We start from the raw sequence: 57671 nt of genomic DNA, 5'->3' as shown, positions 1-57671 counted from the left end.
ATGATTAAATTATAAGTAGAATTAAACCATGGCTGAATTTCAGTAATATGATTAATATTCGCAATAAAGCTACGGTGTACGCGCATGAAGCTTGCTTGTGGTAACTTCTTCTCTAAAATTACAAGTGTATCATGTGTTACATACGTTTCCCTCGTTGTTTTTACTGTTACTTTCCCATCTACAAGCCCTACATATATAATATCTTCAATATTCACAAGTACGATTGATTCTTCAATTGGTAATGCTAATTTATGCATCTCTGCTGTTACATCTGTCCCCTTTATTTCGTGCTTCGTTTCTATTTGCGCTTGTTTTTGTTTTTTATACTTCTTTAATGTCTGCACAATACGCTCTTCATCAAATGGTTTTAAAATGTAGTCTAACGCATCTACTTCAAATGCTTGCAGCGCATATTGATCATAGGCAGTAGCAAATACAATTGCAGGTGGATTTTTCATCTTCTTTAATATATTCGCGATTTCAAATCCGTTATCATCGGATAATTGAATATCTAAAAACACAATATCTGGTCTACTTTGCATTAGTTCTTCTAATGCGTCTTCCACACAATCAGCCTCACCAATTATCTCAACTTCTTTCGTTCTCTCTAATAAATACTTTAGTTCATCACGTGCTAACATTTCATCGTCAACTACTAGTACTTTTAACAATCTGCTCTTCCTCCCCTACTTTTTTTGGAATAACAAAAGTAATCTCTGTCCCCTCATTTAATTCACTTTCGATATGAAGCATCGTTTCTTTTCCAAATAATCCAATAAGACGTTCATTAATATTATATAAAGCTGTTCCAGTCCCTTTCTTTGACGAAACTACCATCTTTCCTAATTGTTCTAAACGTTCTTCCTCAATTCCCTGTCCATTATCTTTTACTTCAAAATGAACCATACCCTCTTTTTCAAAAACATGCACTTCTACTTCGCATACTGGTTGCTTCTTCGGAAAAGCATGTCGCAATGCATTTTCAACCAATAGTTGAAGAACAAATGGTGGTACTAAAGTTGTCTTTAACTCATCCTCAATATACATCTTTACCTCATACTTATTTGGGAACCTTGCTTGTTCTAGTGATAAGTATGCCTGTACATGGTTTAATTCTTGTTCTAGTGGAATCAATAACTGACGTGCCCCTTGCAAATTACAACGGAAATATACGCTAAGCTGTAATAATAACTTCCTTGCTTTTTCTACATCTGTTCGGCATAAAGCTGATACTGTATTAATCGCATTAAATAAAAAGTGTGGGTTAATTTGCGCTTGTAATGCTTTTATCTCCGCATCTTGAAGTAATTTACTTTGCAACTCAGCTTCTCCTAACTCTAACTGCGTGGAGAATATTTTTGCTAACCCTTCTGCTAATTCCTCTTCCACACGACTTAACTGGTTAGGATTTTTGAAATAGAGTTTTAATGTCCCTATCGTATTTCCATGCGAAGTTAGTGGAATTACAATCGCCGCTTGCAAAGGGCAGCCTTCATGTTGACAATTAATAACCTCACGTGATTTTGCTTTCATTATTTTCCCTGTGTTTAACACTTCTTTCGACAAACCGGTTATTAAACTATGTGAAGGAATATGGTGATCTGATGCTAATCCAACATGAGCTAATATTTTCTCTGTATCTGTTAAGGATACCGCATCTGTTCCTGTAAAACGGTGAATAATTTGTGCCACATGCTTACATGATTCTTCTGTTAAGCCTTGGCGGAAATACGGTAACGTTTTATCTGCAATACGTAATACTTTATGAGTCTGAAGTGCCTTTGCATTCTCCTCCTGACGCAAAATAGCTTGTATCATAGAAAGTAAAATAAAACTTCCAAAACTATTTACAAGAATCATTGGTATCGCTATTGTTTTCACAACGCTAATTCCATCCTCTATAATTAATAAAATCATAAGCATTTCTAAAGATACGATAAAAACACTTAAAACTGCTGAAAATTTAGGAGTAATTGTACGATTATATTTTTTGAAAATATATCCTATATAACCAGTTATAATCCCAGCTAAAATAGAAGAGATTGCGCAGCTTAGCGCTGTCGTACCACCAAGCATATAACGATGAATACCAGCAATAAATCCGACTCCAACCCCTACAATAGGGCCACCAAGTAAGCCGCTAATACCAACACCCATAATACGCGTATTCGCAATTGTACTTGAAGAAGAAACACCTTGTAACCAGTTTTCATTCATAATCGTATTTCCTGCTATTTCAATCCCAGTGTAATTGCTTACAATTGTAAATACCGAAAAAATACAAATAAGCTTAAGCTTATCTACATAGCCATCCTGTTTATGAAGGAGGCGTCTGAAAGTTTTAATATGAGAGAGTAAAAATCCTAAAATAACTATAAGTCCGACTCGTTCGATCATCATGAGTACTAAATTTAGCATCTTTGATTCATTCCTTTTTATTTAGTTAGTTTTATTATGGGAAAATAATGAAGTCGGCGTCAAGAAGAACGAAATGTTTTTTGAAATATTTTACACATAATAACTTCCTCTTTATTTGACAATACAATAGAAGAGTGCTAAAAATAAAGTAATATAATACAGTCCTTTAACCCAACCCCGTGAGGTTGAGAAGGAAGTCGGAATACAATATACGTATGTTCTTTTTTGGGGATACGTATGCTTTTTTGGCCTTCTCATCATATCAGGTGAGAAGGCCTTTTGTTATTCTTCCATAGCGACTGTAGAAAATAAGGAGGAGTAATAATGAACGTCACTACTGATGTACAACAAGCAACAGAGGAGACGAAAGCGAAAAGATATAAAACATTATTTGGTTCTGCGCTAGGATATGCAGCAGAAGGTTTAGATATGTTGCTATTATCTTTCGTACTTGTCTATATTTTAAAAGAGTTTCACTTAAGTCCTGTTGAAGGTGGAAACTTAACATTAGCTACCACAATAGGGATGTTAATTGGTTCTTATTTATTTGGATTTATTGCTGATTTATTTGGCCGTATTCGTACAATGGCCTTCACAATCTTACTGTTTTCACTAGCAACCGCACTCATTTATTTCGCAACAGACTACTGGCAATTATTAATTCTGCGCTTTTTAGTTGGAATGGGGGTTGGTGGTGAATTCGGAATCGGAATGGCCATTGTAACAGAAACATGGTCTAAAGAAATGCGCGCTAAAGCGACATCTGTTGTTGCACTTGGATGGCAATTTGGTGTACTGGTTGCTTCACTCCTTCCAGCATTTATTGTCCCGCACTTTGGATGGAGAGCCGTTTTCTTATTTGGATTAATTCCAGCTTTACTAGCTGTCTATGTCCGTAAAAGTTTAAGTGAACCGAAAATATGGGAGCAAAAACAACGCTACAAAAAGGAACTATTGCAAAAAGAAGCTGCAGGTAAATTAACAACTACTGAAGCAGAACAACTAAAACATATAAAAAAATTCCCACTTCGAAAGTTATTTGCCAATAAAAAAGTAACAATTACAACAATCGGTCTTATTATTATGTCGTTTATCCAAAACTTCGGATATTACGGAATCTTCACATGGATGCCCACTATTTTAGCAAATAAATATAACTATACATTAGCAAAAGCAAGTGGCTGGATGTTCATTTCTACCATCGGTATGCTAATTGGAATTGCAATCTTTGGTATTCTGGCTGATAAAATTGGTCGCCGTAAAACTTTTGCAATCTATTATATTGGCGGTACAGTATACTGTCTCATTTACTTCTTCTTATTCACAGATTCAACATTATTATTATGGGGAAGTGCATTGCTTGGATTCTTTGCAAATGGAATGATGGGAGGGTTTGGAGCAATTTTAGCTGAAAACTATCCTGCTGAAGCTCGCTCTACCGCTGAAAACTTTATTTTCGGTACAGGACGTGGGTTAGCTGGATTTGGGCCTGTTATTATTGGCTTACTCGCTACAGGTGGCAACCTACTTGGAGCATTGTCCTTAATTTTTATCATCTACCCAATCGGGTTAATTACAATGCTACTATGTGTACCAGAAACAAAGGGAAAAGTATTAGATTAAACGTAAAAGAGGAAGCATCTCATTTAAGATGCTTCCTCTTTTACGTTTTTATTTATTTTGATTTACTAGCCTTCTGAAATAAGAATGCAGTTTTATCTTCTTCTTTTACAATACCTTGTTTTAATGCTAATTCTCCCGCAACTTTAGGCGCTAACCATAGCATCGGGAATAACAAAATTGATACCGGAACTGCCGTCACCACGATAAACGATTGTAGCGCATTAATACTTCCTTCACCCATATATAAAAGAATTGCTGCAACTGCGCCCATAATAAGCGACCAAAAAATTCGCAAACTAATTCTAGGATCTCCGTCTCCAGTCACTGCCATTGAAATGGAATACGCCATTGAATCTCCTGTTGTCACTACAAATAAAATTGTTAATAAAAGAAATGCTGGTCCAATAATATTAGAAAGTGGCAATTGCCCTGTAATTGCAATCATAGCTGCCGGCATACCAGATTCACTTAATGCGTCCGAGATAGACCCAGGATTCATCAACTCATAAAACACGCCTGATCCACCTAATATAGTAAACCAAAACGTTGTAATAATAGGTGCGATAATTCCAATTGCAACGATGATTTCTCGAATCGTTCTCCCTCTTGAAATTCGACTCACTAAAATTGCCATCATTGGTCCGTATCCAATAAACCATCCCCAGAAAAAGATTGTCCAAGATCCTAACCAACTTGTATCACCACGGTATGTGCTCATCGGTATAAACTCATTTACATAAAATCCAAACGAAGAAACAAACGAATCAATAATAAATCCACCTGGCCCAAATAGTAATATGAATGCCATTAATACAATTGCTAATCTAACATTTAAATTACTTATAATTTGAATCCCTTTATCAATACCTGTTACTGCCGATATGGTAGACACGGCCACCACACAAACAATAATTGCTAATTGAGTAGTAAACACATCAGAAATTCCAAATAATTCTTGTAATCCATAACTTGCTTGTAAGCCTAAAAATCCAATTGGGCCAATTGTACCTGCAGCTACTGCAATAATTGCAGCTGCATCAATTATCGTTCCAAGCAGGCTCTTTCTTAATTTTTCCCCAAAAATAGGATATAAAAGCGTTCGAGGTTTTAGCGGCATATCTTTATGATAATGTCCATACATCATAACTACCGCACTAATTGTACCTAAAATCGTCCATGCTAAAAATCCCCAATGCATATAACTTTGTGCTAAAGCAGGCATGACTGCTTCTTTCGTTCCAGCAGATATACCATCATGTATTGGTGGCACCGTCATCAAATGATACATTGGCTCTGCTGCTGCCCAAAAAACGCCACCTCCGGCAAGTAATGTAGACATAATAATAGCAAGCCATTTTGCCGTACTAATCTCAGGTTTTTCTAATCCTCCAAGCTTAACTCTCCCATATTTAGAGAACGCCATACACATCGCAACAATAAATGTACCTAATAATAAAACTTGCCAGAAGGCACCGAAATATTTAATTGAAAAAGCGAAACTTTTATTAATCGCACTCTCTACATAATCCTTGTTCAAAAAAACTGCAATTACAAATAATAAAAGTGAACCACCACTAATAATAAATACAGGCCAATCAGTTTTTCGACTCTTCATCCTCATTTACACTTCCTCCTTCCTCAGCAATCTAAAAAAACAACTTTATTATGTTTTATTGTTTAAAACCAAAACACAATAATTATATATGCATAACATTTTATCGACTTCCCACATACTTATGTTGTCCCTAAAAATATGCCAAATCCCTTATTAAAAAGAAAGAATCTCTTCCTCTTACATAAAAAAGCAAAACAAAAGACCTTATATTTCTATAAGGTCTTCGAAACAGAAATTTGATTATAACATAAGGAACTCCTTGGTTCAAAAAGCCTCTTCCAAAAATAACCGAGAGTAAAGGCTTCCATTTGCTACATAACAGTAATTTAAAAAAATTATATTTCACAGAAAAAACCTACACTAAATATCATTTATGAAAGAAATTTGGCTTCAAAATTTCATTCGGATACGGTTTATGATAAATGTGGGTGGTAGCTGGAGATAATGGTGGAATAAGCCATACCCAATTACCTGTTACAACACGACCACAAGCAGCTTCTTGCTTCTCAAATTGCTGAAATTGTTGTGCAGCAGTATGGTGATCAACAATACTAACTCCTTGTTTTTTAAAGGAGTGTAGTACGGCAATATTCAACTCAATTAGCGCCTTATCTTTCCATAAGGTACCGTTTCTCGATGTATCTAAATCCATCATCTCCGCAACAGCCGGAAGTAAATTATAACGATCATGATCTGCTAAGTTGCGCGCCCCAATTTCTGTTCCCATATACCATCCATTGAACGGAGCGGCTGTATAAGAAATACCGCCAATTTCTAAACGCATATCTGAAATCATTGGAACACCATACCATTTTACTCCAAGTGATGAAATAGGGTATTCTGGGTGTTCAATTGGCACTTCTTTTACTTCTTCTCTCGGAATTTCTTTATATATAGGCGCTTTTCCATCTATAGAAAACACAAGTGGCAATACATCGTAATTCGTACCTTCTCCTTGCCAACCAAGCTCCTGACAAAAGTCCGTAAATGTAGCGGAATGAGAATCACCAATCACTCCCGTTTCTGTTTTATATCCTGCATATCGAATCAATTGGTGATTATAAATTCTTATATTATTTTCTTCACCTTGATATTGCTTAAAAATCGTAATGGTTGGTTTAACTTTTCCGTCGTTCGTTGCATATTTAATATGATGAATTAATGCATTATATACACCCTCTTCATCATTTACTTCACGCGCATCTAATATGTGCATCTTACTCCAAAATAGTCTTCCAATACATCTATTACTGTTACGCCATGCCATTCGTGAACCATGAACAAGTTCTTCAAATGTATGCTCATATGTCCCTGTCTTCTCTATCTCAATTTGAATTTCTTTTATACGTTCTTCTATCAATTGTTCTTTATGAAGCTCCTTATAACAAATCGTAATAAAATTACTTGCTTCCTCTATTAATTGTTTCGTTTTACTCATAAACAATCTCCTTCTATTTCAACAAAACCCTGCTACTTTACAGTATAAGCAAAAAGGATAGGAGTCACAAATGAAAGTGAGAGTGTTACTTTTATTGTAATATTTTTCAGAAAATTAATGGACTTACTATTGACTTATATGGAAAATGGGTGTATTTTTGACTCAGGTAAAGTATTTTTACCTAGACCAACTTTTTAAATGGAAAGGAGGTAATGTTATGTCTTCATTTCAATTGCCAAAGCTTTCATATGACTATGATGAACTAGAGCCACATATTGATAGCAATACACTTTCCATTCATCATGGAAAGCACCATGCGACATACGTAAACAATTTAAATGCTACTTTAGAAAATTATACTGAATTACATAATAAATCTTTAGAAGAATTGCTATGTAATTTAGATGCTTTACCGAAGGAAATTGTTACAGCTGTACGAAATAACGGTGGTGGTCACTATTGTCATAGTCTTTTTTGGGAAGTGATGAGCCCACGAGGTGGCGGTGAGCCTAATGGAGACGTTGCAAAAGTAATTGATTATTATTTCAATACCTTTGACAACTTAAAAGATCAACTTTCCAAAGCAGCTATTAGTCGTTTTGGAAGTGGCTATGGATGGCTTGTTCTTGACGGTGAGGAACTCTCTGTTATGAGTACACCAAATCAAGATACGCCTTTGCAAGAAGGGAAAATTCCCTTACTCGTAATTGATGTATGGGAACATGCTTATTATTTAAAGTATCAAAATAGGCGCCCAGAGTTTGTTACCAACTGGTGGCATACAGTAAACTGGGACCAAGTAAACGAGAAGTATTTACAAGCAATTCAATCACAAAAACATTAGTCGTACGTATAAGGTAAATTTGGTAATGTAAAATCAGTATTGTCGAAATCCTCCAGAATCCCCCGGATTGCCACCGGGGGATTTATGATTACTTCATTGTATTTATATAATGTTTTAAAATATTTTTTATTTCTAGTTTCAGCTCTCGGAACAAAAATCCGAATTCACGAGCCTTTCCATTATGTAACGTACAGTTAGTTACCTCATTATAAGGAGCTATATTTCCCCCAGCTTTCTGAATGAGTGCTTTTATTCCCGTCTTCTCTTCTATGAAATGAATAATTTCTTCCATAGAAACTACTCCGTTACTACAGGCGTTAATTGGTCCTCTCACATTTGCCATTCCGCACCAAGCTAGAAACTCTCCTGCCTCTTTTTCATGTATAAATGACAAAGTTCCATCTACATGATCCACAACGATAGGTTTTTGGTTCACAATACATTCAACGTAAAATTGTAACCTTTTCGTATAATCATTTTCTCCAATAACAACTGGAAAACGCACTGCAACGACTGGGAATGTTGCATGTTGAAATACAACGGCTTCAGCTAATCTCTTTCCTTCACCATAATTGAAGTCATTCCTATCTCCATACGCTATTGCATACTCGTACGGATTAAAGTCTTCTTCTGATAAGCTTAGGGCAGGTTCATAGACGGCCATTGAAGATGTCATAACATATTTCTTCGTTTTCCCTCGTAACACTTCACATATTCCCTTCGCTGCATTCGAGCTATAGCATAAATTATCGTATACAATATCATAACTTTTATCTTCTAGACGCTCTGCTAGTTGTTTTTCATCTTCCCTATCTACAATAAGTCTTTTTACTCTACTGCCAAAAGAATCTTCCGTAATTCCTCTCGTCGCAATCGTTACATCGTGCCCCTCTTGCAAAAGTGCTTCTACTAAATGTTTACCAAAAAATCTTGTTCCCCCTAGCACCAATACTTTTTTCAACTTCATCATCCCCACTTTAGCAAATTGTAAAATACTACCTCTCTATTATAAGTGCTAACATATAAAAAGCATGGAATTCGTTTAACGATTCCATGCCTTTATACAGATAATATATTAACGGACTCGATATTTATAAATACAATAACAGAAGTACAAAATAGAAATTACTGATACATAAACCCATAGTTCATATACAAATCCCTCTCCCCACACTCCCATAAAATAAAAGAGTGAAGGTAAAGTCAATGTTACCCATGATTGTACGAAGGCAATCCTTCCAAGATATTGATTAATGTTCTTCTTTTGTGTATTTAATACAAAGAATAAATACCAAAGTAATGCCCACATAAACCACGTTAACGCATTAACAACATCATGGAATTGAACAAATGAAACAACCATATAGAATAAGGCTATAATTGCTACCCAAATACAAAACCATCCTAGACCACTACTATCCATTCCTTTTATAAAAGTAACACCTACATATAAATAAGTTAATCCAAATAAGAAAGTAGCCGCATATGAATACACTGTCCAATTGCTTTGGTCAGAAATCATAATCAAATAAAACGGAATAATAATTTGTAGTGCACCCACAAATAAATTAAAAACACCCGCACTTTTCATCTCTGCTTTCCCTAATATAACAAGACTATTTAAAAATAAAGCTGCCCCTGAAAGTAATAATCCTACATAACCCATATATATTCGTGTGAAAATCTTTACCTTTCACACTTTTAACCTCCCCACACTATAAAATGATACTTATATTATTTTTCTCCCCATTTAAAACTACATACATAATTTTTCATCTAAATAAGTCAGACCTCCTACCTCAAAAAAAGGAGTGAACTTAAAACGCTTTCAATAATAAATAATCCTATCAAAACATGAACTAGGATTCCTTGATTATAAACGTACTCTAGCAATGATACAAGTGTTGGAATACATTTCAATAATACGCTTTCAATTCCCATAAAAAATCAATAAAATAATACATTACTCTATCTCATTCTACTACCTTGTAGCATAAGATATTGTAAAATCATATCATTTAAAACAGCGAACGTTCTTTTCTAGGTTCGCTAATAAACTTAGTAGAAAATGAATATAAAAAATGACCTCTTGCTTTTATGCAAAGGTCATTTTTGTATATTCACCATTAAACTTCTAGATAGCCATTTTTATTATTTGATTGCCATTTCCAAGAGTCAGCACACATTTCTTCTAATCCGCGTGTTGCCTCCCAGCCTAATTCACGCTTTGCTTTCGATGCATCAGCAAAACATACTGCCACATCACCTGGGCGACGCTCTGTAATTTTATAAGGAACTTTCTTGCCTGAAACTTTTTCAAATGCTTCAACCATCTCTAGTACACTATAGCCCATGCCTGTGCCCAGGTTATAAGCATCTACTCCTGTTGTACTCAGTACTTTCTCAAGCGCCTTTACGTGACCATTTGCTAAGTCCACAACATGGATGTAATCACGGACTCCTGTTCCATCTTTCGTTGGATAGTCATTTCCGAATACGCTTAATTCTTTTAACTTACCTACCGCTACTTGCGTTACATATGGCATTAAGTTATTTGGGATTCCATTTGGATCTTCTCCGATACGCCCACTTTCGTGTGCACCAAATGGATTGAAATAGCGAAGTAATGCGATACTCCATTCTGGATCTGCAAATGCTACATCACGCATAATTTGCTCAATCATTAATTTCGTTTGACCATATGGATTTGTTGCACTTAATGGAAACTCCTCCGTAATCGGTGACGTTTCCGGGATACCATATACAGTTGCAGATGAACTAAAGATTATCTTCTTTACATTATGTTTCTGCATTACTTCACATAGCACTAACGTGCTTGTAATGTTGTTATGATAATATGTTAATGGAATCGCTACTGACTCCCCTACAGCTTTAAATCCTGCAAAGTGAATAACTGCTTCAATTGAATTTTCTTCAAAAATTGCGTCAAGCGCTTCGCGATTTAAAACATCTTCTTTATAAAACTTAAATTGTTTTCCTGTTATTTCTTTCACTCGATTTATAGATTCTACCGAGCTATTCGAAAGATTATCCACTACTATAACTTCGTAACCGCTATTTAGTAATTCTACACATGTATGACTACCAATATATCCTGCTCCACCTGTTACAAGTATTGCCATAATTATAGTCCTCCATATTTCATTCATTATAAACTTCTCAAAGTATATCACATATTTCTTATCCTATGTTTAACATGCGAACACAGAAACTTACATTTTATCCCATAATAATTTTATAACATATACGATTCTAATCAGGTAATAAAAAAACGCCACATAATAAAAATTATGTGACGTTTTTTTATTAAATTACGTAACAATATACACTTAGAAAATGCGCAAGACTACCTAATAATACAAAAACATGAAAAATTTCATGATGCCCCATATATTTAAACTCTAACCATTTTGGCTTTGTTCCATAAATAAATCCACCAATTGTATAAAAAATGCCCCCAAGTACTAAGAAAATAATGCCTCCTGTACTTAAATTCTCAGCTAACGGTGCAAAGAATAAAACAATTAACCAACCCATCGTAATATAAATTGCTGTCGATAACCACCTTGGACAATTAAACCAAAACATTTTAAATACAATGCCACAAATCGCAGTTGCATAGACTAAACAAAATAATAGCAAACCACTTGCTGAATTTAATGTAATTAAGCAAAAGGGTGCATATGTACCTGCAATTAATATAAAAATCATGGAATGATCTAGCTTCCTAAAGAAGTATATAACACGTTCATTGGCCACAACACTATGATATACAGCTGACGCCGTATAAAGGACCATCATTCCAATACCAAACAAAATAACAGCTGTAATTGCAGCAAATGATGGCATCTTGATAGAAACTTTCACAAGCATAGCTAATAACGCAATAAATGATAATATCGCTCCACCTAAGTGAGTAAATGCATTAACTGGTTCCCTTACATAAGTATTCATAATAACACCCCTCATATAATTACATGTAGTTTTGATAACTACCTGTAATTATATATACATTTCTTTTTAAGGTCAACATTTACAATTCATTTGTTTCGTAATACCATATTTAAAGATATATTAAACATTAAGTTCCACTAAGTTATAAAAGTGAGGGATTCTACGTGGAAAATATAAATGAATTACTTAAGACATTACATTTAGAAAAAAACATTAAACTTGAGGATATTCCAAATGTTGACTTATATGTAGACCAAGTTGTCCAACTATTTGAGAATACTTATGCAGATACAACGAGAACTGATGATGAAAAAGTATTAACAAAAACGATGATTAATAATTACGCAAAAGGGAAACTATTCATCCCTATCAAAAATAAAAAGTATTCAAAAGAGCATATGATTTTAATTAGCCTAATTTATCAATTAAAGGGAGCTCTCTCCATTAACGACATAAAAAGTTCATTAGAAACTATAAATGACTCCTTATTAAATGTTGATTCATTCGAATTAAATACGTTATACAAAAATTATCTTGCTCTTACTGAAAGCAATGTCGAAAGCTTTAAACAAGACGTAAATAACCGTGTTACAGAAGTAAATGAGATTTCTTCCTTAGAAGATACAAAGCTAGAAAAATTTCTACTACTAACATCCTTCGTCACTATGAGTAATATGTATAGACGTTTAGCGGAGCAACTAGTGGATGATTTAAAAGAATCATAAATAAAAAACTATCCACCTATTAAAGTGGATAGTTTTTTATTTACTTAATTGCTTCATGAACTTTTAGTTGTTTCCCTTTAATCGTTGTAGTCTTCATGACTTTCAAGACAAGTGGTCCTTTTCCATTTAATATTTCAACGTAAGAAACATTATCTTGTATCGTAATAATACCTATATCTTCTGCTGTAACACCTTTAATTTTAGCAATTGTACCGACGAAATCTACCGCCCTAATTTTCTTTTTCTTCCCGCCATTAAAGTACAGCTTCATAATGCCTTTGTTGATATCTGCATTTTTATCTTTCTTTATAATTGGTTTAGCATGTATCTTTTCTTCAAATGCAGCTTTCTCTTTCATAACTTCTTCTTTTGAAGGTCCAATTGCCTTTGGAATTTCAAATCCAATATACTCCTCAATCTCTTCTAAAAATCTATTTTCATATGGTGTTATAAATGTAATAGCTTTTCCACTATTTCCAGCTCGTCCCGTTCTTCCAGTACGATGTACATAGCTTTCTTTTTCAAGTGGAATATCATAATTAATAACATGTGTAATATTATCAATATCAATTCCTCTCGCAGCTACATCTGTGGCTACTAAATAACGGAATTTTCCTTTTCTAAAATCATCCATGACTTCAAAACGATCTTCTTGTACCATACCACCATGTATTTTGTCACAAGGATAGTTAGCTCGTTTTAATTGTCTATATACATGATCTACATTTTCTTGTGTACGACAGAAAATAATACAGCTATCAGGATTCTCAATCGTTGTTACATCTTTAAGTAGTGAAAGCTTCTCGTCTTCTATCACCTCAAAAAGAGTATGTTCAATTTTATCCGTCGTAATCCCAGCTGCTTTAATTTCAATATGAATTGGTGAATTCATATATGTACGAGACAATTTCTCAACATCTTCTGGAAGTGTTGCTGAAAATAACATCGTCATCCTTTTTGTAGGTAATTCATCAATAATTGCCTCTACTTGATCGATAAAGCCCATATTTAGCATCTCATCTGCTTCATCAATAACTAAATACTTCAAACACTCTAAAGAAAGGGTACCCTTCTCAATATGATCCAACACACGACCAGGAGTACCAACTACAATATGTGTCTTTTGCTTTAATTCTAATTTTTGACGTGCAAATGGAGATTTCCCATAAACTGCCGCAGCCTTAATCCTTTTGAATCGACCTATATTTGTAATATCTTCTTTTACCTGTACCGCAAGCTCTCTCGTTGGTGTTAAAACTAATGCTTGTGGTTTATTCTCTTCCCACTCCACCATTTCACAAAGTGGAATACCAAATGAAGCTGTTTTTCCACTTCCAGTCTGGGACTTCACAACAAGATCCTTCTTTTCTAATGCAACTGGAATAACCTCACCTTGTACTTCTGTTGGATGATTATATCCTAACCCAGTAAGTGCCCTTACGATTTCCGTACTTAGTTTATAATCAGAAAAACTTTTTTTATTCATATATTAACCTCATTTTATTTTGTATTATTTTCTTTTTTATCTTTTGTATACATTACTATCACCCTACTTATTATACTTGAAACCTCACATAAAAAGGTGGATCATGCCAGATTCATCTTTTTATATAGAAATAAACCTTATCATTTCATATAATGTTCAACTACTTGATAACATCTTTTGCTCGTATTGTTAGCATTAACCTTTTCATAGTATCCTACATCCACTCCAAAAAAATAAAAAGAATACATACAACCTTGTATAATTATCTTAATTTTTCAACCTTTTTCATAAACGAACAATAAAAATAAAAAAACGTTTTAAATTCGTTTTTAACGTTGTTTTTCAGATATAAAATCTGCTTTTTCAAAAAATGTTAAGAAATCCTTTGACTTCTTAATAAAAATAATGTAAATTATCCTATGGACGAACATTTTTGATTAATAAAAATAAAATATTCGTATTTTAGGGGTGTAAATGATGGAAAACGTATTCGACTATGAAGATATTCAATTAATTCCCGCGAAATGCATTGTAAATAGCCGCTCTGAATGTGATACAACTGTCACTTTAGGAAAACATAAATTTAAATTACCTGTCGTACCTGCAAATATGCAAACGATTATTGATGAAAGAATTGCAACTTATTTAGCTGAGAACAACTACTTTTATATCATGCATCGTTTCCAACCAGAGAAACGAATCTCATTCATTAGAGATATGCAATCACGTGGATTAATCGCTTCTATCAGCGTTGGTGTAAAAGAGGACGAATATGAATTCGTACAACAATTAGCTGCTGAGCAACTGACACCTGAATATATCACGATTGATATCGCACACGGTCATTCTAATGCTGTGATCAACATGATTCAACATATTAAAAAACATTTACCAGAGAGCTTCGTTATCGCTGGAAACGTTGGAACTCCAGAAGCGGTAAGAGAATTAGAAAATGCTGGTGCCGATGCAACAAAAGTTGGTATTGGACCTGGTAAAGTTTGTATTACTAAAATTAAAACAGGCTTCGGAACTGGTGGTTGGCAGCTAGCTGCACTTCGCTGGTGTGCAAAAGCTGCAAGTAAGCCAATTATCGCTGATGGTGGTATTCGTACACACGGCGACGTAGCTAAATCTATACGATTTGGGGCAACTATGGTCATGATCGGTTCTCTATTCGCTGGTCACGAAGAGTCTCCAGGGGAAACAATTGAAAGAGATGGCAAACTTTATAAAGAATACTTCGGTTCTGCTTCTGAATTCCAAAAGGGTGAGAAGAAAAACGTTGAAGGTAAGAAAATGTTCGTTGAGCATAAAGGTTCTTTAGAAGATACGTTAATCGAAATGGAACAAGATCTTCAATCTTCTATCTCTTACGCTGGTGGAACAAAATTAGATGCTATTCGTACTGTAGATTATGTTGTCGTGAAAAACTCGATTTTCAATGGTGACAAAGTATATTAATTCTTAAATTAACTTGAAGGACAAGCATTTTCATGCTTGTCCTTCTTTTTTGTATATAAAAATGTAAAATACTTTGATTTAACTGAATTTTCTATTGTTATATTTTTAGATAGTCTTAATAAGGAGGATATACGACTTGAAAAATGTAATGGAAAATCGCCTTAATCGCGTAGAGGTACCTGCTGAACTAACATGGGATTTATCCGATTTGTATAATTCTGATGCCGAATAGCATACTGCATTAAACGCATTGGAAAATGATATACAGAAACTTGATTCATTTAAAGGACATTTACATACTAGCTCCCACACTTTATTAAATTGCCTACTTTTAGAAGAAGAACTTTTAATGACGTTAACAAAACTGTACTCATATGCAAATTTAAAAGAATCTACTGATCGTACAAATCCAAGTATTCAAGCGAACTCTTCCAAAATTTCTGCTTTATGGACGAAAGTACATACTGCACTATCCTTTATTCATAATGAAATTCTCATATTCGGCGAAGGAACAATTGAAAAATATTTAACTGAAGAAACAAAACTTGAACCTTTCCGTAAATCGTTACTAGAAATACTACAAAAAAGGCAGCACACACTGCATCCACTGCAGTAGCTCAAATGATTAAAGAGGAAGGACAACCTGCTATTGATCGCTGGTGGTAAAATGAAACATGCCGGAGTAGATATGTCAAAACCAGATGCAATCCGTAAAGCTGTTTCTTACGTTGTGGTTCATTAATTGATAATTTAGAGCATTCTTATCAAGTATAAAAAATAAGCCCTCGCTTTATGAGGGCTTATTTCATATTTACTTCCCAAACCGTTTGCGATATCCACATTTCCTGCAAAGTTCTTCAACCGCAACTCTTTTCGAAAATCCATCGACAATGTTTGTTGCTCTTTCACCTTCGATAATGTTAGAAAATGAATCATTATTAATATTCCCAAGGTTAATAATCCCTTCACCATCTAAACAACAAGGAATAACTGTTCCATTCGCTAAAATACCCGCTTGATTACGAAGTCCATGACAGAATCCTTTCCCATCATCCTCTTCTTCATGTAATGCTGGCCACTGGAATTCATAGTCTTGATTAATAAAGACACGTTCTGCAATTTTTATACCTTTTCCTGGTGTAAGCTTCTCTTCAATTTGATAAGATAGATCAAATTCATTTTCAATTATAGATAATAACTCTCTATTTTTCTGGATTTCAGCATTCGTTTTATTATCCTGAGTTAAATTCCATAACCTTAACGATACAATTAAATCTGATTGACTTGTCGCTTCCCTAATGAAGGAAAGTATACTCCTTACATAGCCCTCTTTATCTTGCGAACCTGGATGTCCATCAAAACTATGCAGTGAAAAATTCATTTGTCTTAACGCAGGCTTATTTAACAGCCTATGTCTTCTCTTATTAATTAACGTTCCGTTCGTTGTAATATTAACTTTAAACCCTTTTTCATGACTTAAGTCTAATAGTTGATCTATTTTCGGGTGGAGCAACGGCTCACCCTTCACGTGCAAATAAATGTAGTCTGTGTGAGGTTTAATTTGGTCTAATCTTTTAGCAAAATCCTCTACAGAAATGAATTGCTTCTGCCTTTCCGTCGGCGGACAAAAGCTACACGCAAGATTACATACACTCGTAATCTCCAAGTAAAACTTCTTAAACTTCTTCACCTTTAATTCCTCACTTCTCTAACTACTTATACTTTTTCCTCTTCATATTACAGCATATTTTTATGGAAATAGAAACATACTTATTTTAGGAAATCTACATACCATCTAATAATATTTAAAAGACCATCGGTAATTTTTGTCCAATGGTCTTTTTATCCTTTTATATGCAAAGAATAAATTTATTTATGATACGGTTCATCGTAACTATTCTAAATAAGGTTATTTTTTATTATTTTCATAATTAAATTTAACAAAAAAGGTAGTGCCTTCCGATTCTGTTTGAATTTCTATTTTTGCATTATGGCGGGCAGCAATGGCATAACATACACCTAACCCCAATCCAGTTCCATTATCTTTGGTCGTGTAAAACGGCGTACCCAGTTTCTCTAATACTTCAGGCCTGATACCTTTTCCTTGATCCCGCACTGCAAGCACCACACAATTTTGACCTTCCTTGTAAGTGCTAATGGTTAGAACTTTCCCTGTATTCATCGCTTCTAAGCCATTACGATATAGATTCATTAATAATTGCCGTATTTCATTACGATTTAAAAGTAATTCTGGAATGTCATTTGTATCGACTTGAATATATTTATTTTGATTGTACGTATCAATCTTTATTAAAGGAATAATATCGCGGATAATTGAATTTAAATCTAACATCTGCAAATCCGATTTCCTTGTATTACCCATTGAGAGAAATTCAGTAATAATAGAATTGGCACGGTTAAGTTCTTCAATCATTAAATGAAAGTATTTATTATGTTTCTCATAGGTATTCTCTTCTTTTAATAACTGTAAAAATCCTAGTACTGTTGTCATTGGATTTCTAATTTCATGGCTGATACCTGCTGCCATTTGCCCTATTAAATCTATGTTGGATAATCTTTTCAATTCCTGTTCATATTTCTTTTTTTCCGTTATGTTTTTAAAAATACAACAAATACCATCATCATACGGGTATGCAATAACTTCGTGCCAATATTCATCTGCAGTAGAAAGAAATTCGAAATGAACTGTAGTTCGCTCTGACATCGCACGATGAAATTCCTTATACATAACTGTGTCGATTTCACTCGGGAAAACATCCCATATATTCTTTCCTAATACATCTTTTGCTGTTTTTCTTTGCGGAAAATATTGGTGCTTATTTACGTACGTAAATTCCCATTTATTATTTAAAATAAAAAATCCATCCGTAATACATTCAATCACACTTGTAACTTTTTCATTAGCAGCAGCTAGCTCTCTCGTTCGCTCTTCCACTATGCTTTCTAGTTGATCCATATATGACAAATTCGAAAACGTAGGGGCTGTGGCATCAACGATAGATTTTGCTAGTTGAAGTTGAGAATGATCATAATTGTGAGCTTTTCCTTCTTTGCCAACGACGATTACCCCTAATACTTCTCCAATTGAAACCAATGGAATCATCAATAGACCCTTACTATCTATATTTTTTGTTTGAATAACTTCTTGAATCTTGGCTTCATAGCTTTTCTCTGTCCAATCCGCTTCTGTCCAATGACAGCCCTTACTTAATTTCGTTGTTTTAATTGTTGTTTTATCTAGCGGATCTAGAAGATGGGCAGTCATATTTTTACTCTCTAAAATCTGTTCTAGGTAAAAAAAGCATTTATCAAAACTCTCCTGTATCGAGGAACACATTGATAAATCACGTGTAACATTTAGTAACAGCTGCTTCTCAGCAATAAGGTTTTCCTTTTGTTTTAAATTATTTGTGTTTTGAATTGCAACCGCAGCCATATTTACATAAGCTTCAACACTTTGAATTTCTGAATCTGTTAAGTTCATCGGAATTCCATAATCAAATAAAAAAACTAGACCAAATAACTCTTGCCCAAATGAGATAGGCAGAGCTAATAAGGACTTAATTTTGAATGCATTAACCGGTCTCGGATCTGGTCGATGATCCTTTGAGGTATCAGGAATATAGATGGTTTTTTTCGTTTCAATAACCTCTTTTGCCAGTAAGTCTATTTCAGGATCAATTACTTGAGTATCGAGTGTTACGCCATTTATAGTCTCTGGTTTTCCTGCAAACCCTCTAAATGTTCCATCTTCCTGGGGTAAATAAATTCCAACAGCATCGCACCTAACAATTTCCTCTGATATCGCCATTGTCACACGCTGCAATACGTCACGTAGTTCTAATTTCGTATTTATTATTTTTGTTATATTTGCGAGTCTAGAATATCTCGTCTGATCACTTACCATTCACATAGCCTCCAATTATAGGCATAATAAAATAAATATGATAATATCAGTGTTTTACATAGAATACATTACTTATGATACGGTTCTCCACGATTAATCCGAAACGCTCTATACACTTGCTCAAGCAACACTAATCGCATTAATTGGTGTGGCAATGTCATCTTTGAAAAAGAAAGTGATTCATTTGAACGCTTCATCACTTCTGAGCTTAGTCCAAGTGATCCACCAATTACAAATGCGACTTTACTCTTTCCGTATGTAGCAAGGCGATCTAGACTTACCGCAAATTCTTCTGATGACTTTTGCTTTCCTTCTATAGCTAATGCAATCACATGCGTGTCATCAGAAATTTTATCGAGTATACGTATACCTTCTTTTTCCTTTACAATTAACATTTCTGCTTCACTTAAATTTTCTGGCGCCTTTTCATCAGGTAATTCAATTACTTCTACTTTTGCGTATGCAGATAATCGTTTTAAGTATTCTGCTATACCTTGTTTCAAATATTTTTCTTTTAATTTCCCAATTGAAATAATCGAGATATTCACACGTATCCTCCACCTTACAAACATGTTATCCACAAAACTTATCCACATATCCACAAATACTACCCACATATTGTGTGAGAATCTGTGTTCGATACAACATATGTCGCCTCATTTTGACAAAATTCACATGTTTTTTTCTCTTTTCCCGAGTTATCCACATTGTTGATAACTGGTGCAACTTCACACTCATCCACAATAATATCTAACGCTAATTCAACATGTTCTAAACAACAAGGTAAATTCATTTTCTACACCTCACTTTTCTACAATAGAAAACAGGAGGTAGGCCCTCCTGTTTTTAATACTTTTGAATGCCTAATTTCACTGTTGTTGTTACTCTTTTTGTACCACGATAAAACGTAAGAGTCATTTTATCATTAATTTCCTTATCATATAAGGCCGTACGGAATCCAATAATATCGCGAATCGGTTTTCCATCTACTGCCACAATAACATCATGTTCTCTTAAACCAGCATCCGCACCTGGCGAAGGACTTTTCACATCCAAAATACAAACGCCCTCTGTTACAGTACCTGGTAAATGTAATGTTTTTGACCAATAATAGTTTGGGATTTCATTTAATGACCTAAGTTCAATCCCAACATACGGTCTTCTTACTTTTCCATACTTCTCAAGTTCATTCATAATCGGAACAGCTCTAGTCACCGGAATAGCAAGGCCGATTCCTTCTACTTCTTTTGCAGCAATTTTCATTGAATTAATACCAATTAATTGTCCTGCTGCATTTACAAGCGCACCACCACTATTCCCCGGATTAATCGCTGCATCTGTTTGTAACACTTCTACTTGCCAATCATAATGTCCATCTTGATCTAAATCTACAGGGACAATACGTTCATTAGCTGAAATAATACCTTGTGTAACTGTTCCAGAAAATTGCAATCCAAGTGGGTTTCCAATCGCAATAACTGGTTCTCCTCTGCGAACAGTATTAGAATCGCCAATTTCAATTATTTTTTTCACATGCTTTGCATCTATTTCTAATACAGCTAAATCTGTGACTACATCGGTTCCTAATACTTTTCCAGGAACCTTCTTACCATCACTTAGACTTACTTCAATACGATTCGCTCCAGCTACAACATGATTATTCGTTACAATATAAGCTTGACCATCTGTCTTTTTATAAATTACTCCTGATCCTGTACCGGCCTCTGAATCTGCCTCTGAAAAATTATCTCGTTGAATGTTAATAACACCCACAACAGCTTCAGATGCACGATCAACAGCATCTACAAAGCTAATCTGTTTAATCCCTTGAGCTTCAGCCATATTACTTCCGCTTGCTTCAGCTTGCGGAAGCGTATCAGCAGAATTCGAAAATAAAGGCGCTCCAAACGCAAATAAAGAAGCTCCTACAATTGTTCCCGCTATACTCGAAAGAACTATACCTTTGTGCTTCTTTTTTCCTGCACGTTTCATACGATAACTTTCTTCATCAATAAAGGACATATTTGTTCACCTATCTTCCTGAAAACAACTATATTCACCTTTATTGTTTACTAAAATGAAGAATTATACGTATTGAATTTTTGTAGGCATTTTTGGATCTGTATCGTGAATTTCAAAGGATTCACCCACTCCAAATCCTTTTTCCTCTAGTACTTGTGATACTGACATACGCGCTAGTTCTTTCATGTTATTATCTAAGCTTAAATGGGCTAAATAAATATGCTTTGTCTCATCTGTAATTACATCTGCCATCGCTAATGCAGCATCCTCATTACAAACATGCCCAACGTCACTTAAAATACGTCGTTTAATGCTCCATGGATAACGTCCCATACGAAGCATTTCTACATCATGATTACTTTCAAATACAAAAGCATTAGCTCCCTTAATAACGCCCTTCATACGGTCACTTACGTATCCCGTATCTGTAATAAGCGCTAATTTCCTATTATTGTTATGGAAAGCATAAAACATCGGTTCTGCCGCATCATGAGAAACTCCAAATGACTCGACTTCAATATCACCAAATGTTTTCACATCACCAACTGAGAAAATAAACTTTTGTTCAGTTGGGATATTTCCTATTAAATGTTCCATTGCATTCCATGTTTTCTCATTCGCATAAACAGGTAAATCATATTTACGTGCCAATACACCTAATCCTTTAATATGATCACTATGCTCATGCGTTACAAGAATACCTGATACATCATTTATATTTAGTTCTGCTTGTTTAAATAAAGCCTCTGTTGCTTTACCACTTAAACCTGCGTCGACTAGTAATTTTTTTTCATCGGTTCCTACGTATAGCATATTTCCTGTACTTCCACTTGCAAGTACGCTAAAATGCAACCCCATTCTTTCTCACTCCAGTATGTTCATCAACCACTTGATTTTCCTTTTCTCCTAATTCCATAACTTGTCCTTCAATTGCATTCACAAAGAAGTCCTGCTTCTGCTCCGTTTTTAAATTCCACGTTGGAGCAAGTACTTGGTTATTAGAAGTAGATGCGGTAAGAGTGGCATAACCAATTTGCGCTTCTTTAACATGCGTATTTCCATGAATTTTATTTTTTAAATACAAATTTTCTAAAGCTGTTTGAGCCGTAATAATTTCTTGCTCTTTCGTTTTTTCACCTTCGCCCATTTCTTTTAAATCAGTTAGCATTGTCTGCGTATATGAAACAAGTTCATTTTTTTCATTTAATTCCACAACAATCATCGCCTGATTATTATAGAAAATAGGCTTATCTTTATATTTTTGGAAGAAATAAATTTTAGAGTCTTTCACCGCTCCAAATTCATACTTTTGTCCATCCAATACATAGTTCTTCAAAAATTCATTATACTTATCTTTTGATAATGATTTCGTATTTAAAAAAGGCTCTTTTAGCTTACTTTCTATCTTGTACATATTTTGTATATGCACCGTTTGATTTTTCAAAGACTGTATATCTTCTTCTTTAAAGGCTTTATTTTCCGCTCTAATAAATGACTCTTTTTTCGGTTCTTTAGGGATATTTCCCATCGTAATTTTATTTGCTTTTAATTCTTGATCTATCTTTGTTTCTGCAATAAGCTCCAATTGATTACTATCTTGCTTTTGAATGAATTGGAAAATGAGAAAGAGGTCCAAAACAAAAAAGGTCACAATAAATATGGTTTTAATCCGATCCCAATCCATTTAGTCCTCCCTCACTCCACTCATAGATTTTCTGTTTACCTGTTTCATCTTCAACAAGCTTTACATACCAAATTGGTTGTAGTCGAACCACTTGCCCATCTAGTGATAACTTGTATCCAATGCCAATATCCTTAATTACTTGTTTCTTTATCTCTGGATTATTTTCTAGGGATGCTATTACAACATGCCCTGACGGAAGAGTAACCTTCTGTTCTATACCTTTAGTATTTAAAGACAGCAACGGTCTTTCATATTCCATTACTTCTTCTGATCCCCATACTTGTCTTAATTCCGCTAATCCATTTGCATTGAATACTGGATATCCATCTTCATTTAAGCGAAATACTGTCTCTCCTTTATTCATATAGTCCAAACGATATGAATCCAAACTCCCACTGTGACCACTTACAAATTCAAAGCTTTTTTGTAAAAGCATTAAATTATCTATCGTTTTCTCAGTTAAGACAGAAGAGTTTTTATACTTTAGCATGTGACGATCGTTTTCAATTTCCATGGATCTAATACCATCTGTAAATGTTTCTTTCGACATCTCGGTAATCGGACTTAAATAACGAGGATCACTAAACAGAGCATTCTTAAACGTATCAACTGCTAAATTAGATGAAATATATGTTATATTGCTTAACTCTGTCGTTCCATCTGGTAAAAATAATTTTTTCATATCATTGAGTTGATAATCAAAATAAGGTTTTGCTGATACTATAAATTGATTTTGGGCATTTACAATATCTTTTAAATACAAGCCACTTAATTTTGCCTCGTATATTTTAAAGTTATCACCATCAGAAACAAAGTTAATTTTAATTTCTTGATCCTTACTTCTAGAAGGATCAAGGAGAATACGATTAAAATGTTTAGGCTTATCTGTACTTTTCTCTTTCATGTTAAACATGGATTTAACTGCATCAAATGGGATATCGGTAGGGAAAACAAGTTCAACTTTCCCTTCACCATGCACATATGAAAGGAAATCACCCTTAGTGATTGATATCTCTCTAAAACCATGTAGTTCCCCTACTTCCAGAGGCTTATAGATTGATTCTATATCTGCCTCTCTTTTGCTCCCATAATGATTTTTATCTTTATGCACGATGATAGAAGTAGGACGGACAACATCGGAAATTTTAGTTTGGTTCATTCCTTCATTCCCCTGTACAAATTTCGCGTTTTGCATGGATGTAGAATCTGGCACATACGTCCATAGATTAAAAGTAAGAAATAGGCTAATTACAACTAGGTTAATTAAAACTATTGTTTTAAAGTTTTCCATACTCATTCCCAATCGTCCTCTTCATCTGCTGCCATTGGTAACGTAAAATAAATAGTTGTCCCTTTTCCTTCTTCACTCTTCGCCCAAATAGAGCCACCATGTGCCTCAATCATTTCTTTTGCAATTGCTAATCCAAGTCCCGTACCACCCATTTGTCTTGAACGAGCTTTATCTACGCGATAAAAACGTTCAAAGATTTTATCAACGTTTTCTTTTGGAATACCCATTCCTTGGTCACTTACACTAATTTCTAATAAATCACCGCGATCACGTAAACGATATGTTACTGTTCCACCTTCTGGTGAATACTTTAATGCGTTAGAAATAATGTTATACAGCACTTGAGTAATTTTGTCAGTATCCATATCAATAAATCTAGATTTCTTAGAGAAAGATCGTTTGAAACTTACATTTTGCTCTTTAGACATTTCAAAGCGATCAATAATATTATTAAAGAAATCAGTAAAGTCGACCCATTCTTTCATTAAACGATGCTCTGTACTATCCAGTTTAGATAGCTGTAACAACGCATTTACAAGTCTAATCATTCTTTCTGTTTCTTCTTGTGTAACCGTTAAAAATTGTGGTGCAATATTTGGATCCTGCCATGCTCCATCTGTAAGTGCCTCTAAATAACTGCGCATCGTCGTTAATGGCGTCCTTAATTCATGAGAGACATTTGCCACAAACTCACGGCGTTCCCGTTCTATACGTTCCTGCTCTGTTACATCATATAGTACAGCAATTAAGCCGTTTGCCTTCCCTGTTTCTTTTTGAATAACAGAGAAACTAGCACGTAAAATATATGGTTCGTTTCTCGTACTAAAATCTAATAAAACAGAATCTGGCTCTTCATATAAATGATCGAGCGTAAACTCTTCCTGTATCCCTAATACCTCTAAAACAGATTGATCGAGCGCTGTTTCACGAGAAACATTTAACATCTTTTCCGCAGGGTCATTTAGTAAAATAATATCCCCTTTTCGATCAGTAGCAATTACTCCATCTGTCATATGTGATAAAACAGATGATAATTTACGCCTTTCACTTTCTGTAGAAGAACGAGCTTGTTGTAATTTTTTCGATAAATTATTGAAGGATAATGCCAGTTGTCCAATTTCATCATGGCTATGCACTTTTACTTTTCTGGAATAATTTCCTTTTGCCATTTCGATTGCTTGTCTCCGCATATCTGAAATTGGTCTTGTAATTGTTTGAGCCAATAAAATCCCAAGTACGGCCGTTACTAATAAAGCAATTACTGTTCCCGTAGCAAAAATTTGGTTTATATCCTTCATTTGTTTATATACATCTTCCATAGATGCCACAATGTAAATAACACCAAGCGCATCCTTACCGTTATCATCTAGAATCGGAGTAAGCATAACTTGAACACGATGACCTGTACTACCATCCTTCTCAATTTTCACTTCTGGCTTTTTTTGTACTAACACTCGCTGAACAGCTATATCAGTTGATGTTCGATTCACCTTATTCTGCTTTGATTCATCTGAAATAGCCAGTAACTTTCTGTGCGAATCAAATACACTTACCTCTTGTATAACTTTCTTCTGATCAGAGGCAAATTTTCGAATTGAAGTTTTAATCGTTTCATCTGTTGACTCTGTTTCTGCTTTTGTATAACTTTTTTTAAACTCTTGCTTCAAATTATATGATAATAAGTTTGTTTGCTGCGTTAAAGAATCCCTAAAACCTTGTACTAAGCTCTTCTCTAATTCCCTTACGAAATATACTCCAATAACTTGCATAGCTATTAATATTAATAGCATATATATAAGCACAAATTTTAAATGAATAGATTGAAAAAAACCAACTTTCTTCATATACTATTCCTGCTCTGGGTCACGCAAGTAATACCCTACTCCACGTCTAGTTACAATTAAAGTAGGATGGCTTGGATTATCTTCAATTTTTTCACGCAAACGACGTACTGTAACGTCTACTGTGCGCACATCTCCAAAATAGTCATAACCCCAAACTGTTTGTAATAAATGTTCGCGTGTCATAACTTGTCCTAAATGTTTCGCTAAATAATGTAGCAATTCAAATTCACGATGTGTAAGCTCGATATTTTCCTCGCGCTTCGTTACACTATATGCATTTGGATTAATCACAATTGGTCCAATAACCATTTCTGTATTTTCTTCTTTTTCCGCAGCACCACCTTGTTGATGGCGGCGTAAATTCGCCTTCACACGAGCAAGTAATTCCCTTGTACTAAATGGCTTCGTTACATAATCATCTGCCCCAAGCTCAAGCCCTAATACTTTATCAATCTCAGAGTCCTTTGCTGTAAGCATAATAATCGGCATTTCTGAGCTTTTACGTATTTCACGGCAAACCTCTAAGCCGTCTTTACCTGGTAGCATAATATCTAATAAAACCATATCTGGTTGCTCTTCATTAGCCTTTTCAATTGCTTCATCACCATCATGCGCCATTACTATTTCAAAACCTTCTTTTTCTAAGTTAAACTTCAAAATATCTGCAATCGGCTTTTCATCATCAACTACTAAAATTTTCTTTCCCATCATCGTCTATTTCCTCCTTATAAAAATATGGTCAATAATCCCTAAACATATTGATGTTTACATAGTATGTCCTATATGACCGCATCCTTTGTTTAAGTATTTTCTCCTCTATTCTCATAGACTCATGTATGATCCACTTTTACACGGCATCCTATACGATCTATAGAAAAACCTCTAGCTTCAACTGCTAGAGGCTCCTCGTTCTATTTTAAAATAACTACTCAGTTTTGTAAAATTACATAAATAAAAAGGATATTAAGTGGGCCCACTTAATATCCTGAGAGTGGCTCGGGACGGAATCGAACCGCCGACACGAGGATTTTCAGTCCTCTGCTCTACCGACTGAGCTACCGAGCCAAAACTATATATAAAACCACTAATGGTGGTATAAACAAAAGTGGCGGTCCCGACCGGGGTCGAACCGGCGATCTCCTGCGTGACAGGCAGGCATGTTAACCACTACACCACGGGACCAAAAATAAGCAAAAAAAAACATGACCCGTACGGGATTCGAACCCGTGTTACCGCCGTGAAAGGGCGGTGTCTTAACCACTTGACCAACGGGCCACGAAAAATAAAATGGTGAGCCATGAAGGACTCGAACCTTCGACCCTCTGATTAAAAGTCAGATGCTCTACCAACTGAGCTAATGGCTCATACTCACCAACGTCATATTTTCGTGACGACAAGATGTATCATAACATGTATTCTGTATTTATTGCAATACTTTTTTCGTTTTTTTATAAAAGAATAAGAAAAAACTCATGCGGACATGAGTTTTTTCTAAACACTATTAATTAAGCTTCGTATACGTTACGAACAATATTTGTTTGGTTACGATCTGGTCCAACTGAGAACATAGATATTTGAATTCCTGTTAACTCAGAAACACGTTCTACGTATTTTCGTGCATTTTCAGGAAGTTCATCTAATGATTTTACACCAGTAATATCTTCTTCCCAACCTGGAAGCTCTTCATATACAGGCTCACATTTTGCTAAAATGTTTAAGTTAGCTGGAACTTCATCAATAACTTCACCATTGTATTTGTAAGCAACACAAATTTTAAGAGTTGGAATACCTGTTAAAACGTCGATAGAATTTAATGATAGATCCGTTAAACCACTAACACGACGTGCATGTCTTACAACAACGCTATCGAACCAACCTACGCGGCGTGGACGACCAGTTGTCGTTCCATACTCGCGACCAACTTCACGAATTTGATGACCAATTTCATCATGAAGCTCAGTAGGGAATGGACCATCACCAACGCGGCTTGTATATGCTTTACATACACCTACAACGCGAGTAACTTTCGCAGGACCAACTCCAGTTCCAACTGTTACACCACCAGCAATTGGGTTAGAAGATGTAACGAACGGGTACGTACCGTGGTCAATATCAAGCATAACACCTTGCGCACCTTCAAATAATACACGGTGATTATTATCTAATGCATCATTTAATACAACAGACGTATCACATACATATTGCGCGATTTGTTGCCCGTACTCGAAGTACTCTTCGAAAATTTCTTCTACAGTGAAACCTTCTGTATCGTACATTTTTTCAAATAAACGATTTTTTTCTACTAAATTGCGCTCAAGCTTCTCTTTAAATGCTTCACGGTCTAAAAGATCAGCCATACGAATACCAATACGAGCAGCTTTATCCATATATGCAGGACCGATACCTTTTTTCGTTGTACCGATTTTGTTATCACCTTTACTTGCTTCTTCTAACTCATCTTGCTTTAAGTGGTAAGGTAAAATAACATGTGCACGGTTACTTACACGTAAATTATCAGTACTTACACCACGATCGTGTAAGTATTTTAACTCTTCAAGTAATGCTTTTGGATCTACTACTAATCCGTTTCCGATTACACAAATTTTCTCTTTATAGAAAATACCAGATGGAATTAAGTGTAATTTATATTTAACTCCGCCGAAAACAATTGTATGTCCCGCGTTATTTCCACCTTGATATCTTGCAACTACTTCCGCATGCTCAGAAAGAAAATCAGTGATTTTACCTTTTCCTTCGTCGCCCCATTGTGTTCCTACAACTACTACTGAAGACATTATTAAAGCACCTCCGCAATTTTCAAACGATCTATTCAAACAATATAATTGTACCAAAACCGAAAAAGAAGTCAACCGAAAAGCGAACATTTTTTCATAAAAAAACTTTTTCGTTCGTAAGAATTATATATTTAACTTATGAAAGCCTTATCTTTCTTATAAAAAAAAAGAAACACATCTTATTATAAGAAATGTGTTTCTTTTTTATACTGCCTTTATGCCGGCGGAGCATGTCCATCCTCAAAACGACGTTCTAAGTTAACGAACTTATTGAACTCTTTGACGAATGCAAGTTCCACTGAACCTACTGGACCGTTACGCTGTTTTGCAATAATAATTTCAATTGTATTTTTATTTTCCGTTTCTCGATCATAGTAGTCTTCACGATATAGGAAAGCTACAATATCAGCATCCTGCTCAATACTTCCAGATTCACGAATATCAGACATCATCGGGCGTTTATCTTGACGAGATTCTACACCACGAGATAACTGTGATAAAGCAATAACAGGCACTTGCAATTCACGTGCAATCCCTTTTAAGGTACGAGAAATCTCAGATACTTCCTGCTGACGGTTTTCTCCTGATTTCCCACTTCCTTGAATAAGCTGCAAATAGTCGATCAAAATCATACCAAGACCTTGTTCTTGCTTTAATCTACGACATTTTGCTCGAATCTCATTTACTTTAATACCTGGCGTATCATCAATATATATACCAGCATTTGAGAGACTCCCCATTGCCATTGTTAATTTTGCCCAATCATCGGAAGTTAATGAACCAGTACGAAGTCTTTGTGCATCAATATTCCCTTCTGCACAAAGCATACGCATAACAAGCTGATCAGCACCCATCTCTAAACTAAAAATCGCTACATTTTCATCCGTTTTCGTCGCTACGTTTTGTGCGATATTTAATGAAAATGCCGTTTTCCCTACTGATGGACGTGCTGCCACGATAATTAAATCATTTCGTTGGAAACCTGCTGTCATCTTATCTAATTCAGTAAACCCAGTTGGTATCCCAGTAACTTCACCCTTTTGATTATGCAAAAGTTCAATTTTGTCATAAGCATCTACAAGAACATCTTTAATGTTTTGGAATGCTTTTGCATTCGTTTGATGGGATACTTCTAATATTTTTTTCTCAGCCTCATTTAAAAGACCATCCACATCATCTTCTCTCTCATATCCATCCGATACAATATGAGTCGCCGTGCGAATTAAACGACGTAAAAGCGCCTTTTCAGCGATGATGCGTGCGTAATATTCTACGTTAGCTGCAGTTGGCACAACCTCTGCTAACTCCGCTAAGTAAGAAACCCCACCAACTTCTTCTAATAATCCTTGATCAGCCATTGCTGATGTCATCATTATTAAGTCGATCGGCTCTCCCTTATCAGATAGCCCAAGCATGACTTCAAAAATCTTTTGATGTTTCGTTCGATAGAACGAATCAGGTACCAATAACTCTGATGCTGAAGTTAACGCATCTTGATCAATCAATACGGCCCCTAAAACCGCCTGCTCAGCCTCTATATTATGCGGAGGGGTACGATCAGCAAGTACATCACTCATACGCAATCCTCCTTGCTTAATTTATTTTTATTGTTCACTAACATGAACTTTTACTGTTGCTGTTACTTGTGGATGCAATTTCACAGTAACGTTTGTATAACCTAACGCGCGGATTGCATCGTCCATTTCAAATTTACGTTTATCAAGCTTAATCTTGTGTGATTTTTGCATTGCATCTACGATTTGTTTGCTTGTGATAGAACCAAATAAACGGCCACCTTCTCCAGATTTCGCCTTTAATTCTACAGTTAATTTCTCTAAAGTCTCTTTTAACTCTTTTGCATTTTCAAGCTCTGCTGCTGCATCTTTTTCTTCTTTACGCTTTTGAGCTTCTAAAGTTTTCATACTGCTATTTGTTGCTTCAGCAGCTAATCCTTGTTTTAATAAGAAGTTATTTGCATAGCCATCTGGTACGTTTTTTACTTCTCCTTTTTTACCTTTACCTTTTACGTCTTTTAGAAAAATTACTTTCATGATTGTGTGCCTCCCTGTAAATAGTCATCAATAACAAATCGAAGCTTCTCCTCAGCTTCATCTACTGTAACATTTTTCATCTGTGTGGCTGCATTCGTCAAATGCCCGCCACCGCCTAAGTTTTCCATAATTAGCTGCACATTCACTTCACCTAAAGACCTGCTGCTAATTCCAATGAGGTTCTCGCCACGTTTCGCAACAACAAATGATGCAATAATCCCTGTCATCGTTAATAACGTGTCTGCCGATTGCGCAATAAGCACTTGATCGTAGTAATCATCACTATCAACTTTAGCAATCGCAATTCCATTTTTATAAATGTACGCATTTTTTATAGCTTTTGCAACCCGTAAATACTGATCCATATCTTCCTTTAAAAGTTCTTGTACAAGTACAGTATCTGCACCATGCGAGCGTAAATAAGAAGCAGCATCAAATGTACGAGCCCCTGTCCGGAATGTGAAACTTTTCGTGTCGACAATAATACCCGCTAACAATGCCGTCGCTTCTAACATTGTCATCTTTAAATTTTTAGGTTGATACTCAAGTAATTCTGTAACCAATTCTGCTGTTGAAGAAGCATATGGTTCCATATAAACTAGCAATGGGTCTTCAATAAAATCTTCTCCACGGCGATGATGATCAATAACTACTACATTTTCAATTTTATGTAACAGTTTTTGCTCCATCACCATCGAAGGTTTATGCGTATCGACAACAACAAGTAACGAATCATCATTTGCAAATTCCATCGCTTGCTCTGGAGTAATAAAACGAGACCATAACTCCTCATTTTGTTTCACTTTGTCCATCAAACGCTTAATTCCTTTATCGGAATCATTTTCATCTAACACAATATATCCTTTACGCTCATTTAATTGAGCCACTTTTAAAATACCAATCGCAGCACCAATTGCGTCCATATCGGGAGCCCTATGCCCCATAATAATGACATTACTACTTTCTAATACTAAATCCTTTAACGCATGCGAAATGACCCTAGCGCGTACACGGGTACGTTTTTCAACCGGATTTGTCTTACCTCCATAGAACTTAACTTTACCTGTCGCTTGTTTAATAGCTACTTGGTCTCCCCCACGCCCAAGCGCAAGATCTAAACCAGATTGAGCCATTGCTCCAAGCTCTGATAAAGGTAAATCACCTGATCCGACACCCACACTTAATGTAAGTGGTATATTCCTTTTAGATGTTTCTTCACGCACCTGATCTAAAATGCTAAATTTCCCTTTCTCCATCTGCGTCAAAATACTTTCATTTAGCACAACGAAGAATCTTTCTGAAGATGCACGTTTTAAATACGCACCATACTTAAGTGCCCATTCATTTAGTCGCGATGTCACAAGACTTGTTATATTCGTACGTAATTGATCATCTAATCCTTGTGTAACTTCATCATAATTATCCAAATAGATGACAGCTAAAACAGTCCTTTGATCCTCGTACATCTTTTCGATTTCTGTTTGTTCCGTTACATCAAAGAAATAAATTAACTTTTCTTCTTTCCTTACAAAAACGCGAAACTTTCGATTATTTAAAGAGACTATATCATCAGAAGTTTCTCCTTTAATGAAAAGAAGTAATGTTTCTGATACATCGTAAAGGTGCCATCCAGCTAATGCATGCTGTCCCAGACATGAAGATAAATAAGGATTTGCCCAATCAATCCCATAATCCTTATTGTATAACAAAATACCAATCGGCATTTGGTTAAATGCTTCATTACTTACTTTCTTTACTCTTGTAATCATATCTGTCGTATGCTTTTCGAAATTCCTTTGAAAATTAAGTTCAAATCGTATAACGATAAAGAATACGATACAAAAAATGACAAAAGCAGCTATCCCCATAATTAAATGAAAATAACAGAGAATTGAAATGAGCACAAACACAAAAAATGCCAATACATAAACAGGATATAAAAACCACTGTTTCTTATCAAATTCAGGCATGTATACAACTCCTATAAAGTAAAACTAACTCACCTTCCAGTTAGTTAAACAGATTAAAATAGTATAAGGAATATTATTTTATCCCCCTATTTTAGAACGCAATGAAATCCCTAAGTCAATTATACCTAAGATTGTCACAAGAGGAAACAGCATCGGAATAAACATGCATGCAATAAAACTAATAATAGGAACCCCTTTAGTAAAACCTTTTCTATACGCTAAAAAGGCGATAAATGTCAGACCTTGCAGTACAAGTAATAGTGCAAATATGACATTTAGGTTAGAAAATACCATATGTAAATATGATGTTGGTTCTACTTTTATAAAAGTTGCTAACAAAATAAATATAACGTAATACCAAATGATACTCTTTGGTAATTGTATATCTTTAAATTTAGGCCAAGATATAACGTCATGTTTTAACTTTTTCAAAACACTACCTGATATTATCACTGTAATCCAAGAAAAACATACTGAAACTAGCACAAGTATACTCGGAAGTAACGATTGTAATATATCATTCATTTGTGCAAGTAACTCTTTTTGTTCCTTACTAATCGGCATACCTGTAGCACTTACTATCTTTTCGCTTTTCGCCATACTTTCACTAAATATACTTTGCATTTGCCTCATTATATCTATGTTGAAAAACTTTATACTCGCAACATAAATAAGTACAAAACCAATTAAGTATGCAAGCGTCCCAGCTATTAAGATTTCCACTGGCTTTTTTCTTGTTTTATACATATATCCTAAAACAATCCCTATCAATCCAAACATAATTGTCTTCACTAAACTCATCGGTTGACTCACAATAATAGTAACAAAAAGTGCCGCTACAAAAACCACGAGCACATTAGATAGTTTATGTCTTATCATTAATAGTATAAATGGTAACGGCAACGCAAAAGTTACAACTGTACCCAAAATCGGAACATACATAGATATAAACAATAACATTACATATATAGCCAACAACGCGGCACCTTCAGTAATAAATCTTGCTTGTTTCACATTTTAACCTCTCTTTCAAAAAAGAAAAGCATAGCAAAATGCACAGTAGAGTCCGACTCTACTGTGCATTTCATACGCTATTATTCACCAACATATGGTAAAAGTGCCATTTGACGAGCACGTTTAATTGCAACTGTAAGTTTGCGTTGGTATTTCGCGCTTGTTCCTGTTACACGACGAGGTAAAATTTTACCACGCTCAGAAACGAAACGTTTTAATAAATCAACATCTTTATAGTCAATGCGAGTGATGCCGTTAGCTGTGAAGAAACACACCTTACGACGTTTCGCACGTCCACCTTTGCGTCCTGCCATGTCTATTTCCCTCCATTCTTTGTTAAAACTAACAAATTTACTGTATTAGAACGGTAAATCGTCGTCGGAAATGTCGATCGGTTGACCTACATTTGAAAATGGATCGTCATTCTTCGTAAACCCAGAGTTACCTTGATTACCTGAATTACTAGATTGACCAAATGGGTTAGAGCCTTGGTTACCGAAACCAGCTCCTGATGGTTGCTGATTAAATGAACCACGTTGCTCCCCACCGCCATTACGCGGCTCTAAAAATTGCACGCTTTCCGCAAGAACTTCTGTTACGTATACACGTTTACCATCTTGTCCCTCGTAATTACGAGTTTGAAGACGTCCATCTACGCCTGCTAAGCTACCTTTTTTCAAATAATTTGCTACGTTTTCTGCTTGTTTACGCCATATTACACAATTAATAAAGTCAGCTTCACGCTCACCTTGTTGATTGGCAAATGCGCGATTCACAGCTAACGTAAAAGTAGCTACTGCAACACCATTGGGCGTGTAACGTAAGTCAGGGTCCTTAGTTAAACGACCAACGAGGATAACACGATTCATCAATCGAACCACTCTCCCTTATATATCAATTATTTTTCTTCTTCTTTAACAACGATATGACGAAGGATGTCTTCGTTGATCTTAGCTAAACGGTCGAATTCGTTAATCGCTTCTGCGTTAGATTTCACGTTTAAGATCATGTAGAAACCTTCACGTAAGTCGTTGATTTCGTAAGCTAAACGACGCTTACCCCACTCTTTCGTGTTAATGATTTCTGCACCATTGTTTGTTAAAACACCTGCAAAACGTTCAACTAAAGCTTTTTGAGCTTCTTCTTCAACGCCAGGACGAATGATGTACATAATTTCGTACTTTCTCATTACACTTTCACCTCCTTTTGGTCTAAACGGCCCGTAATGGGCAAGGAGCAATTAATTTATAGTAATTACTCACGAGTTTAGATTATATCATAGTAAGTTATATGAATCAACTCACCAATACATAAAAAACTTGGCAAACATATAATATATTTGCCAAGCTCATATCTTTATTTTTCCTAGGAAATATTAAATTAAACGTTAAAACGGAAGTGCATCACATCTCCGTCTTTTACGATATATTCTTTTCCTTCTAAACGTACTTTTCCAGCTTCTTTTGCAGCTGTCATAGAACCGTTTGTCATTAAGTCATCGTAAGAAACTGTTTCTGCACGAATAAATCCACGCTCAAAGTCTGTATGAATAACACCAGCACATTGTGGTGCCTTCATTCCTTGTTTAAATGTCCAAGCACGTACTTCTTGAACGCCAGCTGTAAAGTAAGTAGCAAGTCCTAATAGGTCATATGCTGCACGAATTAATTGATCTAAACCAGACTCTTCAATTCCTAATTCTTCAAGGAATACTTTTTTCTCTTCTTCGTCTAATTCAGCGATTTCTGATTCGATTTTTGCACATACAACGATTACTTGAGAATTTTCATTTGCTGCAAATTCTTTTACCATTTGTACGTATTTATTTTCCGAAGGATCGATAACATCGTCTTCACTTACATTCGCTACGTATAACATTTCTTTTGTTGTAAGTAAATGAAGGCCTTTAACAATCTTCATCTGCTCTTCTGTAAATTCAACAGTACGAGCTGGTTTTCCCTCTTCAAAAGCTTCTTTTAAACGAACTAAAATTTCATGCTCATATACCGCTTCTTTATCTTTTTGTCTTGCTAATTTCGCGACACGCTCGATACGCTTATCAACAGACTCTAAGTCCGCTAAAATTAGCTCTAAATTGATTGTTTCAATATCATCAATTGGATCTACTTTCCCTGAAACGTGCGTAATATTTTCGTCTTCAAAACAACGAACAACTTGGCAAATTGCATCTACTTGACGAATGTGAGATAAGAATTTATTTCCTAAACCTTCACCTTTACTAGCACCTTTTACGATACCTGCAATATCAGTAAACTCGAATACAGTCGGAACAGTCTTTTTCGGTTCTACTAGTTCCGTTAATTTATTTAAACGCTCATCTGGTACTTCTACAATCCCTACGTTTGGATCAATTGTACAGAATGGATAGTTCGCAGATTCTGCTCCTGCTTGTGTAATTGCATTAAATAAAGTGGACTTCCCTACGTTAGGTAATCCAACAATCCCAGCCGTTAATCCCATATTTTTCACTCCTATGTCTCAATCTTTCATCATTATAGATAGTAACGAAAAAAATGACAAGTTTCCGCCAAACGAAAAAAAGTAACAGTTACCTACTGTAACTGTTACTCTCCCTCTATTCTTCGTGCTTCACAAGTATTTTTTTCACCTTACGATCAAACTCTCTTCGAGGAATCATTACTGAATGGTCACACCCCTCGCACTTAATGCGGATATCCATTCCCATACGAATAATTTTCCAACGATTCTCGCCACATGGATGGGCTTTCTTCATTTCCACAACATCATACAAGTTATATTCCTTTTGCTCCACTCTCCAAACTCCTCTCCATACTAAATTGCTTTTCCACTAACTAATTCTTCACGATTATATAAAACCATACGCGGATATGGAATTTCAATTCCATGTAAATCAAGACGATTTTTAATCTCTTTACGAAGTGCCCTTGCAATAACTGCATGTTGCATCGGTTCTACTTCAGCAATAACACGTAATATAACTTCTGATGCAGCTAATGTTTGCACACCTAATAATTGAGGCGTTGTTACCATTTTTTCGTACTTTGAAGGTAATTCTACTAATAAATCTTCAATAACCTGCTCTGCTTTCGCAATATCAGCCTCATATGAAATAGATACATCAACAAACGCTACACTATTACTAACTGAGTAGTTAGTAACTTGAATAATACTTCCATTTGGTAAAGTATGAATTTCACCTGTCCAACTCTTTACTTTCGTTGTACGAAGTCCAATTTCTAAAACGACTCCTTCAAATTGACCGATTTTAACATAATCGCCAACTGAAAACTGATCTTCTAACAAAATAAATAAACCTGTAATAACGTCTTTCACTAAACTTTGAGCACCAAATCCGACTGCTAAACCAATTACCCCAGCACCCGCTAATAAACCTGATGCATTAATATCAAACACACCTAAAATCGCAATTAGCATAATGAACATAACAACGTACGCTACAATATTTTCAAGTAATTTCGCTACTGTAACTGTACGACGTTCTGAAATTTGAATTGGAGAACGACTTCCCATACGAAACGCATTTCGTACAACCGCTCTTGCAATTCGCACAACAACCGCACCAATTATTAAAATAATGCATATTTTTAATGTCGCAACTCCAATATGAGCCCAACGATCAGCATCTAATAAATACTGTTTCATAGAATTAAACCACTTCGCTAATAAATCCATGTACCTCTACCTCTCTAGCTAAAATTTCTTTTTAGTTACCCTTATTATTGTATCAGAAGTCCCCTAATTGCTGAAAAAATTTTATGATTTTAATCCTATTTTATCCCCGATATCCAGGTATAAAATGGAACGAATATATATATACTAGTACTATTATTTCCGTTTTCATTCACATTTTGCAAAAATTACGCAATTATAACTTTCCATTTTCCTCACCATATAACATATATTGAAAATTTATTAAAAGGATGGGTGCTTCATGAATATTGGAAGTTTTCGCTTACCATTTTTTGAGAAAGAAACTCAAAACGTTATGCACCAAGATCTAGAAGCCTCTGAGATAATCAGTAATTTCTTACTTACCCATATTCCTATTAAAACTAATATACCAATCATTCTCGTTTGTATCGGAACAGATCGCTCTACAGGTGATGCACTCGGCCCGTTAGTTGGTACAAAACTTGAACAAATAGACATCCAAAACCTCCAAGTATTCGGTACACTAGATGAGCCAGTACATGCGCTAAATTTAGAAGAGAAAATTCAGAATATACAGAAAGAAAATCCTACTGCATTTATAATTGCTGTTGATGCATGTTTAGGAAAGTCCCAAAATATCGGATCAATCACTACTGGAAAGGGGCCTAGTAAACCTGGAGCTGCTATGAATAAGAAATTACCTGCAGTTGGTGATTTGCACATACACGGTATCGTCAATCTAAATGGGTTTATGGAGTTTTTCGTTCTTCAAAATACAAGATTAAGTTTAGTCATGAAAATGGCTGATGTAATCGCACAAAGTATAAAAGAGACGGATCAAAAATTATCCGCATTAAAAAAAGCAAACCATCTATAAATAATAAGATGGTTTGCTTTTTAATTTTTCTGTGCTAATAGTTCTAAAATACGATTTAAATCTTCTTTATTAAAAAATTCAATTTCAATTTTACCTTTTTCTTTTTTCGTCTCTTTAATTTTCACATCTGTGCCAAACTTTTCTCTTAAGAACGTTTCACGTTCTACGAAAAATATATTTCGCTCTTTTTTCACTTTTTTTGTTTCACGTGAAACGTGTTGATTAATCTCTTGGACAATTTTCTCTAATTGACGAACATTTAATCCTTCTTTTTCAATGCGTTTCAATAAGGACTTCAATTGTTCTTCATCTTTTATCGTAAGTAAAGTTCTCCCATGAGCCATTGAAAGTTGACCATTTGCAATCATATCTTGTACGAAAGAAGGTAGGCTTAATAACCTAGTATAATTTGCAATGTAAGGTCTGCTTTTACCAAGACGTTTCGCTAATTGTTCTTGCGTTACATTTAGCTCATTCATTAACATCTGGTATGCCATTGCCTCTTCCATAGGATTTAAATCTTCTCGTTGTAAGTTTTCTAACAAAGCAAATTCCATCATTTGCTGTTCAGTTAATTGTCTGACAACGGCAGGTACTTTTTCTAAACCAGCCTCTTTTGCAGCACGAAATCGTCTTTCACCTGCAACAATTTCATATCCTTTAATACTCTTCCTAGCAATTAATGGTTGTAAAATACCGTGTTCCTTAATCGAAATTGCTAATTCCTGAATCGCCTCTTTATTAAAGTGTTTACGCGGTTGATATGGATTCGGCCTTAATTCAGTTACAAGAATCTCCTGAATTGTTTCCTCTTCTTTCACATCTAAATCAGGAAAAAACACATTAATTCCTCTTCCTAATCCTTTAGCCACCTGCAATCACTTCCTCTGCTAAATCTATATATACTTCTGCTCCTCTTGATTTAGCGTCATACTGCATAATAGGTTTCCCATGACTTGGAGCCTCGCTCAAGCGTACATTACGCGGAATAATCGAGCGATATACTTTATCCCTAAAATACTTTTTCACTTCATCTATAACTTGGATTCCTAAATTTGTACGGGCATCCAACATTGTTAACAATACACCTTGAATTGCTAAATTTTTATTTAAATGTTTTTGTACAAGTCGAACTGTATTTAATAGCTGACTTAACCCTTCTAGTGCGTAATATTCACACTGTACAGGAATAATAACAGAATCTGCTGCTGTTAATGCGTTAATCGTTAATAACCCTAAAGATGGGGGACAGTCGATAATAATATAGTCATATTCATCACGAACTGGCTGTAATGCTCTTTGCAAACGTACTTCCCGGGAAATAGTCGGTACCAATTCAATTTCAGCACCAGCTAATTGAATTGTAGCGGGTAGAACATCTAAGTTTTCAGTTGCGGTTTTCTGTATAACCCCTTGAACATCTGCATCTTCCACAAGAACGTTGTAAATACATTGATCTAATTCAGATTTTTCAATTCCCACACCAGTCGTTGCATTTCCTTGAGCATCAATATCTACAAGAAGGACTTTTTTACCTACTTGTGCCAATCCAGCCCCTAAATTAACAGATGTTGTTGTTTTTCCAACACCGCCTTTTTGATTAGCAATAGCAATGATTTTTCCCATGATGTCACCTACTTTCAACCTTTCTATCTTATTCTAGTAACAATTACGTTTATTGTAACATGAAATAAAACTTTTTCTTTTACGTCCTTTATTAAACTTCAAAATTTATTTCTAAACTCCTTCTTCATTTAACAAGAAAATATAGTAAAAGAGACCTCTCCAATAGGATAAGGTCTCTAGCACGTCATTATTATTTTTTCTTTGGAATTTTAATTGTAATTTGATAGTACTCATCAAATTCTTCTTCCTCAGAATTAACATTCAAACCACTTTCAGTAACCATTTGTAAAGATTGTCTAATTGTATTCATAGCAATCCTCGTATCTCGACTTACTGCTTTTTGCTTTGCCTTACGCTTCGGTTTCGCTTCCTCTAGTAGCTTCGCAATTCGTTCTTCTGTTTGCTTTACATTTAGTTGTTTCTCCACAATTTCCTGTAAAACCTTCAGTTGTAATTCCTCATTTTTTAAAGGAATGAGAGCGCGGGCGTGACGTTCTGTAATGCTTTTTTCTAATAATGCACTTTTTATTTCTTCAGGCAACTTTAACAATCGCAACTTATTTGCGATTGTAGATTGTCCTTTTCCAAGTCGTTGTGCCAATGCTTCTTGTGTTAAATTATGTAACTCAATCAGCTTTTGATATGCCACAGCTTCCTCGATTGCCGTTAGTTCCTCACGTTGCAAGTTTTCAATTAAAGCTACAGAAGCTGTCTCTGTATCATTTAAGTTCTTTATAATTGCAGGAACCTTTTCCCAACCTAACTTTGTTGCCGCGCGAAAACGTCTTTCTCCAGCAATAATCTCGTACTTATCATCCTCATATTGCCTTACAACAATCGGCTGAATAAGTCCATGTGTACGAATTGTTAATGCTAGCTCATCAATACGCGCATCATCAAAAACTGTTCTTGGTTGATAACGGTTAGGGGTAATATTTACTATCGGAATTTCTTGTATTTCTTCATATACCTTTTTATCTATCTCTTCATGGCTTTCGTCTTGTAATTCGAATTCGCTCTCTTTATCTCCAAAGCCAAATAAACGAGAAAACGTATTTTTCATACATATTCCACCACCTTTTAGGCCTATTGACTATTCTCCATAAAATGTTTCCTATGAAACATTTACGTTTTCATTTATATAATTTAATCTTACGTCTAATAAGATTTATTTTTCAATAGGTAATTTATTGGGTGTTCCCGGTTTGCGTGGATATTTCTTTGGTGTCTTGCGCTTTTTCTCGATTAATAAAATATTACGTTCACTCTCTTCAAACGGTAATTGGAACGTAGACATCTCTTTTAACTCTCCGCCTAGCACCTCTAAAGCATACTTACCATTTTCAATTTCTTCGTTTGCTGCTGCACCTTTCATTGCAATGAATGTTCCTCCAACTTTTACAAGCGGTAAACATAGCTCACTTAATACAGAAAGACGCGCAACTGCACGTGCCATTACAATATCGTATGATTCACGTACACCTTCTTTTTTCCCAAATGTTTCAGCACGATCATGACAAAATGCAACATCACTTAATTCTAACTTTTGTGCTAAGTGATTTAAGAAATTAATACGTTTTTGCAACGAATCTACAATTGTTATTTTTAAATGCGGGAAACAAATTTTTAAAGGAATACTTGGGAATCCAGCACCTGCACCAACATCGCAAATTGAGAATGGTTTTGAAAAATCATAATAAAAAGCAGCTGTAATGGAATCAAAAAAGTGTTTTAAATATACTTCTTCTTTTTCTGTAATAGCCGTTAAGTTCATTTTTTCATTCCACTCTACTAATGTTTCAAAGTAGATTTTGAACTGCTCTAACTGTCTAGAAGAGAGGGTGATTCCCTTCTCTTCTAGCATAGATTGAAATTGTCCTATGTTCATCTAGCAATATCTCCTTACTATTTATTGGTTCGATACGCGTGCAATTTTTCCTTGTTCTATATACACAAGTAAAATGGAAATATCCGCTGGATTTACGCCAGAAATACGTGAAGCCTGCCCCATTGAAAGTGGACGAACATCTTTCAATTTCTGTCTAGCTTCTGAAGCAATGCTAGAAATCGCATCATAATCAATATCTACAGGGATTTTTTTATTCTCCATTTTCTTCATACGCTCTACTTGCTGTAAAGATTTTTCAATATATCCTTCATACTTAATCTGAATTTCAACTTGTTCTTTAACTTCATCACTTAATTCTACTTCACTTGGTACTAAAAGATGAATATGCTCATATGTCATCTCTGGACGACGTAATAAGTCACTTGCACGTATTCCATCTTTCAATTCACTTCCGCCAATATTGCGAATTAATTCTTGAACTTCAGGACGTGGTTTAATAATAATGCTGCTTAAACGTTCCTTTTCCTGTTCAATTTGTAATTTTTTATTTGTAAATCGCTCATAGCGCTCTTCTTTAATTAATCCAATTTTACGACCGACTTCAGTTAAACGAAGATCAGCATTATCGTGGCGTAATAATAGACGGTATTCTGCACGAGACGTTAATAAACGATATGGTTCATTTGTACCTTTCGTTACAAGATCATCAATTAAGACACCAATATAAGCATCCTCGCGACCTAAAACAACTTCTTCTTTACCTAAAGAACGGCATGCTGCATTAATTCCAGCCATAAGCCCTTGTCCGGCCGCCTCTTCGTAACCAGAAGTTCCATTAATTTGTCCTGCTGTATATAAATTTTTAATCTTTTTCGTTTCAAGTGTTGGCCATAGTTGTGTTGGCACAATTGCATCATATTCAATTGCATAACCTGTACGCATCATTTCAACATTTTCTAGGCCTGGAATTGTTCTAAGCATGTCACGTTGTACATCTTCTGGTAAGCTTGTGGATAAACCTTGTACATATACTTCTTGTGTATTACGCCCTTCTGGCTCTAAGAAAATTTGATGACGTGGTTTATCATTAAATCTTACTACTTTGTCTTCAATAGAAGGACAGTATCTAGGACCTGTTCCTTTAATCATACCAGAATACATAGCTGAACGATGTAAATTTTCATCTATTAAACGGTGTGTTTCTGTACTTGTATATGTCAACCAACATGGAATTTGATCCATAATAAATTTCGTTGTTTCAAAAGAGAACGCACGTGGCTTATCATCACCTGGTTGAATTTCTGTTTTACTGTAGTCAATTGTATTACTGTTTACACGCGGAGGTGTCCCTGTTTTAAATCTAACAAGATCAAATCCAAGTTCCTCTAAATGCTCAGATAATGTAATAGACGGTTGCTGATTATTTGGACCGCTTGAATATTTTAAGTCGCCCATGATAATCTCGCCGCGTAAAAATGTTCCAGTTGTAATTACAACTGTTTTTGCTGTATATTCTGCACCAGCTTGTGTAACTACCCCTTTACATACACCTTCTTCAACGATTAAACGCTCTACCATTCCTTGGAACAACGTTAAGTTTGGTGTTTCTTCAATTGTTTTCTTTAATTCATGTTGGTAAGAGAATTTATCAGCTTGCGCTCGAAGTGCACGTACGGCTGGTCCCTTACCTGTATTTAGCATACGCATTTGAATATGAGTTTTATCAATATTACGTCCCATTTCTCCGCCTAATGCATCAATTTCACGAACAACAATCCCTTTTGCTGGTCCACCAACAGAAGGGTTACATGGCATAAATGCTACCATATCCAAGTTAATTGTTAACATTAATGTTTTTGAGCCCATTCGTGCTGCCGCAAGACCAGCTTCACATCCTGCATGACCTGCACCGATTACTATGACATCGTATGAACCGGCATTGTATCCCATTGTTTATTCCTCCTAATAATCTCTATCTTTCTACAACTTCACTATATTATTTTCCTAAACAAAATTGAGAGAACAACTGGTCAATTAAGCTTTCATGCACTGTATCACCAGTAATTTCACCAAGTATTTCCCACGTTCTTGTTAAATCAATTTGTACCATATCAATTGGTACACCATTTTCAATTGCCTCAACTGCATCACCGATTGTTTTTCCTGCTTGTGTTAATAATCCAATATGTCTCGCATTAGAAACATATGTCATATCTGCAGAATCGATTGTTCCTTCAAAGAATAAATCAGCTATTGCCTTTTCGAGTTCATCTATTCCTTGTTCCTCAATTAAGGATGTTGTAATAACACGATTTCCCGCGGCTAAGTCTGTAACACGTTCCATATCAATCCCTTGCGGTAAATCAGTCTTATTCACAATAACAATAAAGTCTTTTCCTTGTACCGCGCGGAATAGATCTTCATCCTCATTTGTTAAAGCCTCGCTATAGTTTACAACAACTAATACTAAATCCGCTTGGCTCATCATTTCTTTTGAACGTTCCACACCAATTCGTTCAACAACATCTTCTGTCTCCCGAATACCGGCTGTATCTATAAGTTTAAGAGGTACACCACGCACGTTAACGTACTCTTCAATAACATCACGAGTTGTTCCTGCAATATCAGTTACAATTGCCTTTTTCTCCTGAACAAGACTATTTAATAGCGATGATTTCCCAACGTTAGGTCTACCGATAATTGCTGTAGCAATACCTTCACGTAAAATTTTCCCTTGTTTTGATGTTTCTAATATTTTTTCGATTTCCGAACGAACATGCGTCGCTTTCTCAATTAAAATATTATGTGTCATCTCTTCTACATCATCGTATTCTGGATAATCTATATTTACCTCAACATGAGCTAATGTTTCTAATATTTCTTGACGCAAAAGACCAATTAATTTAGATAATCGCCCTTCCATTTGATTAATTGCTACATTCATCGCACGATCTGTTTTTGCTCGAATCAAATCCATAACCGCTTCTGCTTGTGATAAATCGATACGTCCATTTAAAAAAGCACGTTTTGTAAATTCGCCCGGTTCTGCCAATCGTACTCCTTGTGCTAGAATAAGTTGCAATACTTTATTTACTGAAACAAGTCCACCGTGACAGTTAATTTCCACTATATTTTCACGTGTAAAAGTCCTTGGTGCGCGCATAATAGACACCATAACTTCTTCAATAACTTGATTTGTATCTAAATCAACAATATGACCATAATGAATAGTGTGAGAAGGAACCTCTGTTAAATCCTTCCCCTTAAAAATACGGTCAACTTTCTCAACCGCATCATCCCCACTTACTCGAACAATGGCAATTGCACCCTCTCCAAGCGCTGTGGAAATCGCAGCAATTGTATCAAATTCCATGTCCTTTCACCTCACTTGCTTATTTATCTCTATTTCAACATGATTATTTCTTTCACTAAATTATTAGGATACCATAACGAACCTATCTACAAAAGAAGAATAACTCATTTTATTATATCCCCATGTAAAAAACACTAAACTTATTCACAGTGGATAAGTTTAGTGTTTTTTAGTTATCCACATCTATTTTTCGCTCAAAAAAACCGGCACTCATTTGAGCAACCGGTCATTTAGGAGATATTACAACATGCCGATGTGGTTCATTTCCTTCAGAAGTTGTATTGATACCTTGATGATTTGATAATGCCTGATGAATAATTTTTCGTTCAAAAGATGGCATCGGTTCTAAAATAACTCTTTTTTTCGTATTAAATACTTGTTTCGCTAATCGATAAGAAAGTGATTCTAACGTACTTTTTCTTTTACTCCGATAATTTTCAGCATCTAGTGTAATACCGATATACTGCTTCGTGTTACGATTCGCGACAAGTTTTGTTAAATACTGTAAAGAGTTCAATGTATTACCTCTTTTCCCAATTAAAACACCTACATTATCACCAGAAATTGTAAATTCAATTTCGCGTCCTTTTACAATTTTACTAATCTCAACTTCCACACCCATATTGTGAATAACATTTCTTAAATATTCTTCACATTCTTGAATTGGATCTTTCTTCAATACAACTTCTACTACTGCAGGACGATTCCCAAATAAACCTAAGAATCCTCTTTTACCCTCATCGACAATATTTATATCTACTCGATCTTTTGATGTATCTAATTGCCTTAAAGCATCCTCTACTGCCAGCTCGACTGTTTGTCCTTTAGCAGTAATTACACTCACTTGCTTGAGCCTCCAGCTTTGCTAGCCTTAATTTCTGGCCCTTTGATAAAGTACATTTGAGCAATACCAAAGATATTACCAACAACCCAGTAAAGTGATAATGCGGCTGGGAAGTTAATTGCAAAGATTAAAATCATAATCGGCATAAGCCAAAGCATCATTGCCATTTGCGGATTTTGACCAGCTGTTCCTGCCATTGCAAGCTTTTGCTGAATAAATGTCGTAATTGCTGCAACGACCGGTAAGATATAGAACGGGTCTGCATGTCCTAAATCGAACCATAAGAAACTATGTTGTTTAATTTCAGCTGTTCTCATAATTGCATGATAAAAAGCGAACAGAATTGGCATTTGAATAAAGATTGGTAAACAACCAGCTAATGGATTTACACCATTTTTTTGATATAACTGCATCATTTCTTGCTGCAGTTTTTGCTGTGTCGCTTGATCTTTAGAGCTATATTTCTCTTTTAACTTCACCATTTCCGGTTGTAACGCTTGCATCGCTTTCGTACTCTTCGTTTGTTTAATCATTAGTGGTAATAACGCAAAACGAATGATAAGAGTTGTAATAACAATTGCTAAACCATAATTACTGTTAAATAAGTCGGCAAAATACGTGATTAACTGAGAAAGCGGATATACGAAATATTCATTCCAAATCCCAGTACTTTTCGATGTAATCGGCTGACCCGTTTCACTACAACCGGTGGCAATCGCCATTAATGCAACGACCATGGCTAGTAAACCTAATTTCTTTTTCAAAGCCTACTCCTCCTTGTATCGGTATGTATATAGTGTAATTCATTTCCTTACGCTACTTTTTTATTCTTTTCATACCAGAGCGTTTAAAGACATGAATTAAGCTTTTCTTTACTTCTTCATATGTCATCTCTGCACAAGGCTTCCTTGCTATTATAACAAAATCTTTTCCAGAAGCTATCTCATCTTTTAACTCTGTAATAGCCTGACGGACCATGCGCTTAATTCGATTACGAACTACTGCATTTCCTATTTTCTTGCTAACAGAAAGGCCGATGCGAAAGTTTGGCTGTTCTTCTTTATCTAATTGGTATACAACAAACTGACGATTCGCATTTGATTTTCCTTTTTGAAAAACCGCCTGGAATTCATCATTCTTCTTTATACGATGTTTTTTCTTCATATCAATTGACACTCCTGTATTTCATCAGCGGAAATTCACTATTATTAGAAAAAAAGACCACTGAACGATCAGTGGTCTACGCAGATAATACTTTTCTTCCTTTACGACGACGAGCTGCTAGCACTTTACGTCCGTTCGCTGTGCTCATACGGCTGCGGAAACCATGTACTTTGCTGCGCTTACGTTTATTTGGTTGGTAAGTTCTTTTCATTATATGACACCTCCCTGAGGAATATCTGTTAAAGACAGTCCTATAAATTATAGTTAATCAACTAGGAAAATGTCAATGGTTCTAGAAATTTTCATCAAATATTCATTTTGAACCTATTCACATACTTTTTCACAGCATCTATATTTCCTTGTGGATAAATGTTTTTTCACGTTTTTTATATCCACAAACTTTTTTCGCACTTTTACACAGTATATCGTGTTGTGGACAAGTTTATTCCACAAGGTATTGATTTTGTGGATAACTTTCTTAAATTCATTGCTATAGGCACTTTTTTTTGATATTATAGTTGTGTTTTCACTTTGAATAAGTTTTCCACACCTTTATCTTATCCACAATTTGTGTATAACATGTGGACAGTTTTAATCACATGTGGGTAAATAGTTGTCCACATTTGCTTTTTTTGTCGAAAACCCTATCTCATATACAAACGACGTTTTTAGGTTTTAAAATACGTTTCGTATAAATATACATTTTATATTTATTGGGTTGTACATTTGTTGCGCAACCTTATTCTTTTACCATCTTAGTAAAGGAGGGACACCTTTGGAAAATATCTCTGATTTATGGAATAGTGCCTTAAAAGAATTAGAAAAAAAGGTAAGCAAGCCTAGTTATGAGACATGGTTAAAATCAACAACGGCTCATAACTTGAAGAAAGACGTATTAACGATTACAGCTCCAAATGAATTTGCTCGTGACTGGCTAGAATCTCATTACTCAGAACTAATTTCAGAAACACTATACGATTTAACAGGGGCAAAATTAGCAATTCGCTTTATTATTCCCCAAAGTCAAGCTGAAGAGGACATTGATCTTCCTCCAGTTAAGCGGAATCCTGCACAAGATGATTCAGCTCATTTACCACAGAGCATGTTAAATCCAAAATATACATTTGATACATTTGTTATCGGTTCTGGTAACCGTTTTGCCCATGCAGCTTCATTAGCTGTAGCCGAGGCGCCAGCTAAAGCGTATAATCCACTCTTTATTTACGGGGGAGTTGGGCTTGGAAAGACGCATTTAATGCACGCGATTGGTCATTATGTAATTGAACATAATCCAAATGCAAAAGTTGTATATTTATCATCAGAAAAATTCACGAATGAATTTATTAACTCTATTCGTGATAATAAAGCTGTTGATTTTCGTAATAAATATCGCAACGTAGATGTTTTATTGATAGATGATATTCAATTTCTTGCTGGAAAAGAACAAACTCAAGAAGAGTTTTTCCATACATTTAATGCATTACACGAAGAAAGTAAACAAATTGTAATTTCTAGTGATCGACCACCAAAAGAAATTCCGACTTTAGAAGATCGTCTTCGTTCCCGCTTTGAATGGGGACTTATTACAGATATTACGCCACCAGATTTAGAGACACGAATTGCGATTTTACGCAAAAAAGCAAAAGCTGAAGGGCTTGATATACCAAATGAAGTTATGCTTTATATCGCAAATCAAATTGATTCAAATATTCGTGAATTAGAAGGTGCACTTATCCGAGTTGTAGCTTATTCATCTTTAATTAATAAAGATATTAATGCTGATTTAGCAGCTGAAGCACTTAAAGATATTATTCCAAATTCTAAGCCGAAAATTATCTCTATTTATGATATTCAAAAAGCTGTCGGGGATGTTTATCAAGTGAAATTAGAAGATTTTAAAGCGAAAAAACGTACAAAATCAGTTGCGTTTCCTCGCCAAATTGCAATGTATTTATCGCGCGAGCTTACAGATTCCTCTTTACCAAAAATAGGTGAAGAATTTGGTGGACGTGATCATACAACAGTTATCCATGCCCATGAAAAAATCTCTAAACTACTAAAAACCGATACGCAATTACAAAAGCAAGTTGAAGAAATTAATGGTATTTTAAAGTAGTAGCTGAATAGTGTGAATAACTTACCTTGTTTTACGCACAGTCTATCCACATGTAGATAGACTGTTTTTACATCCTTTATAGGGGTTATCCACATATCCACAAGCCCTATTACTATTACTACTATTTTTTATCTTTATTAATTAAATAAAATCTTATACTTACCGGAGGTTTTTCTTTATGCGTTTTACAATACAAAAAGACTATCTTGTAAGAGGTGTACAAGATGTAATGAAGGCAGTTTCTTCTCGTACAACAATCCCCATCCTTACGGGAATTAAAGTTGTAGCTACTGAAGAAGGGGTTACATTAACAGGAAGCGATGCTGATATTTCTATTGAATCGTTTATTCCAGTCGAAGAAGATGGAAAAGAAATCGTAGAAATAGCTCAATCAGGAAGCATTGTTTTACAAGCAAAATATTTTAGTGAGATTGTAAAAAAACTACCTAAAGACACTGTCGAAATTTCTGTGGAAAATCATTTTATGACAAAAATAAAATCTGGAAAATCAGAGTTTAACTTAAATGGTTTAGATTCTGCAGAATATCCGTTACTGCCACAGATTGAAGAACATCATGTATTTAAAATACCAACAGATTTACTTAAGCATATGATCAGACAAACTGTATTTGCAGTTTCTACTTCTGAAACAAGACCGATCTTGACAGGTGTAAACTGGAAGGTATATAACAGCGAGTTAACTTGTATTGCAACAGATAGTCATAGACTGGCACTTAGAAAAGCAAAAATTGAAGGACATAATATTGCAGATGAGTTCCAAGCTAATGTTGTTATTCCAGGTAAGAGCTTAAATGAATTAAGTAAAATTTTAGATGAGTCTGAAGAAATGGTAGATATCGTTATTACGGAGTATCAAGTATTATTCCGTACAAAACATTTATTATTCTTCTCAAGATTGTTAGAAGGAAATTATCCTGATACGACACGTTTAATTCCGGCAGAGAGTAAAACGGATATTTTTGTGAATACAAAAGAATTCCTACAAGCAATTGATCGTGCTTCACTATTAGCAAGAGATGGCCGCAATAACGTTGTTAAATTATCAACTTTAGAGCAAGAAATGCTAGAGATTTCTTCGAATTCACCAGAAATCGGAAAAGTTGTCGAAGAAGTACAATGCGAAAAAGTAGATGGAGAAGAGTTAAAAATATCTTTTAGTGCAAAATATATGATGGATGCATTAAAAGCTTTGGATAGTACAGAGATTAAAGTTAGCTTTACTGGGGCAATGAGACCGTTCTTAATTCGTACAGTAAATGATGATTCAATTATTCAATTAATTTTACCGGTTCGTACTTACTAGGTAAGGAATAAGGGTTGCTAGTTTAAAGATGCTAGTGGCCCTTATTTGATTTTTGGGTATTACTTTCCTAATGCTAGTTTATTTAGTACAATGAAAGAATGAACACTTTCAGAAAGTGAGCGATTTTATGAAACGTATTAAAATTTCAACAGAGTATATTACACTAGGACAATTTTTAAAGTTAGCTGATGTAATTGATACAGGTGGCGCTGTAAAATGGTTTTTACAAGAATATGAAGTGTACGTGAACAACGAACTTGAAAATAGAAGAGGTCGCAAACTATATGCGAATGATGTTATTGAAATTCCAGGAAGCGGAACTTTCCAAGTTCAGGCATAAAGGGGGAGCCCTTTGTTTATTTCAGAAATACAATTAAAAAACTATCGCAATTATGAAAAATTAGAGCTTTCCTTTGAAGATAAGGTAAATGTAATTATCGGCGAAAATGCACAAGGGAAAACTAACTTGATGGAAGCTATTTATGTTTTAGCGATGGCGAAATCTCATAGAACCTCTAATGATCGCGAACTTATCCGCTGGGATGAAGATTTTGGTCAAATAAAAGGGAAATTACAAAAAAGAAACAGTTCTTTGTCCTTGGAATTAAATATTTCGAAAAAAGGTAAAAAGGCAAAATTAAATCAACTTGAACAACGAAAGTTAAGTCAATATATTGGCGTGATGAATGTTGTCATGTTTGCCCCAGAAGATTTAAATCTTGTAAAAGGAAGCCCTCAAGTAAGAAGACGCTTTTTAGATATGGAATTAGGACAAATAGCTCCTGTATATTTGTATGAATTAAGTCAATATCAAAAGGTGCTCACGCAACGAAATCATTTGTTGAAAAAAATGCAAGGGAATAGTAAGAATGAGGAAACGATGTTGGATGTATTTACACTTCAACTAATTGAGCATGGTGCGAAGATACTGCAAAAACGTTTTGAATTTTTGCATTTGCTACAGGAATGGGCAGCTCCAATTCATCGAGGTATAAGCCGTGGATTAGAAGAGTTAGAAATTGTCTATAAACCAAGTGTAGATGTATCAGAATCAATGGATTTGTCGAAAATAAAAGAAGTATACTATGAAAGTTTTCAATCTGTGAAACAACGTGAAATTTTCCGTGGTACGACTTTAATTGGTCCTCATCGTGATGATTTACAATTCTTCGTTAATAGTAAAAATGTTCAAGTCTTTGGTTCGCAAGGACAACAACGAACGACCGCACTATCCCTAAAATTAGCTGAAATTGAATTGATTTATTCAGAGGTTAAAGAATATCCAATCCTTTTGTTGGATGATGTTTTATCAGAATTAGATGATTATCGTCAATCACATCTTTTAAATACAATTCAAGGAAAAGTGCAAACATTTGTTACAACGACGAGTGTCGACGGAATTGAACACGAAACATTAAAAGAAGCGAAAACAATTCATGTAACGAACGGCACTGTAGATTGTGAAATAGATAGGGAATAACCCCTGTTTAAATGGAAAAGTAGGTGATCTTTGTGTCAATGGAACAAAAGCAAATGCAAGAAAATGCATATGATGAAAGTCAGATACAGGTGCTTGAAGGACTAGAGGCAGTTCGGAAACGCCCTGGTATGTATATTGGATCTACAAGTGGAAAAGGGCTTCACCATCTTGTGTGGGAAATCGTAGATAATAGTATTGATGAAGCACTTGCAGGTTATTGTGATGAAATTAATGTTAGTATCGAAGAAGATAATAGTATTCGTGTAACGGATAATGGGCGTGGTATTCCGGTTGGTATACAAGAAAAAATGGGACGTCCAGCTGTAGAAGTTATTATGACTGTTCTCCACGCCGGTGGTAAATTTGGCGGTGGCGGTTATAAAGTTTCTGGTGGTTTACATGGTGTTGGGGCATCGGTTGTAAATGCTCTATCAACAGAATTAGAAGTATTTGTACATCGTGAAGGTAAAATCCATTACCAAAAATACGAAAGAGGTATTCCGGTTGCGGATTTAAAAGTCATTGGTGACACAGATCAAACAGGAACAATAACTCGATTTAAACCAGATCCGGAAATTTTCCAAGAAACAACAGTATACGATTTTGATACGTTAGCAACTCGTATGCGTGAATTAGCGTTTTTAAATCGTAATATTAAATTAACAATTGAAGATAAACGTGAACATAAGCAAAAGAAAGAATTCCATTACGAAGGTGGAATTAAATCATACGTTGAGCATTTAAATCGCTCAAAACAACCGATTCATGAAGAGCCTGTGTACGTAGAAGGTTCAAAAGATGGTATTCAGGTTGAGGTTTCTCTTCAATATAACGAGGGATACACAAATAATATTTACTCATTTACGAATAACATCCATACGTATGAAGGTGGTACACATGAGGTAGGTTTTAAAACAGCTTTAACTCGTGTAATCAACGACTATGGTCGTAAAAATAGCATTTTAAAAGATGCGGACAGTAATTTAACTGGTGAGGATGTTCGTGAAGGTTTAACAGCAATTGTATCAATCAAGCATCCAAATCCACAATTTGAAGGACAAACGAAGACAAAACTTGGGAATAGTGAAGCGAGAACAATTACAGAGTCTGTATTCTCAGAGGCGTTTGAAAAGTTCTTACTAGAAAATCCTAATGTAGCGCGAAAAATTGTAGAAAAAGGTACGATGGCTGCACGTGCACGTGTAGCTGCGAAAAAAGCGCGTGAATTGACACGTCGAAAGAGTGCGTTAGAAGTTTCAAGTTTACCTGGTAAATTAGCTGATTGCTCTTCGAAAGATCCAGCAATTAGTGAAATTTACATCGTAGAGGGTGACTCTGCGGGTGGATCTGCAAAACAAGGACGCGATCGTCATTTCCAAGCAATTTTACCGCTGAAGGGTAAAATTATTAATGTGGAAAAGGCACGCTTAGATAAGATTTTATCAAATGATGAAGTTCGTACAATTATTACGGCGATCGGTACAAATATTGGTGGAGACTTCGATATTGAAAAAGCACGCTATCATAAAGTTATTATTATGACCGATGCCGATGTTGATGGTGCACATATTCGTACCCTATTATTAACGTTCTTCTATCGTTATATGCGTCAAATAATTGAGTGTGGTTATATCTATATTGCACAGCCGCCGTTGTTTAAAATACAACAAGGTAAAAAAATTCAATATGCTTACAACGATAAGGAACTTGAAAAAATCTTAGCAGAATTACCGGCCCAACCTAAGCCAGGGATTCAGCGTTATAAAGGTCTAGGGGAAATGAATCCAACTCAGCTATGGGAGACGACAATGGACCCAGAAGTACGTTCATTACTTCAAGTTTCCCTTCAAGATGCAATTGAAGCAGACGAAACATTTGAAATTTTAATGGGAGATAAAGTAGAGCCACGTCGTAACTTTATCCAAGAGAATGCAAAATACGTGAAGAACCTTGATATTTAAATGAGTAATGACAGGAATCTAAGTATTCCTGTCTTCTACATATAAATCAATGTATGTGTAACGGAAATGTAAGAGGAGGTGCTCGTTGATGTCAGACAATCAACAACAAGCACGAATTCGAGAAATTAATATTAGTCATGAAATGCGTACCTCATTTTTAGATTACGCAATGAGTGTTATCGTATCTCGTGCATTACCAGATGTTCGTGATGGATTAAAACCTGTGCATCGTAGGGTTTTATATGCGATGAATGATTTAGGAATTACAGCTGATAAAGCGTATAAGAAATCAGCACGTATTGTCGGTGAAGTAATCGGTAAGTATCACCCTCATGGTGATTCAGCCGTTTATGAAACAATGGTACGTATGGCGCAAGATTTTAGTCAACGTTATATGCTTGTAGATGGGCATGGTAACTTCGGTTCTGTAGATGGAGATTCAGCAGCGGCAATGCGTTATACAGAGGCAAGAATGTCTAAGATTTCTATGGAATTAATACGTGATATTTCAAAAAATACAATTGATTATCAAGATAACTATGATGGTTCCGAAAGAGAACCGATAGTACTACCAGCGCGTTTCCCTAATTTATTAGTAAACGGTACAACAGGTATTGCTGTTGGTATGGCAACAAATATACCGCCGCATCAGCTTGGCGAAGTAATTGATGGTGTGCTGGCATTAAGTCATAATCCTGATATTACTATCGCGGAATTAATGGAATATATTCCCGGTCCAGACTTTCCGACGGCAGGTTTAATTTTAGGAAGAAGTGGAATTCGAAGAGCTTATGAAACAGGTCGCGGTTCCATTATGCTTCGTGCTAAGGTTGAAATTGAAGAGAAGTCAAACGGTAAACAATCTATTATCGTAACTGAACTACCTTATCAAGTTAATAAGGCACGATTAATTGAAAAAATCGCAGAATTAGTTCGCGATAAGAAAATTGAAGGTATTACAGATTTACGTGATGAATCAGATCGTAATGGTATGCGTATTGTCATGGAAGTACGTCGTGATGCTAATGCAAACGTACTATTAAACAATCTATATAAACATACAGCGCTTCAAACAAGTTTCGGTATTAATATGTTGTCTCTTGTAAATGGGGAGCCACAAGTACTAAATTTAAAACAAAATCTATATCATTATTTAGAGCATCAGAAGGTAGTAATTCGTAGACGTACTGCTTATGAATTAGAAAAAGCAGAAGCACGCGCTCATATTTTAGAAGGATTACGAATTGCTTTAGATCATCTTGATGAAGTTATTACGTTAATTCGTAGTTCAAAAACGGCAGATATTGCCAAGCAAGGCTTAATGGAACGTTTTGGTTTAAGTGAGAAACAAGCGCAAGCGATTTTAGATATGCGTCTGCAACGTTTAACTGGATTAGAACGTGAAAAAATTGAGCAAGAATATCAAGACTTAATGAAGTTAATTGCTGAATTAAAAGCGATTTTAGCAGATGAAGAAAAAGTTCTTGAGATTATTCGTGAAGAATTAACAGAAGTAAAAGAGCGTTTCAATGATAAGAGACGAACAGAAATTACAATTGGCGGTATGGAATTTATTGAAGATGAAGATTTAATTCCTGAACAAAACATTGCGATTACGTTAACTCATAACGGTTATATTAAGAGGTTACCAGCTTCTACGTACAAAACACAGAACCGTGGGGGACGTGGTGTGCAAGGAATGGGTACAAATGATGATGACTTTGTTGAACATTTATTAACAACGTCTACTCATGATCATATTTTATTCTTTACAAACAAGGGTAAAGTATACCGTACGAAAGGATATGAAATTCCAGAGTATAGTCGTACTGCAAAAGGACTACCAATTATTAACCTATTAGGGGTAGATAAGGGTGAGTGGATTAACGCTATTATTCCAATTCGTGAATTTGGTGACGATCAGTTCTTATTCTTTACGACAAAACAAGGGGTTTCTAAGAGAACGCCACTTTCATCATTTGCAAATATACGTACAAATGGTTTAATTGCAATTTCTCTTCGTGAAGAGGATGAGGTAATATCTGTACGTTTAACATCGGGTGATAAGGATATTATTGTCGGGACAAGTAACGGTATGCTAATTCGTTTCAATGAACAAGATGTTCGTTCTATGGGACGTAATGCTGCAGGTGTTAAAGCTATTACGTTGGGCGATGAAGACCAAGTTGTAGGTATGGAAATTGTCGAAGAGGATGTAAATGTTCTAATTGTAACGAAAAATGGTTACGGAAAGCGTACACCGATTGATGAATACCGTCTGCAAAGTCGCGGTGGTAAAGGTCTGAAAACTTGTAACATTACAGATAAGAACGGTAAATTAGTAGCTGTTAAATCTGTTACAGGTGAAGAAGATATTATGTTAATTACAGCGGCAGGCGTTATTATTCGTATGCCAGTTGATCAAATCTCTCAAATGGGACGTAATACACAAGGTGTTCGTCTAATTCGATTAGAGGAAGACCAAGAGGTAGCGACGGTAGCAAAAGCACAAAAAGATGAAGAGGAAGAAACGAGTGAAGAGGTTTCTTCAGAAGAATAAGAGAGGGGATTTTCCCTCTCTTTATTTTTTTATAATAATACTTGCATAGGGAAGAGAAAGCCTATATAATAGGCAGAGTCAGTAAATGAGAGATACAACTTATCGAAAAAACTTGTTGACGAAAATAATATACTATGATATATTATAAAAGTCGCTGAAACGCGATATTGAACTTTGAAAACTAAACGAAACAAACAACGTGAAACGTCAATTTTTATTTTAGATGCTAGACAAACTAACTTTATTGGAGAGTTTGATCCTGGCTCAGGATGAACGCTGGCGGCGTGCCTAATACATGCAAGTCGAGCGAATGGATTAAGAGCTTGCTCTTATGAAGTTAGCGGCGGACGGGTGAGTAACACGTGGGTAACCTGCCCATAAGACTGGGATAACTCCGGGAAACCGGGGCTAATACCGGATAATATTTTGAACTGCATGGTTCGAAATTGAAAGGCGGCTTCGGCTGTCACTTATGGATGGACCCGCGTCGCATTAGCTAGTTGGTGAGGTAACGGCTCACCAAGGCAACGATGCGTAGCCGACCTGAGAGGGTGATCGGCCACACTGGGACTGAGACACGGCCCAGACTCCTACGGGAGGCAGCAGTAGGGAATCTTCCGCAATGGACGAAAGTCTGA

51 protein-coding genes, 4 tRNA genes, 1 rRNA gene and 1 pseudogene (1 of these 57 running past the window's edge) are annotated in these 57671 nt (G+C 35.4%); 13 read left to right on the top strand and 44 right to left on the bottom strand.

All coding sequences use genetic code 11. The features are described from left to right. Nucleotides 1–671, bottom strand: partial view of a LytR/AlgR family response regulator transcription factor gene (locus ACTFRY_RS23395; RefSeq protein ID WP_000921841.1) — the 5' portion only. It extends 70 nt beyond the left edge of the window; the window shows 671 of its 741 coding nt (coding positions 1–671); its start codon is at nt 669–671; its stop codon lies beyond the left edge, outside the window. Then, nucleotides 649–2418: a two-component system sensor histidine kinase LytS gene (gene lytS, locus ACTFRY_RS23390; RefSeq protein ID WP_000933589.1), complete on the bottom strand. Its 1770-nt coding sequence runs from the start codon at nt 2416–2418 to the stop codon at nt 649–651. Before lytS ends, ACTFRY_RS23395 begins: the two co-directional genes overlap by 23 nt. Before the next feature lie 324 nt (nt 2419–2742). On the opposite strand from lytS, the gene ACTFRY_RS23385 reads away from it, so the two are divergent. Then, the gene (locus ACTFRY_RS23385; RefSeq protein ID WP_001103402.1) at nt 2743–4041 is read left to right on the top strand and encodes an MFS transporter; all 1299 of its coding nucleotides are present in this window, start codon (nt 2743–2745) and stop codon (nt 4039–4041) included. Between the two features lie 52 nt (nt 4042–4093). Here ACTFRY_RS23385 and ACTFRY_RS23380 read toward each other — a convergent pair whose 3' ends face one another. Both ACTFRY_RS23380 and ACTFRY_RS23375 read right to left on the bottom strand, forming a co-directional pair. After that, nucleotides 4094–5662, bottom strand: coding sequence for a BCCT family transporter (locus ACTFRY_RS23380; protein WP_001242442.1), 1569 nt, complete (start codon nt 5660–5662; stop codon nt 4094–4096). A 361-nt stretch (nt 5663–6023) separates the two neighbouring features. Then, entirely contained in the window at nt 6024–7094 is a 1071-nt protein-coding gene (locus ACTFRY_RS23375) for a nitric oxide synthase oxygenase (RefSeq protein ID WP_000047625.1), read from the bottom strand. A 217-nt stretch (nt 7095–7311) separates the two neighbouring features. On the opposite strand from ACTFRY_RS23375, the gene sodA reads away from it, so the two are divergent. Beyond that, on the top strand, nt 7312–7938 hold the full coding sequence (gene sodA / locus ACTFRY_RS23370; protein WP_000094037.1) for a superoxide dismutase [Mn]: 627 nt from the start codon (nt 7312–7314) through the stop codon (nt 7936–7938). Between the two features lie 88 nt (nt 7939–8026). Here the strand turns inward: sodA and ACTFRY_RS23365 are convergent, their stop codons facing one another. From ACTFRY_RS23365 to trhA, 4 genes are all read right to left on the bottom strand, one after another. Continuing rightward, nucleotides 8027–8908 (bottom strand): NAD-dependent epimerase/dehydratase family protein, encoded by an 882-nt coding sequence (locus ACTFRY_RS23365; protein WP_098617015.1) that lies wholly within the window; start codon nt 8906–8908, stop codon nt 8027–8029. 105 nt (nt 8909–9013) lie between these two features. Further along, nucleotides 9014–9604 carry an AmiS/UreI family transporter gene (locus ACTFRY_RS23360; RefSeq protein ID WP_000542569.1) on the bottom strand — a complete coding sequence of 197 codons (591 nt, stop codon included), beginning with the start codon at nt 9602–9604 and terminating at the stop codon, nt 9014–9016. 460 nt (nt 9605–10064) lie between these two features. Further along, on the bottom strand, nt 10065–11081 hold the full coding sequence (gene galE / locus ACTFRY_RS23355) for a UDP-glucose 4-epimerase GalE (RefSeq protein WP_016118979.1): 1017 nt from the start codon (nt 11079–11081) through the stop codon (nt 10065–10067). 184 nt (nt 11082–11265) lie between these two features. Then, a complete protein-coding gene (gene trhA / locus ACTFRY_RS23350) occupies nt 11266–11913 on the bottom strand; it encodes a PAQR family membrane homeostasis protein TrhA (protein WP_001099728.1) in 648 nt (215 codons plus the stop codon). Between the two features lie 164 nt (nt 11914–12077). Here trhA and ACTFRY_RS23345 point away from each other — a divergent pair, with 164 nt between their 5' ends. After that, complete coding sequence (locus ACTFRY_RS23345) at nt 12078–12638, top strand: DUF1836 domain-containing protein (protein WP_098617016.1); 561 nt, start codon at nt 12078–12080, stop codon at nt 12636–12638. A 40-nt stretch (nt 12639–12678) separates the two neighbouring features. Here ACTFRY_RS23345 and ACTFRY_RS23340 read toward each other — a convergent pair whose 3' ends face one another. Next, nucleotides 12679–14124, bottom strand: coding sequence for a DEAD/DEAH box helicase (locus tag ACTFRY_RS23340; protein WP_098617017.1), 1446 nt, complete (start codon nt 14122–14124; stop codon nt 12679–12681). A 477-nt stretch (nt 14125–14601) separates the two neighbouring features. Between ACTFRY_RS23340 and guaC the strand changes: the two genes are divergently transcribed. Further along, nucleotides 14602–15585, top strand: a complete 984-nt coding sequence (gene guaC / locus ACTFRY_RS23335) for a GMP reductase (protein WP_000432447.1) — start codon at nt 14602–14604, stop codon at nt 15583–15585. Between the two features lie 136 nt (nt 15586–15721). Beyond that, nucleotides 15722–16192: pseudogene (locus ACTFRY_RS23330) on the top strand (oligoendopeptidase F); the annotation flags it as partial. A gap of 204 nt (nt 16193–16396) precedes the next feature. On the opposite strand, the gene ACTFRY_RS23325 reads toward ACTFRY_RS23330, so the two are convergent. The 25 genes from ACTFRY_RS23325 to ACTFRY_RS23205 form a co-directional block, all read right to left on the bottom strand. Beyond that, the gene (locus tag ACTFRY_RS23325) at nt 16397–17275 is read right to left on the bottom strand and encodes a radical SAM/SPASM domain-containing protein (RefSeq protein WP_000713633.1); all 879 of its coding nucleotides are present in this window, start codon (nt 17273–17275) and stop codon (nt 16397–16399) included. A gap of 219 nt (nt 17276–17494) precedes the next feature. Next, on the bottom strand, nt 17495–19513 hold the full coding sequence (locus tag ACTFRY_RS23320) for a GAF domain-containing sensor histidine kinase (protein ID WP_098617018.1): 2019 nt from the start codon (nt 19511–19513) through the stop codon (nt 17495–17497). Between the two features lie 68 nt (nt 19514–19581). Continuing rightward, the gene (rlmH, locus tag ACTFRY_RS23315; protein ID WP_001027003.1) at nt 19582–20061 is read right to left on the bottom strand and encodes a 23S rRNA (pseudouridine(1915)-N(3))-methyltransferase RlmH; all 480 of its coding nucleotides are present in this window, start codon (nt 20059–20061) and stop codon (nt 19582–19584) included. Nucleotides 20062–20120: 59 nt separating this feature from the next. Beyond that, complete coding sequence (locus tag ACTFRY_RS23310; protein ID WP_001052831.1) at nt 20121–20306, bottom strand: CxxH/CxxC protein; 186 nt, start codon at nt 20304–20306, stop codon at nt 20121–20123. Nucleotides 20307–20359: 53 nt separating this feature from the next. Beyond that, entirely contained in the window at nt 20360–21535 is a 1176-nt protein-coding gene (locus tag ACTFRY_RS23305; protein WP_000008042.1) for a S1C family serine protease, read from the bottom strand. Between the two features lie 63 nt (nt 21536–21598). Further along, a complete protein-coding gene (locus ACTFRY_RS23300; RefSeq protein WP_000522837.1) occupies nt 21599–22393 on the bottom strand; it encodes an MBL fold metallo-hydrolase in 795 nt (264 codons plus the stop codon). Further along, a complete protein-coding gene (locus ACTFRY_RS23295) occupies nt 22377–23219 on the bottom strand; it encodes a two-component system regulatory protein YycI (RefSeq protein WP_000383740.1) in 843 nt (280 codons plus the stop codon). Before ACTFRY_RS23295 ends, ACTFRY_RS23300 begins: the two co-directional genes overlap by 17 nt. Then, nucleotides 23200–24516, bottom strand: coding sequence for a YycH family regulatory protein (locus ACTFRY_RS23290; RefSeq protein ID WP_098617019.1), 1317 nt, complete (start codon nt 24514–24516; stop codon nt 23200–23202). The genes ACTFRY_RS23295 and ACTFRY_RS23290 overlap by 20 nt, the downstream gene beginning before the upstream one ends. Then, complete coding sequence (walK, locus tag ACTFRY_RS23285; RefSeq protein WP_000755367.1) at nt 24513–26354, bottom strand: cell wall metabolism sensor histidine kinase WalK; 1842 nt, start codon at nt 26352–26354, stop codon at nt 24513–24515. The genes ACTFRY_RS23290 and walK overlap by 4 nt, the downstream gene beginning before the upstream one ends. 3 nt (nt 26355–26357) lie before the next feature. Next, nucleotides 26358–27065, bottom strand: a complete 708-nt coding sequence (walR, locus tag ACTFRY_RS23280; RefSeq protein ID WP_000971865.1) for a cell wall metabolism DNA-binding response regulator WalR — start codon at nt 27063–27065, stop codon at nt 26358–26360. 281 nt (nt 27066–27346) lie between these two features. Then, nucleotides 27347–27419: transfer RNA gene (locus tag ACTFRY_RS23275), tRNA-Phe, on the bottom strand. Nucleotides 27420–27460: 41 nt separating this feature from the next. Continuing rightward, nucleotides 27461–27536 (bottom strand) — tRNA-Asp (locus tag ACTFRY_RS23270). 21 nt (nt 27537–27557) lie between these two features. Beyond that, a tRNA-Glu gene (locus ACTFRY_RS23265) sits at nt 27558–27629 on the bottom strand. Between the two features lie 13 nt (nt 27630–27642). Further along, nucleotides 27643–27718: transfer RNA gene (locus tag ACTFRY_RS23260), tRNA-Lys, on the bottom strand. Between the two features lie 141 nt (nt 27719–27859). Further along, nucleotides 27860–29149 (bottom strand): adenylosuccinate synthase, encoded by a 1290-nt coding sequence (locus ACTFRY_RS23255; RefSeq protein ID WP_000100238.1) that lies wholly within the window; start codon nt 29147–29149, stop codon nt 27860–27862. Nucleotides 29150–29364: 215 nt separating this feature from the next. Continuing rightward, on the bottom strand, nt 29365–30726 hold the full coding sequence (dnaB, locus tag ACTFRY_RS23250; RefSeq protein ID WP_001286149.1) for a replicative DNA helicase: 1362 nt from the start codon (nt 30724–30726) through the stop codon (nt 29365–29367). Between the two features lie 27 nt (nt 30727–30753). Then, a complete protein-coding gene (gene rplI / locus ACTFRY_RS23245; RefSeq protein ID WP_000864228.1) occupies nt 30754–31200 on the bottom strand; it encodes a 50S ribosomal protein L9 in 447 nt (148 codons plus the stop codon). Further along, on the bottom strand, nt 31197–33170 hold the full coding sequence (locus tag ACTFRY_RS23240) for a DHH family phosphoesterase (protein WP_001113787.1): 1974 nt from the start codon (nt 33168–33170) through the stop codon (nt 31197–31199). Before ACTFRY_RS23240 ends, rplI begins: the two co-directional genes overlap by 4 nt. A 78-nt stretch (nt 33171–33248) precedes the next feature. Continuing rightward, a complete protein-coding gene (locus tag ACTFRY_RS23235) occupies nt 33249–34184 on the bottom strand; it encodes a YybS family protein (protein WP_136986536.1) in 936 nt (311 codons plus the stop codon). Nucleotides 34185–34264: 80 nt separating this feature from the next. After that, nucleotides 34265–34498, bottom strand: a complete 234-nt coding sequence (gene rpsR, locus ACTFRY_RS23230; protein WP_000918873.1) for a 30S ribosomal protein S18 — start codon at nt 34496–34498, stop codon at nt 34265–34267. Between the two features lie 45 nt (nt 34499–34543). After that, nucleotides 34544–35056, bottom strand: a complete 513-nt coding sequence (ssb, locus tag ACTFRY_RS23225) for a single-stranded DNA-binding protein (RefSeq protein WP_000981966.1) — start codon at nt 35054–35056, stop codon at nt 34544–34546. Between the two features lie 26 nt (nt 35057–35082). Further along, nucleotides 35083–35373, bottom strand: a complete 291-nt coding sequence (gene rpsF, locus ACTFRY_RS23220) for a 30S ribosomal protein S6 (RefSeq protein WP_001233778.1) — start codon at nt 35371–35373, stop codon at nt 35083–35085. Between the two features lie 191 nt (nt 35374–35564). Continuing rightward, the gene (gene ychF / locus ACTFRY_RS23215) at nt 35565–36665 is read right to left on the bottom strand and encodes a redox-regulated ATPase YchF (protein WP_000524667.1); all 1101 of its coding nucleotides are present in this window, start codon (nt 36663–36665) and stop codon (nt 35565–35567) included. 115 nt (nt 36666–36780) lie between these two features. Next, the gene (locus ACTFRY_RS23210; RefSeq protein ID WP_000435485.1) at nt 36781–36978 is read right to left on the bottom strand and encodes a DUF951 domain-containing protein; all 198 of its coding nucleotides are present in this window, start codon (nt 36976–36978) and stop codon (nt 36781–36783) included. 20 nt (nt 36979–36998) lie between these two features. After that, nucleotides 36999–37880 carry a mechanosensitive ion channel family protein gene (locus ACTFRY_RS23205; RefSeq protein WP_000364809.1) on the bottom strand — a complete coding sequence of 294 codons (882 nt, stop codon included), beginning with the start codon at nt 37878–37880 and terminating at the stop codon, nt 36999–37001. A gap of 259 nt (nt 37881–38139) precedes the next feature. Between ACTFRY_RS23205 and yyaC the strand changes: the two genes are divergently transcribed. Further along, nucleotides 38140–38736 carry a spore protease YyaC gene (gene yyaC / locus ACTFRY_RS23200; protein WP_053513691.1) on the top strand — a complete coding sequence of 199 codons (597 nt, stop codon included), beginning with the start codon at nt 38140–38142 and terminating at the stop codon, nt 38734–38736. A 20-nt stretch (nt 38737–38756) separates the two neighbouring features. On the opposite strand, the gene spo0J is transcribed toward yyaC, so the two are convergent. From spo0J to rpmH, 10 genes are all read right to left on the bottom strand, one after another. After that, nucleotides 38757–39608, bottom strand: a complete 852-nt coding sequence (gene spo0J / locus ACTFRY_RS23195) for a stage 0 sporulation protein Spo0J (RefSeq protein ID WP_001051832.1) — start codon at nt 39606–39608, stop codon at nt 38757–38759. Continuing rightward, complete coding sequence (gene soj, locus ACTFRY_RS23190) at nt 39601–40362, bottom strand: sporulation initiation inhibitor protein Soj (protein ID WP_000516114.1); 762 nt, start codon at nt 40360–40362, stop codon at nt 39601–39603. Before soj ends, spo0J begins: the two co-directional genes overlap by 8 nt. A gap of 190 nt (nt 40363–40552) precedes the next feature. Further along, the gene (gene noc / locus ACTFRY_RS23185; protein ID WP_000799016.1) at nt 40553–41425 is read right to left on the bottom strand and encodes a nucleoid occlusion protein; all 873 of its coding nucleotides are present in this window, start codon (nt 41423–41425) and stop codon (nt 40553–40555) included. A 105-nt stretch (nt 41426–41530) separates the two neighbouring features. Further along, entirely contained in the window at nt 41531–42250 is a 720-nt protein-coding gene (rsmG, locus tag ACTFRY_RS23180) for a 16S rRNA (guanine(527)-N(7))-methyltransferase RsmG (RefSeq protein WP_098617020.1), read from the bottom strand. 21 nt (nt 42251–42271) lie between these two features. After that, nucleotides 42272–44161, bottom strand: coding sequence for a tRNA uridine-5-carboxymethylaminomethyl(34) synthesis enzyme MnmG (gene mnmG / locus ACTFRY_RS23175; protein ID WP_000541055.1), 1890 nt, complete (start codon nt 44159–44161; stop codon nt 42272–42274). 46 nt (nt 44162–44207) lie between these two features. Next, nucleotides 44208–45584, bottom strand: a complete 1377-nt coding sequence (mnmE, locus tag ACTFRY_RS23170) for a tRNA uridine-5-carboxymethylaminomethyl(34) synthesis GTPase MnmE (protein ID WP_098617021.1) — start codon at nt 45582–45584, stop codon at nt 44208–44210. 226 nt (nt 45585–45810) lie between these two features. Further along, nucleotides 45811–46428, bottom strand: a complete 618-nt coding sequence (jag, locus tag ACTFRY_RS23165) for an RNA-binding cell elongation regulator Jag/EloR (protein WP_098617022.1) — start codon at nt 46426–46428, stop codon at nt 45811–45813. Beyond that, nucleotides 46425–47192, bottom strand: a complete 768-nt coding sequence (spoIIIJ, locus tag ACTFRY_RS23160) for a YidC family membrane integrase SpoIIIJ (protein WP_000727737.1) — start codon at nt 47190–47192, stop codon at nt 46425–46427. The genes jag and spoIIIJ overlap by 4 nt, the downstream gene beginning before the upstream one ends. A gap of 52 nt (nt 47193–47244) precedes the next feature. Then, nucleotides 47245–47592: a ribonuclease P protein component gene (gene rnpA, locus ACTFRY_RS23155; RefSeq protein ID WP_000726619.1), complete on the bottom strand. Its 348-nt coding sequence runs from the start codon at nt 47590–47592 to the stop codon at nt 47245–47247. Nucleotides 47593–47668: 76 nt separating this feature from the next. After that, nucleotides 47669–47803, bottom strand: a complete 135-nt coding sequence (gene rpmH, locus ACTFRY_RS23150) for a 50S ribosomal protein L34 (RefSeq protein ID WP_000831901.1) — start codon at nt 47801–47803, stop codon at nt 47669–47671. A gap of 564 nt (nt 47804–48367) precedes the next feature. Between rpmH and dnaA the strand changes: the two genes are divergently transcribed. From dnaA to ACTFRY_RS23115, 7 genes are all read left to right on the top strand, one after another. Then, nucleotides 48368–49708, top strand: coding sequence for a chromosomal replication initiator protein DnaA (gene dnaA / locus ACTFRY_RS23145; protein ID WP_000428018.1), 1341 nt, complete (start codon nt 48368–48370; stop codon nt 49706–49708). Between the two features lie 178 nt (nt 49709–49886). Continuing rightward, nucleotides 49887–51032, top strand: a complete 1146-nt coding sequence (dnaN, locus tag ACTFRY_RS23140) for a DNA polymerase III subunit beta (protein WP_001212884.1) — start codon at nt 49887–49889, stop codon at nt 51030–51032. Between the two features lie 127 nt (nt 51033–51159). Next, nucleotides 51160–51372, top strand: coding sequence for a S4 domain-containing protein YaaA (yaaA, locus tag ACTFRY_RS23135; RefSeq protein ID WP_000821364.1), 213 nt, complete (start codon nt 51160–51162; stop codon nt 51370–51372). Between the two features lie 12 nt (nt 51373–51384). Further along, complete coding sequence (gene recF / locus ACTFRY_RS23130; RefSeq protein WP_044796543.1) at nt 51385–52512, top strand: DNA replication/repair protein RecF; 1128 nt, start codon at nt 51385–51387, stop codon at nt 52510–52512. Nucleotides 52513–52550: 38 nt separating this feature from the next. Then, on the top strand, nt 52551–54473 hold the full coding sequence (gyrB, locus tag ACTFRY_RS23125) for a DNA topoisomerase (ATP-hydrolyzing) subunit B (RefSeq protein WP_000435982.1): 1923 nt from the start codon (nt 52551–52553) through the stop codon (nt 54471–54473). A gap of 88 nt (nt 54474–54561) precedes the next feature. Beyond that, the gene (gene gyrA / locus ACTFRY_RS23120) at nt 54562–57033 is read left to right on the top strand and encodes a DNA gyrase subunit A (protein WP_001282864.1); all 2472 of its coding nucleotides are present in this window, start codon (nt 54562–54564) and stop codon (nt 57031–57033) included. A gap of 241 nt (nt 57034–57274) precedes the next feature. After that, a 16S ribosomal RNA gene (locus tag ACTFRY_RS23115) occupies nt 57275–57671 on the top strand; the annotation flags it as partial.

This window comes from Bacillus cereus group sp. MYBK195-1, assembly GCF_051916605.1.
Lineage (GTDB): Bacteria > Bacillota > Bacilli > Bacillales > Bacillaceae_G > Bacillus_A > Bacillus_A cereus.
The sequence above is the reverse complement of the archived record's forward strand: the minus strand, read 5'-3'. Positions and strand labels throughout refer to the sequence as shown.

What these genes read in the sequence shown, in the direction of transcription:
- lytS (WP_000933589.1), bottom strand. Translation starts at nt 2,418, where the DNA reads ATGCTAAATTTAGTACTCATGATGATCGAACGAGTCGGACTTATAGTT.
- ACTFRY_RS23385 (WP_001103402.1), top strand. Translation starts at nt 2,743, where the DNA reads ATGAACGTCACTACTGATGTACAACAAGCAACAGAGGAGACGAAAGCG.
- ACTFRY_RS23380 (WP_001242442.1), bottom strand. Translation starts at nt 5,662, where the DNA reads ATGAGGATGAAGAGTCGAAAAACTGATTGGCCTGTATTTATTATTAGT.
- ACTFRY_RS23375 (WP_000047625.1), bottom strand. Translation starts at nt 7,094, where the DNA reads ATGAGTAAAACGAAACAATTAATAGAGGAAGCAAGTAATTTTATTACG.
- sodA (WP_000094037.1), top strand. Translation starts at nt 7,312, where the DNA reads ATGTCTTCATTTCAATTGCCAAAGCTTTCATATGACTATGATGAACTA.
- ACTFRY_RS23365 (WP_098617015.1), bottom strand. Translation starts at nt 8,908, where the DNA reads ATGATGAAGTTGAAAAAAGTATTGGTGCTAGGGGGAACAAGATTTTTT.
- ACTFRY_RS23360 (WP_000542569.1), bottom strand. Translation starts at nt 9,604, where the DNA reads ATGGGTTATGTAGGATTATTACTTTCAGGGGCAGCTTTATTTTTAAAT.
- galE (WP_016118979.1), bottom strand. Translation starts at nt 11,081, where the DNA reads ATGGCAATACTTGTAACAGGTGGAGCAGGATATATTGGTAGTCATACA.
- trhA (WP_001099728.1), bottom strand. Translation starts at nt 11,913, where the DNA reads ATGAATACTTATGTAAGGGAACCAGTTAATGCATTTACTCACTTAGGT.
- ACTFRY_RS23340 (WP_098617017.1), bottom strand. Translation starts at nt 14,124, where the DNA reads ATGAATAAAAAAAGTTTTTCTGATTATAAACTAAGTACGGAAATCGTA.
- guaC (WP_000432447.1), top strand. Translation starts at nt 14,602, where the DNA reads ATGGAAAACGTATTCGACTATGAAGATATTCAATTAATTCCCGCGAAA.
- ACTFRY_RS23320 (WP_098617018.1), bottom strand. Translation starts at nt 19,513, where the DNA reads ATGGTAAGTGATCAGACGAGATATTCTAGACTCGCAAATATAACAAAA.
- ACTFRY_RS23310 (WP_001052831.1), bottom strand. Translation starts at nt 20,306, where the DNA reads ATGAATTTACCTTGTTGTTTAGAACATGTTGAATTAGCGTTAGATATT.
- ACTFRY_RS23305 (WP_000008042.1), bottom strand. Translation starts at nt 21,535, where the DNA reads ATGTCCTTTATTGATGAAGAAAGTTATCGTATGAAACGTGCAGGAAAA.
- ACTFRY_RS23300 (WP_000522837.1), bottom strand. Translation starts at nt 22,393, where the DNA reads ATGGGGTTGCATTTTAGCGTACTTGCAAGTGGAAGTACAGGAAATATG.
- ACTFRY_RS23295 (WP_000383740.1), bottom strand. Translation starts at nt 23,219, where the DNA reads ATGGATTGGGATCGGATTAAAACCATATTTATTGTGACCTTTTTTGTT.
- ACTFRY_RS23290 (WP_098617019.1), bottom strand. Translation starts at nt 24,516, where the DNA reads ATGAGTATGGAAAACTTTAAAACAATAGTTTTAATTAACCTAGTTGTA.
- walK (WP_000755367.1), bottom strand. Translation starts at nt 26,354, where the DNA reads ATGAAGAAAGTTGGTTTTTTTCAATCTATTCATTTAAAATTTGTGCTT.
- walR (WP_000971865.1), bottom strand. Translation starts at nt 27,065, where the DNA reads ATGATGGGAAAGAAAATTTTAGTAGTTGATGATGAAAAGCCGATTGCA.
- ACTFRY_RS23255 (WP_000100238.1), bottom strand. Translation starts at nt 29,149, where the DNA reads ATGTCTTCAGTAGTAGTTGTAGGAACACAATGGGGCGACGAAGGAAAA.
- dnaB (WP_001286149.1), bottom strand. Translation starts at nt 30,726, where the DNA reads ATGAGTGATGTACTTGCTGATCGTACCCCTCCGCATAATATAGAGGCT.
- rplI (WP_000864228.1), bottom strand. Translation starts at nt 31,200, where the DNA reads ATGAAAGTAATTTTTCTAAAAGACGTAAAAGGTAAAGGTAAAAAAGGA.
- ACTFRY_RS23240 (WP_001113787.1), bottom strand. Translation starts at nt 33,170, where the DNA reads ATGCCTGAATTTGATAAGAAACAGTGGTTTTTATATCCTGTTTATGTA.
- rpsR (WP_000918873.1), bottom strand. Translation starts at nt 34,498, where the DNA reads ATGGCAGGACGCAAAGGTGGACGTGCGAAACGTCGTAAGGTGTGTTTC.
- rpsF (WP_001233778.1), bottom strand. Translation starts at nt 35,373, where the DNA reads ATGAGAAAGTACGAAATTATGTACATCATTCGTCCTGGCGTTGAAGAA.
- ychF (WP_000524667.1), bottom strand. Translation starts at nt 36,665, where the DNA reads ATGGGATTAACGGCTGGGATTGTTGGATTACCTAACGTAGGGAAGTCC.
- ACTFRY_RS23205 (WP_000364809.1), bottom strand. Translation starts at nt 37,880, where the DNA reads ATGGATTTATTAGCGAAGTGGTTTAATTCTATGAAACAGTATTTATTA.
- yyaC (WP_053513691.1), top strand. Translation starts at nt 38,140, where the DNA reads ATGAATATTGGAAGTTTTCGCTTACCATTTTTTGAGAAAGAAACTCAA.
- soj (WP_000516114.1), bottom strand. Translation starts at nt 40,362, where the DNA reads ATGGGAAAAATCATTGCTATTGCTAATCAAAAAGGCGGTGTTGGAAAA.
- noc (WP_000799016.1), bottom strand. Translation starts at nt 41,425, where the DNA reads ATGAAAAATACGTTTTCTCGTTTATTTGGCTTTGGAGATAAAGAGAGC.
- rsmG (WP_098617020.1), bottom strand. Translation starts at nt 42,250, where the DNA reads ATGAACATAGGACAATTTCAATCTATGCTAGAAGAGAAGGGAATCACC.
- mnmG (WP_000541055.1), bottom strand. Translation starts at nt 44,161, where the DNA reads ATGGGATACAATGCCGGTTCATACGATGTCATAGTAATCGGTGCAGGT.
- mnmE (WP_098617021.1), bottom strand. Translation starts at nt 45,584, where the DNA reads ATGGAATTTGATACAATTGCTGCGATTTCCACAGCGCTTGGAGAGGGT.
- rnpA (WP_000726619.1), bottom strand. Translation starts at nt 47,592, where the DNA reads ATGAAGAAAAAACATCGTATAAAGAAGAATGATGAATTCCAGGCGGTT.
- rpmH (WP_000831901.1), bottom strand. Translation starts at nt 47,803, where the DNA reads ATGAAAAGAACTTACCAACCAAATAAACGTAAGCGCAGCAAAGTACAT.
- dnaN (WP_001212884.1), top strand. Translation starts at nt 49,887, where the DNA reads ATGCGTTTTACAATACAAAAAGACTATCTTGTAAGAGGTGTACAAGAT.
- yaaA (WP_000821364.1), top strand. Translation starts at nt 51,160, where the DNA reads ATGAAACGTATTAAAATTTCAACAGAGTATATTACACTAGGACAATTT.
- gyrB (WP_000435982.1), top strand. Translation starts at nt 52,551, where the DNA reads ATGGAACAAAAGCAAATGCAAGAAAATGCATATGATGAAAGTCAGATA.
- gyrA (WP_001282864.1), top strand. Translation starts at nt 54,562, where the DNA reads ATGTCAGACAATCAACAACAAGCACGAATTCGAGAAATTAATATTAGT.